The sequence below is a fragment of the Bradyrhizobium manausense genome, from assembly GCF_018131105.1.
GTDB lineage: Bacteria > Pseudomonadota > Alphaproteobacteria > Rhizobiales > Xanthobacteraceae > Bradyrhizobium > Bradyrhizobium manausense_B.
In genome coordinates this window covers 1-57,671 of the sequence record NZ_JAFCJI010000008.1, presented here as the reverse complement: position 1 = coordinate 57,671, position 57,671 = coordinate 1, and the positions used below count along the sequence as shown (strand labels likewise).

Annotated in this window: 37 protein-coding genes, 1 tRNA gene and 1 pseudogene (1 of these 39 running past the window's edge); 18 read left to right on the top strand and 21 right to left on the bottom strand. The window is 63.4% G+C overall.

Annotated elements, in window-relative coordinates; genetic code table 11:
* Both JQ631_RS31130 and JQ631_RS31125 read left to right on the top strand, forming a co-directional pair.
* A protein-coding gene (locus JQ631_RS31130; protein ID WP_212333590.1) for a LysM peptidoglycan-binding domain-containing protein crosses the window boundary here: on the top strand, positions 1-424 show its final stretch. Its footprint begins 683 nt before the window's first position; only the last 424 of its 1,107 coding nucleotides appear in the window; the start codon falls outside the window, past its left edge; the stop codon is at positions 422-424.
* 204 nt (positions 425-628) lie between these two features.
* Positions 629-1,879, top strand: a complete 1,251-nt coding sequence (locus JQ631_RS31125; protein ID WP_433995536.1) for a Spy/CpxP family protein refolding chaperone — start codon at positions 629-631, stop codon at positions 1,877-1,879.
* Here JQ631_RS31125 and JQ631_RS31120 read toward each other — a convergent pair whose 3' ends face one another.
* Both JQ631_RS31120 and JQ631_RS31115 read right to left on the bottom strand, forming a co-directional pair.
* Positions 1,880-2,707, bottom strand: a complete 828-nt coding sequence (locus JQ631_RS31120) for a hypothetical protein (protein WP_249161326.1) — start codon at positions 2,705-2,707, stop codon at positions 1,880-1,882.
* Between the two features lie 165 nt (positions 2,708-2,872).
* On the bottom strand, positions 2,873-4,969 hold the full coding sequence (locus JQ631_RS31115) for an AsmA family protein (protein ID WP_212333581.1): 2,097 nt from the start codon (positions 4,967-4,969) through the stop codon (positions 2,873-2,875).
* A 238-nt stretch (positions 4,970-5,207) separates the two neighbouring features.
* Here JQ631_RS31115 and JQ631_RS31110 point away from each other — a divergent pair, with 238 nt between their 5' ends.
* A complete protein-coding gene (locus JQ631_RS31110) occupies positions 5,208-5,882 on the top strand; it encodes a Crp/Fnr family transcriptional regulator (protein WP_212333578.1) in 675 nt (224 codons plus the stop codon).
* A 77-nt stretch (positions 5,883-5,959) separates the two neighbouring features.
* On the opposite strand, the gene JQ631_RS31105 is transcribed toward JQ631_RS31110, so the two are convergent.
* The 4 genes from JQ631_RS31105 to JQ631_RS31090 form a co-directional block, all read right to left on the bottom strand.
* Positions 5,960-9,109, bottom strand: a complete 3,150-nt coding sequence (locus JQ631_RS31105) for an efflux RND transporter permease subunit (protein WP_212333576.1) — start codon at positions 9,107-9,109, stop codon at positions 5,960-5,962.
* Positions 9,109-10,038 carry an efflux RND transporter periplasmic adaptor subunit gene (locus JQ631_RS31100; protein ID WP_212333572.1) on the bottom strand — a complete coding sequence of 310 codons (930 nt, stop codon included), beginning with the start codon at positions 10,036-10,038 and terminating at the stop codon, positions 9,109-9,111. Before JQ631_RS31100 ends, JQ631_RS31105 begins: the two co-directional genes overlap by 1 nt.
* A gap of 143 nt (positions 10,039-10,181) precedes the next feature.
* Positions 10,182-10,847 (bottom strand): OmpA family protein, encoded by a 666-nt coding sequence (locus JQ631_RS31095; RefSeq protein WP_212333569.1) that lies wholly within the window; start codon positions 10,845-10,847, stop codon positions 10,182-10,184.
* A gap of 133 nt (positions 10,848-10,980) precedes the next feature.
* Complete coding sequence (locus JQ631_RS31090; RefSeq protein WP_212333567.1) at positions 10,981-12,504, bottom strand: caspase family protein; 1,524 nt, start codon at positions 12,502-12,504, stop codon at positions 10,981-10,983.
* Positions 12,505-12,873: 369 nt separating this feature from the next.
* On the opposite strand from JQ631_RS31090, the gene JQ631_RS31085 reads away from it, so the two are divergent.
* Positions 12,874-13,674, top strand: coding sequence for an N-acyl homoserine lactonase family protein (locus JQ631_RS31085; RefSeq protein WP_212333565.1), 801 nt, complete (start codon positions 12,874-12,876; stop codon positions 13,672-13,674).
* 54 nt (positions 13,675-13,728) lie between these two features.
* Here the strand turns inward: JQ631_RS31085 and JQ631_RS31080 are convergent, their stop codons facing one another.
* Entirely contained in the window at positions 13,729-14,271 is a 543-nt protein-coding gene (locus JQ631_RS31080) for a MarR family winged helix-turn-helix transcriptional regulator (RefSeq protein ID WP_212333563.1), read from the bottom strand.
* 111 nt (positions 14,272-14,382) lie between these two features.
* On the opposite strand from JQ631_RS31080, the gene JQ631_RS31075 reads away from it, so the two are divergent.
* The 5 genes from JQ631_RS31075 to fahA all read left to right on the top strand — a co-directional run bounded on the left by JQ631_RS31075 (position 14,383) and on the right by fahA (position 19,960).
* Positions 14,383-15,999, top strand: coding sequence for an FAD-dependent oxidoreductase (locus tag JQ631_RS31075; protein WP_212333561.1), 1,617 nt, complete (start codon positions 14,383-14,385; stop codon positions 15,997-15,999).
* 8 nt (positions 16,000-16,007) lie between these two features.
* Positions 16,008-16,232, top strand: coding sequence for a DUF2783 domain-containing protein (locus JQ631_RS31070; RefSeq protein WP_212333559.1), 225 nt, complete (start codon positions 16,008-16,010; stop codon positions 16,230-16,232).
* A 23-nt stretch (positions 16,233-16,255) separates the two neighbouring features.
* On the top strand, positions 16,256-17,212 hold the full coding sequence (locus tag JQ631_RS31065) for an MBL fold metallo-hydrolase (RefSeq protein WP_212333557.1): 957 nt from the start codon (positions 16,256-16,258) through the stop codon (positions 17,210-17,212).
* A gap of 2 nt (positions 17,213-17,214) precedes the next feature.
* Entirely contained in the window at positions 17,215-18,561 is a 1,347-nt protein-coding gene (gene hmgA, locus JQ631_RS31060) for a homogentisate 1,2-dioxygenase (RefSeq protein ID WP_212333555.1), read from the top strand.
* A 127-nt stretch (positions 18,562-18,688) separates the two neighbouring features.
* On the top strand, positions 18,689-19,960 hold the full coding sequence (gene fahA / locus JQ631_RS31055; protein WP_212333552.1) for a fumarylacetoacetase: 1,272 nt from the start codon (positions 18,689-18,691) through the stop codon (positions 19,958-19,960).
* Positions 19,961-20,081: 121 nt separating this feature from the next.
* Here the strand turns inward: fahA and JQ631_RS31050 are convergent, their stop codons facing one another.
* Both JQ631_RS31050 and JQ631_RS31045 read right to left on the bottom strand, forming a co-directional pair.
* Complete coding sequence (locus JQ631_RS31050; protein ID WP_212333548.1) at positions 20,082-20,393, bottom strand: DUF1272 domain-containing protein; 312 nt, start codon at positions 20,391-20,393, stop codon at positions 20,082-20,084.
* A 74-nt stretch (positions 20,394-20,467) separates the two neighbouring features.
* Positions 20,468-20,947, bottom strand: coding sequence for an Lrp/AsnC family transcriptional regulator (locus JQ631_RS31045; RefSeq protein WP_212333546.1), 480 nt, complete (start codon positions 20,945-20,947; stop codon positions 20,468-20,470).
* A gap of 121 nt (positions 20,948-21,068) precedes the next feature.
* Between JQ631_RS31045 and hppD the strand changes: the two genes are divergently transcribed.
* Positions 21,069-22,187 (top strand): 4-hydroxyphenylpyruvate dioxygenase, encoded by a 1,119-nt coding sequence (gene hppD, locus JQ631_RS31040; RefSeq protein WP_212333544.1) that lies wholly within the window; start codon positions 21,069-21,071, stop codon positions 22,185-22,187.
* A 22-nt stretch (positions 22,188-22,209) separates the two neighbouring features.
* Here the strand turns inward: hppD and JQ631_RS31035 are convergent, their stop codons facing one another.
* The 5 genes from JQ631_RS31035 to JQ631_RS31015 form a co-directional block, all read right to left on the bottom strand.
* Entirely contained in the window at positions 22,210-23,514 is a 1,305-nt protein-coding gene (locus JQ631_RS31035; protein WP_212333542.1) for an MFS transporter, read from the bottom strand.
* A gap of 75 nt (positions 23,515-23,589) precedes the next feature.
* Positions 23,590-24,702, bottom strand: coding sequence for a CaiB/BaiF CoA transferase family protein (locus tag JQ631_RS31030; RefSeq protein ID WP_212333540.1), 1,113 nt, complete (start codon positions 24,700-24,702; stop codon positions 23,590-23,592).
* A gap of 205 nt (positions 24,703-24,907) precedes the next feature.
* Complete coding sequence (locus tag JQ631_RS31025) at positions 24,908-25,708, bottom strand: FAD binding domain-containing protein (protein WP_212333538.1); 801 nt, start codon at positions 25,706-25,708, stop codon at positions 24,908-24,910.
* Between the two features lie 15 nt (positions 25,709-25,723).
* Positions 25,724-28,066, bottom strand: coding sequence for a xanthine dehydrogenase family protein molybdopterin-binding subunit (locus tag JQ631_RS31020; RefSeq protein WP_212333536.1), 2,343 nt, complete (start codon positions 28,064-28,066; stop codon positions 25,724-25,726).
* 83 nt (positions 28,067-28,149) lie between these two features.
* Positions 28,150-28,635: a (2Fe-2S)-binding protein gene (locus JQ631_RS31015; RefSeq protein WP_194479056.1), complete on the bottom strand. Its 486-nt coding sequence runs from the start codon at positions 28,633-28,635 to the stop codon at positions 28,150-28,152.
* 339 nt (positions 28,636-28,974) lie between these two features.
* Here JQ631_RS31015 and JQ631_RS31010 point away from each other — a divergent pair, with 339 nt between their 5' ends.
* Together JQ631_RS31010 and JQ631_RS31005 are read left to right on the top strand one after the other, a co-directional pair.
* A complete protein-coding gene (locus tag JQ631_RS31010) occupies positions 28,975-31,014 on the top strand; it encodes a methyl-accepting chemotaxis protein (protein WP_212333533.1) in 2,040 nt (679 codons plus the stop codon).
* Positions 31,015-31,166: 152 nt separating this feature from the next.
* Positions 31,167-33,200 carry a methyl-accepting chemotaxis protein gene (locus JQ631_RS31005; RefSeq protein WP_212333529.1) on the top strand — a complete coding sequence of 678 codons (2,034 nt, stop codon included), beginning with the start codon at positions 31,167-31,169 and terminating at the stop codon, positions 33,198-33,200.
* Positions 33,201-33,203: 3 nt separating this feature from the next.
* Here the strand turns inward: JQ631_RS31005 and JQ631_RS31000 are convergent, their stop codons facing one another.
* Positions 33,204-33,575, bottom strand: coding sequence for a DUF3175 domain-containing protein (locus tag JQ631_RS31000; protein ID WP_212333525.1), 372 nt, complete (start codon positions 33,573-33,575; stop codon positions 33,204-33,206).
* Positions 33,576-33,703: 128 nt separating this feature from the next.
* Between JQ631_RS31000 and JQ631_RS30995 the strand changes: the two genes are divergently transcribed.
* From JQ631_RS30995 to JQ631_RS30985, 3 genes are all read left to right on the top strand, one after another.
* Positions 33,704-35,191, top strand: a complete 1,488-nt coding sequence (locus JQ631_RS30995; RefSeq protein ID WP_212333522.1) for an MFS transporter — start codon at positions 33,704-33,706, stop codon at positions 35,189-35,191.
* A gap of 3 nt (positions 35,192-35,194) precedes the next feature.
* A complete protein-coding gene (gene otsB, locus JQ631_RS30990; RefSeq protein WP_212333519.1) occupies positions 35,195-36,016 on the top strand; it encodes a trehalose-phosphatase in 822 nt (273 codons plus the stop codon).
* A 226-nt stretch (positions 36,017-36,242) separates the two neighbouring features.
* On the top strand, positions 36,243-37,706 hold the full coding sequence (locus JQ631_RS30985) for a trehalose-6-phosphate synthase (RefSeq protein WP_212333516.1): 1,464 nt from the start codon (positions 36,243-36,245) through the stop codon (positions 37,704-37,706).
* A 125-nt stretch (positions 37,707-37,831) separates the two neighbouring features.
* On the opposite strand, the gene JQ631_RS30980 is transcribed toward JQ631_RS30985, so the two are convergent.
* A complete protein-coding gene (locus tag JQ631_RS30980) occupies positions 37,832-38,173 on the bottom strand; it encodes a hypothetical protein (RefSeq protein WP_212333513.1) in 342 nt (113 codons plus the stop codon).
* A gap of 195 nt (positions 38,174-38,368) precedes the next feature.
* Here JQ631_RS30980 and JQ631_RS30975 point away from each other — a divergent pair.
* Positions 38,369-38,458, top strand: a tRNA-Ser gene (locus tag JQ631_RS30975).
* 720 nt (positions 38,459-39,178) lie between these two features.
* Here the strand turns inward: JQ631_RS30975 and JQ631_RS30970 are convergent.
* From JQ631_RS30970 to JQ631_RS30955, 4 genes are all read right to left on the bottom strand, one after another.
* A complete protein-coding gene (locus JQ631_RS30970) occupies positions 39,179-39,709 on the bottom strand; it encodes a DsrE family protein (protein ID WP_212333510.1) in 531 nt (176 codons plus the stop codon).
* 25 nt (positions 39,710-39,734) lie between these two features.
* Positions 39,735-40,256: a hypothetical protein gene (locus JQ631_RS30965; protein WP_249161322.1), complete on the bottom strand. Its 522-nt coding sequence runs from the start codon at positions 40,254-40,256 to the stop codon at positions 39,735-39,737.
* A 98-nt stretch (positions 40,257-40,354) separates the two neighbouring features.
* Positions 40,355-41,389 (bottom strand): TAXI family TRAP transporter solute-binding subunit, encoded by a 1,035-nt coding sequence (locus JQ631_RS30960; protein WP_249161335.1) that lies wholly within the window; start codon positions 41,387-41,389, stop codon positions 40,355-40,357.
* Positions 41,390-41,466: 77 nt separating this feature from the next.
* Positions 41,467-43,374, bottom strand: a complete 1,908-nt coding sequence (locus JQ631_RS30955; RefSeq protein ID WP_212333503.1) for a coiled-coil domain-containing protein — start codon at positions 43,372-43,374, stop codon at positions 41,467-41,469.
* 567 nt (positions 43,375-43,941) lie between these two features.
* Here JQ631_RS30955 and JQ631_RS30950 point away from each other — a divergent pair.
* On the top strand, positions 43,942-46,218 hold the full coding sequence (locus tag JQ631_RS30950; protein ID WP_212333500.1) for a multicopper oxidase family protein: 2,277 nt from the start codon (positions 43,942-43,944) through the stop codon (positions 46,216-46,218).
* Between the two features lie 201 nt (positions 46,219-46,419).
* On the opposite strand, the pseudogene JQ631_RS30945 reads toward JQ631_RS30950, so the two are convergent.
* Positions 46,420-46,707 (bottom strand): annotated as a pseudogene (locus JQ631_RS30945) (helix-turn-helix domain-containing protein); the annotation flags it as partial.
* Positions 46,708-47,204: 497 nt separating this feature from the next.
* Here JQ631_RS30945 and JQ631_RS30940 point away from each other — a divergent pair.
* Positions 47,205-57,671 (top strand): peroxidase family protein (locus JQ631_RS30940; protein WP_283841839.1); only part of this gene is annotated, 10,467 nt, incomplete at its 3' end.

Below are 57,671 nucleotides of genomic sequence, written 5' to 3'. Positions count from 1 at the left end.
GGTGAAGATTGCCGAGGTCGCGCCGCCACCGGCGCGCGTCACTGCGGCAGCGAAGCCTGACGCAAAGCCCGACGACAAATCGGACGTCGTCGCTTCCCTGCCGTCGCCGCGTCTCGCCGCGACGTCGGAGCGATCAGCGGCTCGGCCCCGGTTGATGGGGACGCCCAAACCCAAGTCCATGGCGAGGGTGCCGGCCGCGACGGTCGCATCGGCCTCGCCCGCAGAGGCCCTCAGCACTGCGACGGCAGAGGCCGGTGGCAGCCGGGTCGTGTCCCGCGGCGATAGCCTCTGGGCCCTGAGCCGTCTCGCCTACGGCGACGGCGCCCGCTACGCGGTGATCTTCAACGCCAACCGCGAAAAGATCCGCAATCCGAATCTGATCTATCCCGGCCAGACCGTTCTGGTGCCGCAAAAGGCGCAGTGAGGCTACAGATCGTGGCACTCGCCGCGATGATGCCTCACCTCTCTGCGACGCTTTGCCCGTCTCGCTGCGGAACAATTGGTTCCCGGGCGAGTCGTCTCCATGCGACGCGATGCGCGCTTGGCGCTGGAGGAGGGCCAGGAAGTGGTCAGCTCAGGGGTCGGCTCGGTGGTCAGGTCAACGGTCTTGTCGAGATCGCGCTTGGGACTGGCGCTCGTTGGCGCAACCCTTGTGGTCTTGGCAGTGCTGCTGCCCAACAGGGCGGAGGCGCAGTTCGGACTGCGCGGTGGCCCGCTCGGTGTCGCGCGTTTCGCCGTCGGTCATATCATCGGCATGTCGCGCCTGCGCCACGCGCGCATGGGCGTGCGCGGCCGCCGCACTCGCGACGCCGCGTTGAGGTCGCAGGATCCGCGCGGCACTGAGCACCGTCAGCCCGCCAATCCCGCCGTCCTGCGGGCCGCCCTGACCGCAGGAGCGGCCCTGTCGGGTTGGCATGGCGGCCGCCGTCCGCAGGGGTGGTGGCGTCATCCCGACGGCAGCTATGGCTGGGTCGGGCCCGTGTTCTGGCCGTTCGCGCAGGACGATCTCACCACCGCAATCATCTTTGGCGATACGACCAGCCTCTCGCTCTATGGCTATGGCGATATCTATGCCGCGATCTTCGCACCCTATGCGGCCCCCGAGCTTGCCGCCTACACCGCGCCGCAAGGAAGGCGCGCGCGAAAAATCCCCTCAGTGGAGAATGTCTGCGATGCCAGTGACACCGGCGGCTTGCCTGTCGACCGGATCGCCGCCGCGGTGCAGCCGAACGAGATGCAGCGAACGGCGCTCGACGATTTCGTTGCCGCCTGGACCTCGGCGCGCGATAGCATTCGTGCCTCGTGCCCGACACAGGCGCCCACAACGGCGATGGAACGCCTCGGTGTGATGCAGGCCCGCCTCGATGCCATGATCAAGGCAACAGATGCGCTGGCGCAGCCGCTGAACAAATTCGTCGACCTCCTCGATGACGGCCAGAAAGCAAAACTCGATGCGCTGGCGACGGAGCGCCAGGCCGCGCTTGCTTCGGCCCAGCACAAGAACCCGCAGGCGGCAGCAGCCTGCGATCCCAACTACGATCCTCGCTACGATGTGCAGGCCCAGCGCAAGTATGAGCAGCTTGTGCAGCAGCAATGGCCCGCTGACGACATTGCCAGCACGCTCAAGCTCGACGACACCGGACGCGCCCGGCTCGATGTGCTCCAGGGCACCACGCTGCGCACCATGGAGACGCTGAGCGCCTGTCCGATGAAGGCGGAAGCGACCCCGCAAGCCCGACTCGCCGCCGTGAAGACGCGACTCCAGACGATGCTGCAGGCGGTGGGCGGCGTCACTGATGCGCTCGACGATTTCGAGGCGGATCTGAGCGACGAGCAGAAGGCAGGGTTCGAGGCGATGGGGCCAAAGCGCGGGACGTGATCAGCCGCATGCCCAGTCGAACTTCATGTCCCTGAAGTCGAGCTGTGCGTTGCCGCCGCCGAAATTGTAGCCGCCGAAATATTCCTCGAACTCGATGTAGAACGGGCTCATCTCGGGCACGGCCTGGCAGGGCCGCATGGTGCCGCCGAGGTGGTTGGGCGCATGGTTCTTCCCCCAATCGTGCAGGCGGAAATTGTCGCGGCTCACGACACCATCGACATAGTAGTAATAGGGCTGATATCCGGTCGGTGCCCCGTGCTTCACATGCGTATCCTGCGGGCCCTTGCCGGCGTTGGGGTCATCGGTGCGGGCCGCCAGCACGATGGCACGGGTCTCGGCGAGATCGGCGAGTGGCGTGCTCGGGAGGAGCTTCCTCGCATGGCCGGGCGCGGATTCGTGAAACGCCCTGGCGCCGCCGACATCTAACCAGCGCGGTCGTTCCGCGGTCGCAAGTGCGAGCGGCGCCGGCGGCGTCGCGAACGCGCCGTCATATTCGGACTTGGTCAGAAGTATCGCTGCATATTCGTAATCGAGAATGTCGGTCATGCGCGAGAGGCGCGGATGCGTGGGCCGCGCCGCCACCGCCTCGCGGATTTCTGGATCATCGGGCGCGCCGCCGTCATTGTGATCGGGCGCGGTCGCGAAGAACGAGACCGCGACGATGTCCTCGCCATGCACGCGATAATCGTCCGGCAGCAGAAGCGTAAAGCCGTGCATCAGCGGATAGCCGGTGACGGCATCGAGCGGCCATTGCTCGCTCCGGATGCCCGGCGGCAGGCCAAAGATCCAGCCATGGTCGCGCGCACGCTCGGTGGGACGGTCCAGCATCTGCAAATCATACGCACGCGAAGGCAAGGCAAGCGCCACAATCGTCTCCCATCCGAACCCTCGCCTCGCCATCGAGGCGAGGGTTAGTCGCGGCGAGGAGCGATGCGGTTCGTGGTGGGATGGATCACCGCCACTGCGTCGGAGTCCGAAGCGTTGGTGCCGAACCTACCGATTGAAGAGCTGCCGCATCACGTCGTTCATCGGCTGGCTGTCCTGCTGGGCGACTGGCGGATTTTGGAGCGATTGATCCTGCGGCGGCTGGCTTTGGGCGGGCGTGGTCGAGGTGCCCGGCAGGCCGCGGCTCCGGCCGGTCCCGGTGCCGCTGGACAGGGGGCTGTTGGACAATCCCTGCTGGATCAGATTGCCGATGGCTTCACCGAGCTGACCGCCGGACATCGGCATGTTGTTCGGCAGCTGGATCTGAGGATTGGTGTTGCTGCCGGCCGTGGTGCCGTTGCCGCCATTTGCAGCGGCGGTCCCGCCGAGGCCAAAACTGTTCAGGATGTCGCCGAGCCTGGCGCCGTCAGGGCCGAACAGGCCCTTGCCCATCTCGCGCAGCTTGGCATAGGCCGCATCAGGATTGTCCATCATGCCGGCCATGTCAGGGTAGATCTGCGGCTGCGACCAGGGGCCCGAGATCATCACGGGAATGCCGAAGCCGACCGGCTCGGAGGTGCGCCCCTGGCCTTCGGTGGTCATCACGAGCTTGGGCTCGACGCGGAAGCCCATCATCTTGGTGTCGAGCGCGAGGGTGCCGGCGCCGGTGATGCGCACCAGCGGTCCGATCAGGGTGAAGTCGGTCGTCACCGCCTGGCCCTTGTCGATGCGGAACGAGGCGGAGAGCTGCGACAGGTCGGTGCTCAGCTCCTGGCTGGGGTTCTGGCTGGCGTTCTGGTTCTGATTGAGGTTTTGGTTGTCTTGCCAGCCGGACAGCTTGCTCGTCGTCAGCGAGCGGATCATCTGCGCGACATTGATGCCGCGGATGGCGCCGTCCTGGAAGTTGACGAAGGTGGTGCCCTGCATGTTCGCCATCAGCGCGCGCTGGCTGCGTCCGGCGCTGCGCAGCGCCAGCTTGGCCTGCAGCTTGCCGTCAATCCGGTCGAAGTCGGCCAAGCCCTGGAACAGCGGCAGCGCCCGCACGCCGACGATGTCGGAATGCATCGCAAAGCTCGGTGCGCCGGAGGTCGCATCCAGGATCAGCTCGCCCGAGACCTGGCCGCCATAGGCGCCGAGATTGGCGGTGCCCGCCTTCAGGATGCCGCCGGCGAGTTTTGCATCGAGCGCCAGCGGCGCAAGGCGCGCCCCGCCGACGAGGGCTTCGGTCGCCGAGATCCGCAACTGCGCATCGACATAGTTCAGCCCGGAGACATCGATCGGCGCATCGCTCCAGGGCTGCCCGGACGTATCCTGCGACGATTGCGACTGCGGGATTGTCAGCCGCTGGAAGTCGAGATCGAGCTTCACCAGTGGCTTGCTCGCGATGTCGACCGAGGCCCAGCCGTTGAAGGCGCTATCGCCGAGCGTGCCGTTGATGCCGTTGATCATCACAACATCGCCGTTGAGGCGCATGTCGGCACGACCTGCGAGCTGGGACTTCAGCACGTCGGGCATATCGATGGCAAAATCCACCGGGATGGCCTGCCGCTCCGTCGGCGGCGCCGGCGTGGTCGCCTTGATGTCGAACCTGGCCGGGTGCTCGCTGACGCGCGCCGTGCCGGTGACCTTGATGGTGCGGTCGCGGCCGATGACGGCGTCGGCATCGATGGCGCTGATGCGGCTTTCGACGCGGTCGCGCACGCGCGAGAAGGCGACTTCGCCGTTCTTGATCTTGAAGCGGTCGATGGTTGCGCCGGCCATGTCGGATGCAAGCGGCTTCGGCGAGGTATCGGCATTGGGCAGCCGATCGCGCAGCATCGGCTGGTACAGCACCGGATGGGTGAGGACGATCTCGCGGATCTCGGGGCGGCCCGACCATGCGCTGGCCAGCGACATGTCGACCTGCACCCGCTCGATCGTCACCCGCGTGATGCCGCTGCGATCCCGCGGGTTCTGCAGCGTGAGATCGTTCAGCGTGATGTTCAGCGTCGGCCACAGGCTGATCTTCGCCCCGCCGTCGATGGTCATGCGATAGCCGGTCGCGCTCTCCACGCGCGAGGCAATCTTCGACGTCAGGAAGCCCGAGGGGATCCCGATCACCAGCAGGAGCGCGACCACGATGATGACGGCGACCACCGCCGCGCCGGCGAATTTGACTGCTCTCATCTCGAGTTCCCAACGGCGAGCAAGCGGCGTCAGACCTGGCGGGGGCACTTGTCCTTTGCACCCGCCCTCTGCCCCAGAGTTTATCCCCGGACGCCAAGCCGCTCCAAGCCGCTAAAAATAATCGGAGGGTGCTGCAAACTTATGTGACTTATGACACACTTCCAAACAGCGGTTTTACGCGATCCTGACGACGATGCTTTCCAAGCGATTTGCCAAATAGATTCACAAGGACGTTGAAATGAGCAAGCAGGCCGAATTTGCGGTCATTCTGAAAATGAATGCCATGTTCGCCGATCTCGGCGCGGACGAACTCCAGCGGCTGTCCAACCTTTGCCACACCCAGCATCTGGCGAATGGCGAGGTTCTGTTTCAGAAGGGGGACGCGGGTGATGCGCTGTTCGGCGTACGCCGCGGCCAGGTCCGCATCGAGACCGGCGCATCCGACGGTAGCCGGCTAACGCTGAACTTCATGGGGGCGGGCGACCTGTTCGGCGAGGTTGCGGTGCTGGACGGTCAGAACCGCACCGCCGATGCGACCGCCGGCGAGGCCAGCGAATTGTTCGTGCTGCGGCGCGAAGATTTCCTGGCCTTCCTTGAGCGCGAGCCAAAGGTTGGGATCAAGATCATCGCGCTGTTGTGCCAGCGCATCCGCTGGCAGAGCGAGCGCATGGAGGAATCCATGCTGCAGCCCCTGCCAGTGCGTCTGGCGCGGCGTCTCTGCGCGCTCGCAGCCGATTTCGGTTCCGAGGTGCACATCTCGCAGGAGCAGCTGGGCGTCTTCGTCGGCGCCGCCCGCGAGAGCGTCAACCGTCAGCTTCAGACCTGGCGCAAGGAGGCGATCCTGGATCTCCAGCGCGGACGGATCCTGCTGCGGAACATGACCAAGCTGACGTCGATCGCGAGGAACGAATAGGACGGGGAGGTCGCAGCGAGGAATTTCACTCGCTGCGACGATTCCCGTTCGCTCGCATGAACCGGCTCGGACGGAGTTTACTCCGCCGCAGGGTGCACGACGTTTTTGGGCATTGGCGCCGCATCCGTCGGCGCAGCTGCGTGATGACCGCCGGCCTCAGCATCCTCGCTGTGCACGATCAGCCGCTTGCCGAAGCGCCAGATCAGCGCGCCAAGGTCGTCCATCACCATGAACATCGCGGGCACGAACACCAGCGACAGGACGGTGGAGAAGATCAGGCCACCGATCACCGCGAGCGCCATTGGCGAGCGGAATTCGCCGCCGGCGCCGACCGCGAGCGCGCTCGGCATCATGCCGGCGGCCATCGCGATCGTGGTCATCACGATCGGGCGGGCGCGTTTCATGCCGGCGTCGATCATTGCCTCGTCGCGCGGCCTGCCTGTGTTGATCGATTCGATGGCGAACTCGACCAGCATGATCGCGTTCTTGGTGACGATGCCCATCAGCATCAGGATGCCGATCCACACCGGCGTGGTGAGCTGCTTGCCAGTGACGAGCAGGGCTGCGATGGCGCCGCCGATGGACAGCGGCAGCGAGAACAGGATGGTGATCGGCTGCAGGAAGGTGCCGAACAGCAGCACCAGCACCGCATAGACCATCAGCAGGCCGGCCTTCATCGCCGTGGCGAAGCCGTCGGACAATTCGTTCAGGCTCTCGGCGTCGCCCGACGGTGAGACCTTCACGCCCTTCGGCAGGCTCTTCATGACCGGGAGTTCGTTGATCAGCTTGGTGGCATCACCGAGCGCCGTCGTGCCGACGGTGTCGGCGGCAACGGTCGCCTGACGATCCCGGTCGTAGCGGTTGATGCTTGTCGGTCCCTGATCGAGCTTGACGTCGGCGATGACCGACAGCGGTACGCCGCCTTTCTCGCCGTGTTCGCCGAGCGGCACACGTAATTGCTCGAGTGTCTTGAGATTGCCGCGCGCGGCATCCTCGAGTTGCACCCGGATCGGGACCAGCCGATCGCCGACGTCGAACTTGGCGAGCGCAGGTCCGACGTCACCGATGGTGGCGACGCGGATGGTTTGCGACAGGCTTTCGGTCGAGACGCCGAGCCGCGCCGCAAGATCGGCTCGTGGTTCGATGCGCAGTTCGGGCCGCTCCAGCGACGTTTCCGAGATCACGTTGGAAATCGTCGGAATCCGCTTCATCTGCGTCGCAAGCTCACTTGCGACGTTGTTGACGATGTTGGCGTCGACGCCGGTCACGACCAGCGAAATGGGACGCAGACCGTTCTCGTCCAGGAACCAGAAGCGCAGGTCGGGGATATTCTCCAGCTCCTGGCTGATGGAGAATTCGAGTTCGCGCTGGGTAATCTTGCGATCGGCCTTCGGCACGTAGTTGATGATCAGCGATGCGCGCCGGACTTCCTGGGTGCCGGGCGGAATGCGGCCGCCATCGACGAAGATACTCTTCACCTCCGACCGCTTGCGCAGCTGCGTCACGATGTTCTCGGTGACCTTTTCGGTGTAGGCGAGTTGGGTGCCGGGCGGCAGTTCGAGGGCGATCAGCGATCGCGCACTGTCCTGCGTCGGCAGGAAGCCCTGCGGCAGAAGCGTGATGCTCCAGATCGAGGCCGCGAAGATCCCGAAGCCGATCAGCACTGTGAAGAAATAGTGCTTCACCGACCAGGCGACGACGCTGTGATAGCCCCGCAATACACGGCCTGGCGGCGGCTCTTCATGGGTGTGGTGCTTGAGGAAGTAGGCCGCCAGCACCGGCGTGACGAAACGTGCCGCCAGCAGCGAGAAGAACACCTGTACCGACACCGTGATGCCGAACTGCTTGAAGAATTGCCCGGCGATACCGGACATGAAGCTCGCGGGCGCGAAGATCGCGATGATGGTCAGCGAGATCGCGATCACCGCGAGGCCGATCTCGTCGGCGGCTTCAAGGGCGGCACGGTAGGGCGATTTGCCCATGTTCATGTGTCGCACGATGTTTTCGATCTCGACGATCGCATCGTCGACCAGAATACCGGTCGAGAGCGTGATGGCGAGGAAGCTGACGAGGTTGAGCGAGAAGCCGAGGATGTCCATCGCCCAGAACGCCGGGAAGATCGACAGCGGCAATGAGATCGCGGCGATGATGGTGGCGCGCAGGTCGCGCAGGAACAGCAGCACGATGACGACGGCGAGGATGGCGCCCTCGAACAAGGTCGATATCGCGGCCTCGTAGTTGCCCTTGGTATATTCGACCGACGTGTCGATCAGCTTCAGGTCGACGTCGGGATAGGCCGCCTTGAGCGCATCGATGCGCTTCTGTACAGCGGCCGCGACGACGACGTCGCTGGCGCCCTTGGAGCGCTTGATGCCGAGTGCAACGACCGGCTCGCCGTTGAAGCGGGCGAACGTGCGGCGGTCTGCGATGGTGTCGGTGACGGTGCCGAGATCGTCAAGCCGCACTTCACCGCCCGCGAACAGCGGAATCATGGTGCCGGCGAGATCACTCAGGGTCTTGGCTCCGGCCAGCGTGCGGATGGCCTGGTCGTTCTTGCCGATCTCGGCGCGGCCGCCGGCGACATCGACATTGGTGCCGCGCAGGCTCTGGCTGACATTGACGGTGGTCAGTCCCATCGCCTGCAAACGGTCGGGATCGAGCGAGACCAGGATCTCGCGCTCGACACCGCCGATGCGCTCGACCTGGGCGACGCCGCGGACGCCTTGCATGGCACGTTTGACCACGTCGTCGACGAAATAGGACAGTTGCTCGGGCGTCTTGCCGGGCGAGATCGCGGCATAAGTGACGATCGGCAGGCCGATGACGTCGACGCGCTGGATCAGCGGCTCGGTGACGTTCTGCGGCAGGTTCGAGCGGACGCGCGTCACCGCGTCCTTGACGTCGTTGAGCGCGCGATCCGTGTTGGTCGATAGCGCGAACTGGATCGTGGTCAGCGACAGGCCGTCGGTGATCGACGAGGTGATGTGCCAGACGCCTTCGACGCCGGATACGGCGTCTTCGATCGTCTTGGTAACCTGGGATTCAAGCTCGGCCGGTGCCGCACCGAACTGCGACACTGCGACCGAGATCACGGGAATGTCTGCCGAGGGCAGTCGCGTCACTGCGAGCTTGGTGAACGAGGCCCAGCCGAGCAGCAGAAGGATGAACGAAAAGACGACAGACGGCAGCGGATGACGGATCGACCATGCCGAGATATTGAGTGCCATCAGCGTCCCCGCGTGCGATCGAGTTCATCGGCGAACATGGTCTTGATCTGGTCGCCGTCATGGAGCGAAGAGCCGGCGTCGGCCACGACGATTTCGCCGACATCGACGCCTTCCAGGATTTCCGTTTGAGTGTCGGAGGTCAGCCCGACGCGCACCCTGCGTGTCTCGACGGTGTTGCCCTTGACCACCTGCACGGTGAGATGGTCGATCGCAGTCTTGGGAACCGCGACGCCGCAGCTTCGCTTGGCGTCGATGGAGGCCCGCGCGAACATGCCGGCCTTCAATGAGGGATTGTTGGTGACGCTGATGCGAACGTGGCCGAGTTGCGTCGTGCGGTCGATCTCGGGAGCAACCAGCCTGACCCGGCCGATAAGGTCGGCGGCGTCATCCCGGCTGATCCGCACCGTCGCGCCGGGGCTCAGCTTCGACATGTGCACGCCAGGCACCTGCGCATCGAGCTCGATCTCATTGTTGACGGCGATGCGGAACATCGGTCCGGCTTGCGGCGAGGCCGGCGCGCCGACGATGGTGCGGACCTCCGTGATGAGACCCGCCGCGGGCGCCTTCAGCGAGATCGGACCCTGCGAGCCCGGTCGTTGCGGCTGGCCCGGCATCTGCGGCGGCGGCGACAGGCGCGCCAGCTCCTGATTGTCGGTGACGAGAGCGCCTTCGGTGGCGAAGAGATCGGTGACCTTCGATCCTTCCTGATCTGCGACCACCACGGCCTCGCGTCTTGGCACGAAGAAGCCGGTCACCCGCACCAGGTCGGAGAAACAGGCATTGGTCGACTTCGTCACGATGACGAGGGCCTCGCCCGGCGTCTCCTTTGCCTCGGGACGATGCCGATGCTCGAACCAGTAGTAGCCGGCGCCGAGCGCAACGATGAACGCCACAGTTGCCGCAGGCTTGAGATATTCGGAGACGTTCATCGCCGGATCATCCTGGCCTGGCTCGAGGTTATCGGGAGCGCTTCCCTGAAACGAAGCGGCGTCCCACAGGGCTGCGGGACGCGCGCTGGGATAAAGACTTTACACCACATCACGACCGGTCACTGCAAAGGATTACGTCGCGGTCACTTCGATGCGGTGGTCTTGTTTTCCATGTTCACGACCTGCACGCGGCGGTTCACCTCCGCCATCGGCTGGCTCGGATCCTTCAGCTTGCTCTTGCCGTAACCGACGGTGACGAGGTCGGTCGCGGAGATGCTGTACTTCTCGACAAGGTAGCGCTTGATCGAATCCGCGCGGCGCTCAGACAGCTCCTGATTGTAGCTCTCGCCGCCGGCGGCGTCGGTGTGCCCGGCGACCACGAAGGTCGAGCCCTTGAGGTCCGGGCTGGTCAATGCGCGGCCGAGCGCCTGCACGGATGGCAGCGATTTGGCGCTGATATCGGCCGAGTTGTAATCGAAGGTGATTTCGAGATCGATATTCGGCTTGTCTTTGGCAGCGGAAGCGAGTTCCTCGCGCTCGGTCGACGAAAGCGAGCGCGTGGCGCGGCCGCGGACGGACTGGATCAGCTTGGTTTCCGCCGGGTTCGACGCCCGATCAGCTTGCGGGGCGACCGAGAGGCCACGGGTCAGGGGCTTCTTCGGCGCCGGCGCCAGCGCACGCACGATCTCGTCCTCGGTGACGTTCTTGCTGTTGCCGTCATCGCCGGCGAAGACGGGTGAGAGCGACAGCGTCGCGCTGACGGTGATGATGGACAGAATTGCGGTCAGTCCTTTTGCGGCCAATCTCATTGTCCGTCCCTCCTGCGCGGTTCCAAAATTCCTGCAATAGCCCCACGGCGAGGCCGCCTGCGGCATCCGTTTGGTTAGTCTTGGCCTGGCCCTCCAGGGTTCGAGGAGCCGGCGGCCTCGAATCAAAAAAATATCAACGGACTCCGTAGCTTGCGAATTCCTGAACGATATTCGGGTCCATCGCCTTGGCATTGGCGATGTCGAGCGCGCCCTCCTGGGCCGAGCCGTTGCGTTGCTTCGCCACGCCCCGTCCGTAAAGGGAGGAGGTCAGGCGCGGGTTGATCTTCAGAGCGGCGTCGAAATCGGCAATGGCGTTCTTCACCGCCCCGGATTTGAGGTTCACCAGGCCGCGGCTATCAAGCGCATCGACGAAATTCGGTCGCAGCCGCAGTGCTTCGTTGCAGTCCTTCAATGCGCCCTGGAGGTCGCCGACCACGGTCCGGGTCCAACAGCGGTTGTTCAGCGCCTCGACGTCCTTCGAGTTGATCCGCAGTGTGTCGTCAAAATCCTTGATGGCGAGGCTGTAGGCCCCCTTGCTGGCATAGACCTGGCCACGCCGGTACAGCGCATTCACGTCGTCCGGATTGGCGGCGATCTTGGCCGTCAGGCCCTTGATGGTTGGATCCTCGGCCAGCGCGGCCGCGTTCGGCCCGCTATTTGCGCTTGGCGCAGGGGTGATCTCGACGGGTTTGACCGGCGGGGGCGGCGGAGGCAGTGCGGCCTCCACCTGCGGCTTTGGCAACGGCGGCGGTGGTGATGGAGGCGCGGGCGGTGGCGGCGGATTGTTCGCAGCCACCGGTGCAGGCGGCGGGGCCGGAGGCGGGTTGTTGGCAACGGGAGGCGGTGACGGTGCGGGGGGCGCTGGCGTCGGTGGCGGCGGTGTCGTCGTCGGACGCGATCCGCTCGCTCCGGGGATGAACGAGAAATCCTCGGCGAGCGAGGACGAGATCCACGGCACCTGCTCGCCGCGCGAGGCGCGGGTGACGCCCATCTTGGTGCGGTTCAGCGTTTCCTCCGCCATCAGGTCGGGGACGCGGATTTCCTTGAGCAGTTCCTGGACGAACAGGCTGTGGTCGCCGCCGGCATCGGACACGACCGATGCCAGCGCCGCCGAATACATCACCAGGGTGCCGTTCGGCGCGATGACGGGGGTCAGGCCCGCCGAGAAGCTGCGGAACCGGCGTTCGAACGGGTTGCGCCTGGAGGCGTCGATCAGCGCGATCTTGACGCCGGCGCCGCGGGTGTTGAGTTCGCCCAAAATGGCTTCGATGCTGAAACCGTCGCGGCGGACGTCGGATTCGGTCCAGATCTGCGCATCGACCGGGATCATGTAGCTCTGGCGTGCCGACTGAATGCCAAATCCGCTGTAGAATATCAGCGCGACCGAGCCCGGCTTGATCTTGCCGTAGAGCTTGTCGAAGGCGCGGCGCATGCCGTCGCCGGTTAGGTTTTCGCCGACCTCCACCGAGAAGCCGTCGCGCTTGAGTTCGTCGGCGACGTCGCGGGCGTCGTTGATCGGCTCCTTCAACGGGCTGTCGGCATCAGGATATTTGGCGTTGCCGATGACCAGCGCGAAGCGGTCGCCGGCCGCATGCGACGGCGCGGTCGGGATGAACGAGACAAGCAATGGCAGAAGAAAGAGGAAGCGAATTTTCATAATCAGCGCGGTCCAGCCAAAAAGGCGCCGTTCCCAGCTTGCGCCGCGGCGACCTTAACTTACGCAAAGTGCATTATCAAACCGGGGAATGGGGGCGTCAACCGCTTGGAGATTGGGCACTATCGCGACAATTGACCGCGACGGATGTGTCGGCTCCGCGAGGAATATCTTGGCGTTCACGGCTTTACTCGACACGTGCTCGTTCGGGGTTCCGGCGGCCATGTTAGGCCGGGATGAGCGACGAAAATGTGATTGGTCTCACATTGCGACCCGTCTTCCGCCGAAGTCGCGGATGTTTGACCTTTGCGACGGACGATGGCTTGGTGCGCCGAAGGCCCACTCAAAAAAGCAAAAGCCGGGACCAAAGCCATGGGAAACGCCTACGAAATCTACGCCCTGCGCTATGCGACGATGTCGCCGCGCACCCCCAGCATGAATTTTCTGGCGCCGGACCCGCATGACAGCGCGGCGCAGGACCTCGACTACTTCGTTTGGCTGATCCGGGGGCAGGGCCGCGATATCCTGGTCGACACCGGTTTCAATGCCGAGGAGGCTACCGCGCGCGCGCGCAAGCTCACGCTCAATCCGGTCGATGCGCTGGAGCGCTTCGGCGTCGCGGCGTCAGCCATCCGCGATATCATCGTGACGCATCTGCATTACGATCACGCCGGCAATCTCGATCGCTTCCCGAACGCGCGTTTCCATCTCCAGGAGCGTGAGATGGCCTATGCGACGGGCCGCTGCATGTGCAACGGACTGCTGCGACATCCGTTCTCGGTCGAGCACGTCACCCAGATGGTGCGTCATGTCTACGGCGAGCGCGTCAATTTCTATTCCGGCGATGGCGAGGTTGCGCCCGGCGTGACGGTGCACCGTGTCGGCGGTCACTCTGACGGCTTGCAGGTGGTCAAGGTCGAGACCGCGCGCGGACCGGTGGTGCTGGCGTCGGACGCTGCGCATTACTACGCCAATCTGCAGCGTCGGAGCCCGTTTCCGATCGTCTACAATGTCGGTGACATGGCCGTGGGTTGGGAGACGATCGAGCGCCTCGCCGGACATCCCGACCGCTACATTCCGGGCCATGATCCTGTTGTGACCGAGATCTATCCGCGCGCCGGCGACAATGTCTGGGCGCTGCACCTGCCGCCGACGCGATCGTTTGCAAAATAGCGGGCATCGTCATTCCGGGGTGCGCAGAGCGCGAGCCCGGAATGACAGAGCGGGCTAATACGCCTGCTTGGCGTCGGCCTCTTCGCTGGTCTGGATCAGGTCGAGGCTTTCCTCGATCTTGCCAAGCAGAGTGGAGAGCTGCTTGCGCTCCTGCGCAGACAGGCAGGCGAGGATCTCGTCTTCCCGCCGCAGCAATTGCGGGAACAACTCTTCGTAGAGCGCGCGGCCCTTGTTCGTCAGCTGCAGGCGGAATTCGCGGCGGTCGGCTTCGTTCTCGACCCGCTCGATCAGGCCGTCATGCAGCAGCGTCGTCACCGCGCGGCTGATGGTCGATTTGTGCGTGCGGGTGCATTGCGAGATGTACTGCGCGCTGCAGGCATCGCTGCGGAAACCAAGCGTGGCGATCACGCGCCACGCCGGAATGTCGAGGCCGTGACGTTCCTGATACTCGACCGCGAGCGCGGAACTGACCTCCGCTGCAAGTCGGTTGAGCCGGAACGGTACGAACTTGAACAGATCGAGCCGCGGTTTGGGTCGCGGGGAAGCCTCGATCACTTCTCTTGTCTTCAGCGCGATGTCGCTGGATGTCCTCGCCAAGGAGAGCGCTCCGAATTCCAGTTGACGGCCGGCCGGCTCCGGTCCAATAATAGTTGCACGTGAGACTATCTAGCAGATCAGTTCTCTCCTGACCAGAGCCGAGGTTCGTGTATGGCGGGTGCCAATACGCAAAAGGCCAAAACCCAGTTCGGATACCGCCGCCACCCGGATCAGGATCGCCCCGGCCAGAGCCCGGCCGAGCATCCGGTTGTGGTGGTCGGCGCGGGTCCGGTCGGGCTGTCGCTGGCGATCGATCTCGCCCAGCGCGGCCAGCGCGTCGTGCTTCTGGATGATGCTGATCGCATCGGCGAGGGTTCGCGCGCGATCTGCTTCTCGAAGCGTTCGCTGGAATATTGGGACCGGCTCGGCGTCGCCGATCGCATGGTCGACAAGGGGGTGGTGTGGAGTGTTGGTCGCATCTTTCACGGCGAGTCCCAGCTCTATCAGTTCAATCTGCTGCCCGAAGACGGCCATAAGCGGCCGGCCTTCATCAATCTCCAGCAATATTACGCGGAGGCTTATCTGGTCGATCGCATCAGCGATCTGCCCGCGATCGATCTGCGCTGGCGCAACAAGGTGACGGCGGTCGAGCAACGCAACGATTCCGTCGTGCTCACGATCGAAACGCCCGAAGGCGCCTATCGCCTGCATGCGCAATATGTCGTCGCCTGCGACGGCGCGCGCTCCTCGCTGCGGCAAATGGTCGGCGCCGAGTTTGCGGGGCAGGTGTTCGAGGACCAGTTCCTCATCGCCGATGTGAAGATGACCGCGGAATTCCCGACGGAGCGTTGGTTCTGGTTCGATCCGCCGTTTCATGCCGGACGTTCGGCGCTGTTGCACCGGCAGCCCGACGATGTCTGGCGCATCGATCTCCAGCTCAACCGCTATGCGGATCCCGTGGTCGAGAAGAAGCCTGAGAATGTGCGGCCGCGAATCGCGCGCATGCTCGGCCACGACAAGTTCGAGTTTGAATGGATCTCGCTCTACAAATTCCAGTGCCGACGGATGGATCGCTTCATCCATGGCCGCGTGATTTTTGCCGGCGACTCGGCGCATCAGGTTTCACCGTTCGGTGCGCGTGGTGCCAATTCTGGGCTCGAAGACGCCGAGAACCTCTCGTGGAAGCTCGATCGCGTCCTGCGCGGCACGTCGCCCGCGAGCCTGCTCGATAGCTACCATGTCGAGCGCAGCCTCGCGGCCGACGAGAACATCCGCGAATCCACCCGGTCGACGGATTTCATGGCGCCGAACTCGCATCAGGAAGCGCGGCTGCGCCAGGCGGTGCTGTCGCTGGCCAAGGAAACCGAGTTCGGCAAGCGCATGGTCAATGGCGGGCGGCTCTCCGTGCCGTGCAGCTATGACTCGTCGCTGTCGTCCCCGGATGCCGACACGTGGCGCGGCGGACCGCCACCTGGTTGCTCAATGTCCGATGCACCCATAGGCCAGCAAGCCTATCTGACGGATGCCTTCCGCAAGGGTGGAACGGACTTCGCCTTGCTCTCGTTCAGCAATGGCGCGGCGGTCGATGTGCCCGACGGCGTGAAGGATATCAGCGTCGGCGGCGAGGGCGGGCTTGCAGATCCCCTGGGTCTTGTCGCCAAGCGCTACGATGCCGAGCCGGGCTCTGCCTATCTGCTCAGACCAGATGGCTATGTCGCTGCGCGCTTCCGTCATCCGACGCGCGAGGCAATCGCAGCCGCGTTGTCGCGGGCTGCAGGCTTGAATTGAGGTTTCAGATGCCGCTCTCCACCAGTTCCAATTTTGCGCGGCCTGATGATGCCTTTCGCGCCATTGTCGAAGCGCATCGCGGTCTCACCGACGAGCAGAGCGCCGATTTCGACGCGGCACTGGTGCTGATCCTCGCCAACCATATCGGCGATATCGATGTGCTGCGGGAATCGCTCGTGCTGGCAAAGCGCCGCATGATCGACGGCCAGCAGCAACAACAGCAACAACAATAACCCCAGGACTTAAGGACGAACTGATGGCGAAGAACTTCGCGTCCACCGGCGATCTCTCCGAGAAGAAGATCACATTCTCCGAGATCGGCACCGATCTTTATGCGTTCACTGCCGAAGGCGATCCGAACACGGCGATCATCGTCGGCGACGACGGCTGTCTTGTGTTCGACGCGCAATCGACGCCGGCGATGGCGAACAAGGTGATCGAGCGCGTCAAGACGGTCACTGACAAGCCGATCAAATATGTCGTGCTGTCGCATTATCATGCTGTGCGCGTGCTCGGTGCCTCCGCCTACAAGGCGCAGGGCATCGTCGCTTCGCAGGAGACCTATCGTCTCATCGAGGAGCGCGGCCAGCAGGATTGGGATTCCGAGTATGGCCGCTTCCCGCGGCTATTCCAGGATGCCGCGAGCATTCCCGGCCTGACCTGGCCGACGCTGACCTTTGAAGGCGAGATGTCGATCTACCTCGGCAAGCGCGAGGTACGCTTGATGCAGCTCGGCGCGGGGCACACCTCCGGCGATATCGTCGCCTGGGTGCCGGATGCCGAAGTGATGTTCTCCGGCGATCTCATCGAATATCATTCGGCTTGCTATTGCGGCGACGCGCATTTGCGCGAATGGCCGTTGACGCTGAACGAGATCCGCAACTTCAATCCCAAGGCGATCGCGCCCGGCCGCGGCGATGCGCTGAAGGGCACAGCCACGGTGCGCGAAGCCATCGCGATGACGCGCGACTTCGTCACCTCGCTCTACGGGGCCGCCGAAGTCTCCGTCGCCAAAGGACGCACGCTGAAGGAATCGATGGCTGCGACCCGCGAGGTGATGGACCCGAAGTTCCACAGCTTCGCCATCTACGAGCACTGCCTGCCGTTCAACGTCTCGCGTGCCTATGACGAAGCGTCGGGGATCGACGACCCCGTGATCTGGACCGACAAGCGCGACCAGGACATGTGGGCCGCCCTGCAAGGAGGAGGATAGTCATGAACATCAATGCCTCGCCTGATCAGATCATTCGCAGTTCGGCCCAGGTGACGCCGGGCTACATGTCCGGCTTCGGCAACAGCTTCGAGACCGAAGCGCTGCCGGGTGCGCTGCCGATCGGGCGCAACTCGCCGCAGCGCTGCGCTTACGGGCTCTATGCCGAGCAGCTCTCGGGCTCGCCCTTCACGGCGCCGCGCGGCACCAATGAGCGCTCCTGGCTCTATCGCATCCGTCCGTCGGTGAAGCACTCCGGCCGTTTCGAGAAGGTCGATGCCGGGCTGTGGCGTTCGGCGCCGTGTCATGAATATGATCTCCCCATCGCGCAGCTGCGCTGGGACCCGGCACCGATCCCGAAGGAGGACACGACATTCCTCCAGGGCGTGCAGACCATGACGACGGCCGGCGATGTCAACACGCAGGCCGGCATGGCCGCGCATGTCTATCTCATCACCAAATCGATGGTGGACCAGCACTTCTATAATGCCGATGGCGAGCTGATGTTCGTGCTTCAGCAGGGCAATCTGCGCGTCGTCACCGAGTTCGGTCGCATCGATGCCGAGCCCGGCGAGATCGTGGTCATCCCGCGCGGCGTGAAAATCCGCGTCGAGATTCCGAACGGTCCGGCGCGCGGCTATCTCTGCGAGAACTATGGCGGCGCCTTCACGCTGCCGGAGCGCGGGCCGATCGGCGCCAATTGCCTCGCCAACGCGCGCGACTTCCTCACGCCGGTCGCGAACTACGAGGACAAGGACACGCCGACCGAGCTGTTCGTGAAGTGGGGCGGCTCGCTGTTCAAGACCGAGCTGCCGCATTCGCCGATCGACGTCGTTGCCTGGCACGGCAATTACGCGCCCTACAAATACGACCTCCGCACCTTCTCACCGGTCGGTGCGATCGGTTTCGACCATCCCGATCCCTCGATCTTTACGGTGCTGACTTCGCCGTCGGAGACGGCGGGCACCGCGAATATCGACTTCGTTATCTTCCCCGAGCGCTGGATGGTGGCCGACAACACCTTCCGGCCGCCCTGGTATCACATGAACATCATGAGCGAGTTCATGGGCCTGATCTACGGCGTCTACGACGCCAAGCCGCAGGGTTTCGTGCCGGGCGGCATCTCACTCCACAATTGCATGCTGCCGCACGGGCCCGATCGCGATGCCTTCGAGCACGCCAGCAATGGTGAACTGAAGCCGGTGAAGCTCACGGGCACCATGGCTTTCATGTTCGAGACCCGCTACCCGCAACGCGTGACGGCGCACGCCGCGAATGCGTCGACACTGCAGGACGATTATGCGGATTGCTGGAAAGGCCTCGAGAAGCGGTTCGACCCCAACAGGCCGTAATTTCTTCGCCGATCAACCACCGTCATGCCCGGGCTTGTCCCGGGCATCCACGTGTTGACGCACATTCGAAAGATCGTGGATGGCCGGGACAAGCCCGGCCATGACGGTCTCAAGCTCGGAGACTCTTGTGCCCCACCCCAACGACCCCAGCCTCCGCTCCTTCATCGACGTCGATCCCGCCTCCGACTTCCCGATCCAGAACCTGCCCTTTGGCTTGTTCTCGACGGCAGCGAACCCGACGCCGCGCGTCGGCGTCGCGATTGGCAATCACGTGCTCGATCTTTGGGAACTCGAGCAGGACTCGCGCCTCGACGTCGGCCCGCTCGGCGTGTTCTCTGGTCCCTCGCTCAATGCGTTCATGGCGCTCGGGCCGAAGGTCTGGAGCAAGACGCGCGCCCGGCTCAGCGAACTGCTGCGCCACGATCACCCGGAGTTGCGCGACAATGAGGAGCTACGCAAGCAGGCGCTGGTGCCGATGCGCGATGCAAGGCTGCATCTGCCATTCGCGGTCTCCGGCTACACCGACTTCTATTCGTCGAAAGAGCATGCCACCAATGTCGGTGTGATGTTCCGCGGCAAGGACAACGCGCTGCAGCCGAATTGGCTGCATATGCCAATCGCCTATAACGGTCGTGCTTCCACCGTCGTCGTGTCGGGCACCAAGGTGAAGCGGCCGCGCGGGCAGTTGAAGCCGCCTAATGTCGAGGTGCCGAGCTTTGGTCCGTGCAAGCGGCTGGATTTCGAGCTGGAGATGGGCGTCGTGGTCGGCCAGCCCTCGCCGATGGGCGGCATGCTCACGGAAAGCCAGGCCGAGGAGATGATCTTCGGCTTCGTGCTGCTCAACGACTGGAGCGCGCGCGACATCCAGCAATGGGAATATGTGCCGCTCGGGCCGTTCCTCGCCAAGGCATTCGCGACCTCGATCAGCCCGTGGGTGGTGACGCGCGAGGCGCTGGAGCCGTTCCGCCTGAAGGGCCCCGAGCAGGAGCCGGTGCCGCTGGACTACCTGAAGCAGGCCGAGCCGCAGAACTACGATGTGGAGCTCGACGTGTCCTTGCGCGCTGCCGGCGCCAACGCGTCCGCCGGTATCAGCCGCACCAACTTCAAATTCATGTACTGGTCCTCGGTGCAGCAACTGATGCATCACGCCTCCTCCGGTTGCGCGATGAATGTCGGCGATCTCCTTGGAAGCGGCACCATCTCCGGTCCCGAGAAGCATCAGCGTGGCAGCTTGCTTGAGATCAGCTGGAACGGCACCGAGCCGGTGGAATTGCCCGGTGGCGTGAAGCGCTCATTCCTGGAGGACGGCGACAGCCTCGTGATGCGCGGCTGGTGCCAGGGCAATGGCTACCGCATCGGGTTCGGCGAGGTCGAGGGGACGATTTTGGCGGCGGAGTAGCCTCTGCCGCTGCCACATCCTCCGTCATTGCGAGGAGTGAAGCGGCGAAGCAATCCAGAATCCCGCAGCGGAGGGATTCTGGATTGCTTCGCTGCGCTCGCAATGACGGCGGGGGAAGAGCCTAACGCTTCTCCGGCGGCACCTCGCGCACCCGCGCGCAATGCGCCGCGACGTCCTCCATGCTGTACTTCAAATGCACCCGCTTGTCCGACGGCGCCTGCTTGCTCGTGCACACGCCCGGCCGCCATTCCAGTGCCGGCCTGATCGGGCGCGGCGCAAAGCCGCCGCCGCAGTTCGGGCAGACGTTGGACAGCTTTGCTTCCACGCACTCCGCACAGAACGTGCATTCATAGGAGCAGATCCGCGCATCTGTCGCGTCAGGCGCTAGGTCGCGGTCGCAATATTCGCAGTTCGGTCGAAGCTGGAGGGCCACGGCTGAATCTCCTTCGGTTGCCCTCGATCATTGCAGATCGAGCAAGCGGCGCGAATGGCGTAGTTCCCTCGATTTCAGCCAGCCTTCAAGTCCTTCAGCGGCAGCTTCGAGCTTTCCTTCAGGCGATCGAGCACGATCGAGGAACGGACATGCGCCACGCTCTGGTGCGGCATCAACACGTCGTTGACGAGGTTGGACAGCCCTTTGAGGTCGCGCAGCACGGCCTTGAGCACGTAGTCAGCATCGCCGGTGAGCGAATAGGCTTCCTGAATCTCATCGATCCGGTTCACCAGGGCGCGAAAGCGCTTTGAGTTGTCTGGCGAGTGGGTTGCGAGCCCCACCTGGATGAATGCGATCACGCCGAAACCGAGCGTCTCACTGGAGAGGTCGGCGTGATAGCCCGCGATGACCCTCTCCTCCTCCAGCCGCATCCGCCGCCGTGAGCATTGCGAGGCCGAGAGTCCTGCGAGCTCTGCCAGTTCCTGGTTGGTGAGGCGTCCGTCCTCCTGGAGCGCGCCCAGGATCTTGAGGTCGAAGGCGTCCACTAGAATCATGCGTATTTTGTCCAATTCGTGCACGGATCGTGCACGGAATAGCAGAATCGTGTCCCGTTTGCACGCTCCTTGCACGCCCGGTGAAGGATAGTTCTTCCCAACAGAAATTTGGGAGAACACCATGGGTCCGTTTCCGCACGATGCACCGCCGGCCACCGTTACCATCGACAATCCGATGGGCACCGACGGATTCGAATTCGTCGAATATGCGCATCCGAATCCGGAAGAGTTGCATGTGCTGTTCAAGCTGATGGGCTACGCGCCTGTCGCACGCCACAAGACCAAGAGGATCACGGTCTATCGCCAGGGTGACATCAACTATCTCGTCAACGAGGAGCCCGGCACCCACGGTTACGAGTTCGTCGCCGCGCACGGCCCCTGCGCGCCGTCGATGGCGTTCCGCGTCGTCGATGCGAAGGCGGCCTATGACCGCGCGATAGCACTCGGCGCGGAGCCTGCGGAAGTGTCATCCGCGCAGAAGACCCTGGACGTGCCCGCGATCAAAGGCATCGGCGGCAGCCTGCTCTATTTCGTCGATCGCTATGGTGCCAAGGGCTCGGCCTATGATGCAGAGTTCGAATGGCTTGGTGCGCGCGATCCGCGCCCGCATGGCGCCGGCTTGTTCTATCTCGATCATCTCACCCATAACGTCCATCGTGGCCGCATGGACGTCTGGACCGGCTTCTACGAAAAGCTGTTCAACTTCCGCCAGATTCGCTTCTTCGACATAGAAGGCCGTGCGTCCGGCCTGTTCTCGCGCGCCCTGACGAGCCCGGACGGAAAAATCCGGATTCCGATCAACGAGGACGCCGGCGATTCCGGCCAGATCGAGGAATATCTGACGATCTATCGCGGCGAAGGCATCCAGCACATCGCCTGCGGCTGCCGCGAGATCCATGGCACGATCGAGGGCCTGCGCGCAGCCGGCCTGCCCTTCATGCCGTCGCCGCCTGAGACCTATTTCGAACGGATCGATGCGCGCCTGCCCAAGCATGGCGAGGACGTCGCACGTTTGCAGAAGAACGGCATCCTCATTGACGGCGAAGGCGTGGTCGATGGCGGCCACACCAAGGTGCTGCTGCAGATTTTCTCCGCCAACGCGATCGGCCCGATCTTCTTCGAGTTCATCCAGCGCAAGGGCGACGACGGCTTTGGCGAAGGCAATTTCAAGGCCTTGTTCGAATCGATCGAGGAAGATCAGATCCGGCGCGGGGTGTTGAAGGTGGACACGGCGGCGTAAGGACGCCGCCGCATCGTCCGCTCTAGCGTGCCGCCGCGCTTGCTGTGGCGCGCGGCCGCCGCTCGGCACCATCAGGCACCCGTATCGCCATCGTGGCGAGGATGCTGATGACGCCCATGGCGACGACGTACCAGACCCATGACAGCTTGTCGCCGGTCGCTCCGATAATCCAGGTGAACATGAGCTGTGCCGTGCCGCCAAAGATGGTGACGCCGAGCGCGTAGGCGATCGACAGTCCGCTGGTGCGGACGATCGACGGGAAGATCAGCGGGATGAGGATGATGCCGGCGCCGCCCGACATCGCATGGAACGCCATCAGGACTGCAGCCGTGACGACGTAAACGAGCGGCGAACCCGACGATACCACCAGAAGCAACGCGGGATAGAACAGCAACGTCACGATGATGCGCGGGATCACGGCGATGGTCTTCAGGCTGTATTTGTCCGCGAGCGCGCCGCCGAGCAGCGCGAAGATCGTGCCGCTGACGAAGGTGGCGAAGTTGGCCGTCATCGCCCAACCCTGGCTGTAGTGCAGCGTGTTGATGGCGTAGGTCGCGGTGTAGAGGAAGAAATATTGGCCGATGGTCGCGCCCGAGATCAGCAAGATGCAGAGCACGATCTTGCCCCAGTGATTGGCCAGGATGTCCGTGAGTACGCCGCCAACGCTGGCATGGGCCTCCCCCGCATCCAGCGTTTCATCGAGATTCCTGCGGATGAAGTAGCCGACCGGCGCGATCAGGATTCCGAGCAGGAAGGGAATGCGCCAACCCCAGCTGTCATTGGCGCCGGGCGTGATCAGAAACGCCAGGCCAAGGCCGACGAGTGCGGAGAACAGGCTGCCCAGGTTCTGGCTTGCGAGCTGCCAGCTGCCGAAGAAGCCCTTGCGGTGCGCAGGCGCGCTTTCCAGCAAATAAGTGGTTGCGGGGCCCATCTCGCCGCCGGTCGAAAAGCCCTGCAGCAGCCGCGCGAGCACCAGCAGGATTGGCGCCAAAAGGCCGATCTGATTGTAAGTCGGCAGCAGGCCGATGATGCCGGTGCCAAGCGCCATCAACCAGATGGTCAGGGTCATCGCGGGCTTGCGGCCATAACGGTCGGCATAGGCGCCGATGACGATGCCGCCGAGTGGCCGCGCCACAAAGCCGACGCCGAAGGTCGCAACCGTCAGCAGCAGACTCGTGTTCGGATTGTCCGACGGGAAGAACGCCTTGGCGAGCCAGACGGCAAACGCCGCGTAGACGGTGAAGTCGTAGAATTCGAGCGCGTTGCCGAGAATGGCTGCGCCGACGCGCATGGTTTGAGAGGGACGCGGACGGTCGGTCTGGTTCACTGATTGGCACCTTGTGTCACGGGCATGAACGCGAAGTGACGCAAAAGGTGCCTGCTTACAACCCTCAAGCGCGCCTTAGCGGCCCGCTCGCCACGCAGCCGTCACCGCGGAAATCTCGGCGCCTTCCGGCTCGCGGACGGTGGATTGCGTGCGCGAGAAGCGCGGCGCCGGCGCGGGCTGTTTCACGCCGTGGCGTTCGATGAAGACCTCGCGGGCGACCATGTGCGGATGCTCGGTCGCTTCCGACATGGTCAGGACAGGCGCGAAGCATATGTCGGTGCCTTCCATGATGCTGCACCAGTCCTCGCGCGTCTTGCTCTTGAACACGCCCTTCAATTTCTCCTTCAACGCGGGCCAGGCCTTGGGGTCCATCTGTGCGTCGAAATCGGCGTCGGTGAGGCCCGCATGCTCGCGCAGCAGCGCGTAGAACTGCGGCTCGATCGAGCCGATCGAAACGAAATGGCCGCAGGCGCATTCATACACGCCGTAGAAGTGAGCGCCGCCATCGAGGAAGTTCCGGTTGCGGCCTTCGCTCCAGCGGCCGAGCGTCTTCATGTCGAAGAAGAATGACATCAGCGATGCCGCGCCGTCGCACATCGCGGCGTCGACGACCTGGCCCTTGCCGGATTTTTGCGCTTCCAGCAATGCGGCGAGCACGCCGACGACCATGTACAGCGCGCCGCCGCCGAAATCGCCGACAAGATTGAGAGGCGGCACCGGTGCTTCCTTGGTGCCAATCGCGGCGAGCGCGCCGGTGATCGAGATGTAGTTGATGTCATGGCCGGCGGCACTCGCGAGCGGGCCTTCCTGGCCCCAGCCGGTCATCCGGCCATAGACCAGCTTTGGATTGCGCGCGAGCACCACGTCAGGGCCGAGCCCCAGCCGCTCCATCACGCCGGGACGAAAACCTTCGACCAGCGCGTCGGCGCCGGCGAGCAGGTCGAGTACTTGCGCGATCGCCGCCTTGTCCTTGAGATCGAGCTCGATCACTTTGCGGCCGCGGCCCGCCACCGACTTCATGCTTTTCTTCGCGCCGACGCGGTCGAGCGTGACGACGTCGGCGCCCATGTCGGCCAGCATCATGCAGGCGAACGGGCCGGGCCCGATGCCGGCGAATTCGACGACACGGAAGCCCGCGAGCGGGCCGGAGGTGCGGACGGAGGCGTTCTGGGCGGGCTTGTCGAGCACGTGTTGTTTCCTCGGGTCGCGGGCGGATGCCGATGATCCGGCAAGCGCGCGTGGCGTTCCTCTTTGGGGCGAGTTAATTGGCTGATTAACTTTTCTCGCCTTCGCGCCAGCGAGGCAAGCGCTTTTCACGCATGGGCGTATCAAAAAAGCGGCGCGCATTGCTGCGCGCCGCGGAAGATTTGTGTTGAGGCGCTAGGGACGATGATCAGCCAGCGGCGGCCACCGCGCGCTGCGCCATCACCTTGACGAGGTTGGCGCGGTACTCGGCCGTGCCGTGGATGTCGGCCAGCAATCCGCTTGCGGGAATGCTGACATTGTCCAGTGCCGACGGCGACCAGTTCGCCTTCAGCGCGGCTTCGATCGCACTAACCCGCATCACGCCGCTCTGCGAGGCGCCAGTCGCGGCGACACGAATCTCGCCGGACTTCGTCTGCGCGACGAAGACGGCGGTCAGCGCGAAGCGTGAGGCCGGATGCCGCATCTTGGCGTAGCCGGCCTTCGCTGGAACCGGGAACGACACGGCGGTGATGATCTCGCCGTCTTCAAGCGCCGTCGTGAACAGGCCCTTGAAGAAATCATTCGCCGCGATCGACCGCTTGTTGGTCTTCACGGTGGCTCCGAGCGCGAGCAGCGCGGCCGGATAGTCCGCGGCCGGATCGTTGTTGGCGATCGAGCCGCCGATCGTGCCGCGATAGCGTACCGCGGGGTCGCCGATCAGCGATGCGAGATAAGCGAGCGCGGGGATCGCTTTTTTCGCGGCATCGCTGGTCGCCACATCGTAATGCGGCGTGGCGGCCTTGATGGTCAGGGTGTCGCCTGCGGCCTCGATGCCGATCAGCTCCTTGATCTTGCCGAGATCGATCACGTCCGAAGGACTGGCAAGGCGCTGCTTCATGACCGGAAGCAGGGTCTGGCCGCCGGCAAGGAATTTCGCCTCGCTGCCCTTGGCGAACAGGCTGGCGGCTTCATCGACCGAGGAAGCGCGATGATAGGTTGTCTGGTACATCTTCGTTCCTCCCTCTTAAGCCGAATGGATCGTGCGCCACACCCTGTCAGGGGTCGCGGGCATTTCCAGGTTGTTCTTGCCGATCGCATCCGTGATCGCGTTGATCACGGCCGCAGAGGCGCCGATCGCGCCGGCCTCGCCGCAACCCTTGATGCCCAAGGGATTGCCTGGGCACAGCGTCGTGGTGTGGGAGAGATTGAAGGAGGGCACATCGTCGGCGCGCGGCATGGCGTAGTCCATGAAGGACGCCGTCACCGGCTGGCCGTTGCCGTCGTAGATCGCATGCTCGAGCAGCGCCTGCCCGATGCCTTGAACCAGGCCGCCATGGACCTGCCCCTCGACGATCATCGGGTTGATCAACCGGCCGAAATCGTCGGCCGCGACGAAGTTGATGAAGGAGGTCTTGCCGGTGCCCGGATCGACCTCGAGCTCGCAGATGTAGGCGCCGGCCGGGAAGGTGAAGTTGGAGGGGTCGTAGAAGGCGCTTTCCTTCAGGCCCGGCTCCATCCCGTCAGGCAGATTGTGCGCGGTGTAGGCCGCGAGCGCGACCATCGGGAAGGCGATTGCCTTGTCGGTGCCCGCCACCTTGAACTCGCCGTTCTCGATGACGATGTCGCCTTCGGACGCTTCCAGCGCATGCGCAGCGATCTTCTTGGCTTTGGATTCCATCTTCTCCATGGCCTTCAGGATCGCAGTGAGGCCGACGGCCGCCGAGCGCGAGCCGTAGGTGCCCATGCCGAACTGCACCTTGTCGGTGTCGCCATGGACGATCGAGACCTGGCTGATGGGAACGCCGAGGCGATCCGCAACGAGCTGGCAGAACGTGGTCTCATGACCCTGGCCGTGGCTGTGCGAGCCCGTGAGGATCTCGATGGTGCCGACCGGGTTGACGCGGACCTCCGCAGATTCCCACAGGCCGACGCCGGCACCCAGACTGCCCACGGCCTTCGACGGCGCGATGCCGCAGGCTTCGATGTAGCAAGACAGGCCGATGCCGCGCAGCTTGCCTTGCGATTTCGCCTGCGCCTTGCGGGCAGCGAAGCCGGCATAGTCGATCGCCTTCATCGCCGCGTCGAGTGAGGCGTTAAAGTCACCGACGTCATAGGCCATGATCACGGGCGTCTGGTGGGGGAACTGGGTGATGAAGTTGGTCCGGCGCAGCTGGGCCGGATCGACCTTCAATTGCCGCGCGGCGGTCTCCATCATTCGTTCGATGAGGTAGCTCGCCTCGGGACGGCCGGCGCCGCGATAGGCGTCGACCGGCGTGGTGTTGGTGTAGACGCCGATCACCTCGGCATGGATCTGCGGGATGTTGTATTGGCCCGACAGCAGCGTCGCGTAGAGATAGGTCGGCACCGCCGAGGAGAATAACGACATATAGGCGCCGAAATTGGCGTAGGTCTTCACCTTCAGGCCGGTGATCTTGTTGTTGGCGTCGAACGCCATCTCGGCATGGGTGACGTGATCGCGGCCGTGTGCGTCGGTCAGGAACGCCTCGGTCCGGTCGCTGGTCCACTTCACCGGGCGGCCGGTCCGCTTGGAGGCCCAGAGCGCCACCATCTCTTCCGGATAGATGTAGATCTTTGAGCCGAAGCCGCCGCCGACGTCGGGCGCGATGACGCGCAGCTTGTGCTCGGGAGCGATATTGTAGAACGCCGACAGCACGAGGCGGGCCACGTGCGGGTTCTGCGACGTCGTGTAGAGCGTGAAATGCTCTTCCGCCGTGTCGTAATTGGCGATCGCCGAGCGCGGCTCCATCGGGTTCGGTGCCAGGCGATTGTTGGTGAGGTCCATCTTCACCACATTCGCGGCCTTGGCGAAGGCAGCATCCGTTGCACCCTCGTCGCCGATCACCCAGTCATAGACCTGGTTGCCGGGGGCTTCGGGATGGAGCTGCGGTGCGCCTGATTTGATGGCGGCATGGACGTCGGCGACCGCGGGAAGCTCCTCGTAATCGATGACCACGGCTTCGGCGGCGTCGCGTGCCAGATTCTTGCTGTCAGCGATCACCACTGCGACGGCCTGACCCACGAAGCGCACCGTGTCGGGCGCCATCGCCGGCCATGCGCCCATCTTCATCGGACTGCCGTCCTTGGAGGTGATGGCCCAGCCGCAGATGAGGTTGCCGACCTTGTCGTCGATCAGCTGCTGTCCGGTGAGCACTGCAATCACGCCCGGCATCTTCAGCGCGGCGGACGAATCGATCTTCTTGACCTTGGCGTGCGCGTGCGGACTGCGGACGAAATGGGCAAAGGTCATGCCCTGCAATTTGATGTCGTCTACGTATCGGCCCTTGCCGGTAATGAAACGCTTGTCTTCCTTGCGCACGACCCGCGCGCCGATGCCTTCAACACCCATGTCTGGTCCTCCCGACCGGAATTGTTTTGACTGCGCTTTCCCACGAAAGCGGAGCGGTGGCTTTTTATTCGAGGCGGACTGCTTTACTCGGCCGCTTGCGAGACCTTCATGCGTCCGGCTGCGTCCAGCACGGCTTTGACGATGTTGTGGTAGCCGGTGCAGCGGCAGATATTGCCTTCGAGCTCGTGACGGACCGTGGCTTCGTCGAGCTGGCCGCCATGGCGGTGCACGATATCGATCGCCGACATGATCATGCCCGGGGTGCAATAGCCGCACTGCAGGCCGTGATTGTCGCGGAAGGCGGCCTGCATCGGGTGCAGCTCGTCGCCCTTGGCGATGCCTTCGATGGTGGTGACGCTGGCGCCGTCGGCCTGGCCGGCCAGCATGGTGCAGGATTTCACCGCTCTGCCGTCCATATGGACGACGCAGGCTCCACACTGGCTGGTGTCGCAGCCGACATGGGTCCCGGTGAGGTTGAGGTGGTCGCGCAAGACGTGGACCAGCAGCGTGCGGTCCTCGACGTCGACGGCAACGGCCTTGCCGTTCACCGTCAGTTTGACTGTAGACACAGAACGTACCTCCCGGGATGATTTTGATTGTTTCTAATTAGAGACAGCGGCGTCCGGACTTTGCAACTGGCATTTTGGTCGCCCCGGTCATGGAAAAGTCATTTGATTCCGGCGGGAGCCGAGGATTTGGGGGACGAGCCCAGCGATCTCAGGAGCGGCGTGGCTGGGGTGGGATGCCAGGCATCATCCCACCCGGTCGGCCGTTGGCCCATGACATCAGGGGGCGCACGAGCCAGACGAATTTACCGCCCCTTATCGATTCTGCCTTAGTTTTGCGCAGCCGGTCGGAGGCGGGGCGCCTCCGGGGTGCGGCTGAAGAGAATGAATTGGGGGTTTGGAATGTCCGGGCGTACCGCGTCGCCGTCTAAGCGCAGCTTGTTTCCGACCCTCCGGTTCCGCGCCAAGATCATGCTCGGCTTTGCCGCCGTGCTGGCAATCTCCGCCGGCAGCATGGCCTTCGCCTATTTCGGCTTCGAGCGGGTCTCATCCGACGTCGGGTCCTACCGCCGCAGCGTTTCGGAGGCCGATCTCGCTCGCAATATCGACCGCGAACTGCTCGGTTACCGCTCGGCCGTCAAATATTTCGTCGTCACCGGCAAGGAAGATGACGCCAAGGCGGCGCTCGACGCCGAGGCCAGCCTGAAGGGTGCCATCGACCAGGCCGTCAAGAGCGCCAAGACGCCGGCGCGGCAGGCCAGCCTCGACAAGCTCGCCAAGGAGTTCTCGAATTTCTCCGCGACCTTCGCCAAGGTCCTTCAGGCCAAGCGTGACAGCACGCTGCTCGTGCAGAACCAGCTCTCGCGCCAAGCCAATCTGCTGAAATACAAGCTCGACGACGTCGGCAACAATGCCTCCGATTCCGAGGCGCAGGCGATCGAGTTCGGCACCAAGCAGGTTAATGCCCAGTTCCAGACCGCGAGCGCGGCGGCGACCAATTTCGTGCTGACATCCGACCAGGCGATCGCAACCAGCGCGCTGGCGAGGCTGAAATTCGTCGAGAACTCGCTCGGCGCGGTCTATTCCATGGACGACAAGATCGTCGCCGGCCTCAAGGAGGCCAAGGCGATCCTCGTCGCCTATCGCGAAGCGCTGGAGAAGCTGATCGCCAATGCCAAGCTGGTCGACGAACTCGTTACCGAGATGAGCGGCTCGGCTGGCGCGATTCTCCAGGGCGCGACAACGATGAAGGCGGATCTGGTCGCCGAACAGCAGCGGCTGGATACGGAATCGGAGGCGACCATCGGCAAGACCGAGCGACTGGTGCTGCTGCTGGCTGTCGGCGGCACGCTCCTTGGTGCGGTGCTCGCCTTCCTGCTCGGTACCGGCATCTCGCGGCCGATGATCGCGATGTGCAAGGCGATGCGCGAGCTCGCTTCGGGCAATTTCAACGTCGTGCTGCCGGGCCTCGGCCGCAAGGACGAGATCGGCGAGATGGCCGGTGCAGTCGAGGAGTTCAAGGTTCAGGCGGTGGCCAAGGCCGAGCGTGATGCCGCCGCCAGCGAAGCCCAGAACAAGGAGCAGGCGGCAAGCCGCCGCGGCGAGCTGATCCGCTTTGCCGATGATTTCGAGGCCGCAGTCGGTGCCATCGTGTCCAACGTCTCGGCCTCCGCGGTCCAACTTGAGTCGTCGGCGTCCACATTGACCCGCACCGCCGAGACCACGCAGACACTGTCGAGCCAGGTCGCCGGCGTCTCGGAGCAGGCTTCGAACAACATGCAGTCGGTCGCGACGGCGACCGAGGAGCTGTCGGCTTCGGTCGAGGAGATCGGCCGCCAGGTTCGGGATTCCAGCCGCATCGCCGAGGCCGCCGTGGTGCAGGCCAAGGAGACCGACGGCCGCATCGGAAAACTCTCGCATGCCGCCCAGCAGATCGGCGAGGTCGTCAAGTTGATCACCGCGATCGCCGAGCAGACCAACCTGTTGGCGCTGAACGCCACCATCGAAGCGGCCCGTGCGGGTGAAGCCGGCCGCGGCTTTGCGGTGGTTGCGAGCGAGGTGAAGTCGCTGGCGAGCCAGACGGCGAAAGCCACCGACGAGATTTCCTCGCACATCACGGGCATGCAGGGCGCGACCGCGGAGTCGGTCGCCGCGATCAAGGAGATCGGCGCGACCATCGGCAAAATCTCGTCGATCTCGACCTCCATCGCCAGCGCGGTAGAAGAGCAGGGCGCGGCGACCCAGGAGATCGCCCGCAGCGTCCAGAACGTCGCCCAGGGTACCCAGACCGCCGCCACCGACATCGGCCAGGTCAACCGCGGTGCCGCCGAAACCGGCTCTGCCTCGGAAGAGGTGCTGAATTCGGCCAAGACGCTGTCGTCCGAAAGCACGCGGCTGCGCGCCGAGCTCGATCGCTTCATGGCGAATATCAGGGCGGCGTAGGGCCTAGATCGGCCCCCCGCGTCACCTAACCGCAAGTTGTGCCGCGGTAAATTTACCGCGGCTTATTCTTTGCCATTTACCTTGCGTGCGAGTCGGGAGCGGGCTGCTGCCGGGCTGCGCCTGGTTTTCCGCGAATGGAATGGGGTGGGGGAATGTCCGTCAAGTCGAAGCCGAGCTCGTCGAAGCTCGTCACTTTGCGTTTTCGCGCAAAAATCATCCTCGGCTTCGTGGCGGTGCTGGCCATTCTCGCCGTCAGCATGGCGTTCGCCTATTTCGGTTTCGAGCGAATCGCGGGAGCCGTTGCCTCCTACCGGACCAGCGTGGCCGAAGCGAACCTGGCGCTGACCATCGATCGCGATTTGATCAGCTATCAGGGGCTGACCCGGGCCTACACGCTGACAGGCGCGGCGGACGATGAAACCGCGGCCAAGGCGGCTGAAGAAAATCTGAAGGCGGCGATCGCCAAGTCGATGTCGGCCACGTCAGGCGCAGCGCGCCGCGAGGAGATCGGCAAGCTCGAAACCGAATTCCAGCGCTTCGCAAAGGTGTTCGGTGAGATCATCGCGCTGACCCGCGAGAACAACAAGATCGCGACCGACGAGCTCAACAGCGATGGCAACAAGATCCGTTTCAAGTTCGACGACCTCGCCGATACTGCGGCGTTGGCCGGCCTCGGCTCGGTACAGACCACGGCGAAGGACATCACCTCGCAATATCTCGCGGTCTCCACCTCGGTCGGCGCCTTCATCGCCAAGCCGGAGCCGAAGACTGCCGACGGCGTGCTCGCCCGCATCAAGTTTCTGGAGACATTGCTGGTCTCGATCTACGCCAACGACCAGAAGATCACCGACCGTGTCGCCGAGATCGGCAATCTGCTGAAGCAGTACCGCGCGTCCTTTGCCAAGCTGTCGGAGAATGTGAAGGTCATCGTCAAGTCGAATACCGAAATGACCAGGACGGCGGCGTCCATCCTCAAGCTCTCGGGCGAGTTGCGGTCGGAGCTGTCGGCCGATCAGCAGCGCATCGAGACGAGCGCGAATGCGACGATTGCGGAAACCGAGCGGCTGATCCTGATGCTGGCGCTGGGCGGTCTTGCCATCGGCGCGGTACTGGCCCTGATGCTCGGCAACGGCATCTCGCGGCCGATGATCGCGATGTGCAAGGCGATGCGCGAGCTGGCTTCGGGCAATTTCGACGTCGTGCTGCCGGGCCTCGGCCGCAAGGACGAGATCGGCGAGATGGCCAGCGCGGTCGAGGAGTTCAAGGTTCAGGCGGTGGCCAAGGCCGAGCGTGACGCCGCCGCCAGCGAAGCCCAGAACAAGGAGCAGGCAGCAAGCCGCCGCGGCGAGCTGATCCGCTTTGCCGATGATTTCGAAAGCGCCGTGGGGGCCATCGTGTCCAACGTCTCGGCCTCTGCCGTCCAGCTTGAATCGTCGGCGTCTACGCTGACCCGCACCGCCGAGACCACGCAGACGCTGTCGAGCCAGGTCGCGGGGGTCTCCGAGCAGGCCTCGAGCAACATGCAGTCGGTCGCGATCGCGACCGAAGAGCTGTCGGCTTCGGTCGAGGAGATCGGTCGCCAGGTCCGCGACTCCAACCGGATCGCCGAAGCCGCCGTGGTGCAGGCCAAGGAAACCGACGGGCGCATCGGCAAGCTCTCGCATGCCGCCCAGCAGATCGGCGATGTCGTCAAGCTGATCACGGCGATTGCCGAGCAGACCAACCTGTTGGCGCTGAACGCCACCATCGAAGCGGCCCGCGCCGGTGAAGCCGGTCGCGGCTTTGCGGTGGTCGCGAGCGAGGTGAAGTCGCTGGCGAGCCAGACGGCGAAGGCCACTGACGAGATTTCGTCGCATATTGCGGGCATGCAGGGTGCAACCGCAGAGTCGGTTGCCGCGATCAAGGAGATCGGGGCGACCATCGGCCAGATCTCGTCGATCTCGACCTCGATTGCGAGCGCCGTCGAGCAGCAGGGCGCCGCGACTCAGGAGATCGCCCGCAGCGTTCAGACCGTCGCCCAGGGTACGCAGGCGGCTGCGACCGATATCGGCCAGGTCAACCGTGGCGCCGCCGAAACCGGCTCGGCCTCGGGAGAAGTGCTGAACTCAGCGAAGACGTTGTCATCCGAAAGCACCCGTCTGCGCGCTGAGCTCGATCGCTTCATGGCGAATATCCGGGCGGCGTAAGAATCATTCCCGTCCGAACGCCCGCTTCAGTTCCACCTTCGCCTTTTCCAGCCGCGTGCGCTGCGTCTTCGGCAAGGTCTTGCCGGCGCGGTTGATGTAGAACGTCAGCATCGATAACGCGGAGCGATAGGCGCCGGTCTTGCGGCGCGCACTGTGCTCGGCCGAACGCTTCAGCGAGGCTGCGATCTTCTTCGGGCTCGTGAGCGTGAACACGCCGCGCTTGAGGTCGAGTGCATCGCTCTCCTTCGTCACGCGCTGCGACCAGCGCTTTGGCGCGGCGCGCTTTGTGCTCTTGTGCGCGGTTGAGCGCCGCACGCTGGTCTTCTTGCGTGCTGCAGTTTTGCGCGAATGTGTCGTCTTTCTGACATGAGCCATGCGTCAACTCCCTGCGGCTCCAACAGAAACGGCCGGTGTTCGGCGCCGTTCCTGAGGGAACCGGCCCTTGCCGCAGACGTTGTCGTAGGTGGCAGGCGGATTGCCGCACCCCCAGACCCAGCAACGCTATGGAATTGCAGCAGAGCCCAGCGCTGATTGATGGACCTGCGATCTCGGCGGTAGCCGCGACCGGTCGCATCGTCGAGACCAGCATTCCCGCACGGCTCGATGCCCTGCCCTGGAGCGGCTTTCACACCCGCGTCGTGCTGGCGCTTGGAATCACCTGGATTCTCGACGGGCTCGAGGTGACGCTTGCCGGCGCGCTCTCGGGTGCGCTGAAGCAGAGCCCAACGCTGCACTTCTCCAATCTCGATCTCGGCATCGCCAACTCCGCCTACCTTGCAGGCGCCGTGCTTGGTGCACTCGGATTCGGTTGGCTGACCGATCGCATCGGCCGCAAGAAGTTGTTCTTCATCACACTCGCACTCTATCTCTCCGCCACGGCTGCGACCGCGCTGTCCTGGGATATTGCGAGCTACGCGCTGTTTCGCGCCCTGACTGGCGCCGGCATTGGTGGCGAATACACCGCAATCAACTCGACCATCCAGGAATTGGTGCCCGCACGCTATCGCGGCTGGACTGATCTGGTCATCAACGGCAGCTTCTGGATCGGAGCGGCGATGGGCGCAGTCGCGGCCATCGTGCTGCTCGACCCGGCGGTGATTGGTCCGGATCTCGGCTGGCGCCTTGCCTATCTGATCGGCGCAACCATCGGCCTCGTCGTGCTGTTGATGCGGATGTGGATTCCGGAAAGCCCGCGCTGGCTGATGATCCACGGTCGCCCCGATCAGGCACACGCGATCGTCGACGACATCGAGCGCTCTGTGATCGGACACGATCAGCACGCGAGCGACGCCGGCTTCGCCAAGATGCGTCTGAAGATGCGCGATCACACCCCGATCCGCGAAGTCATGCAGACGCTATTCGGGACCTATCGCCAGCGCGCGCTGGTCGGTTTGGTGCTGATGGTCGCTCAGGCCTTCTTCTACAACGCGATCTTCTTCACCTTCGCGCTGGTGCTGACCGATTTCTACGGTATCAGCGCCGATCACGTCGGCTGGTACCTGTTGCCGTTCGCCGCCGGAAACTTCCTCGGTCCGCTGCTGCTCGGTCGCCTGTTCGACACGCTTGGCCGCCGCGTCATGATCATGTTTACCTATGGAGTCTCGGGCCTGCTGCTGGCGTTGTCGGGCTACCTGTTCGCGATCGGCGCGTTGAGCGCGCAGGGGCAGACCATTGCCTGGATGGTGATCTTCTTCTTTGCCTCGCCGGCGGCGAGCGCGGCCTATCTCACTGTCAGCGAAACCTTTCCGCTCGAAGTTCGCGCGCTGGCGATTGCGGTATTCTACGCGGTGGGCACCGGTATCGGCGGGGTGGTGGGACCCGCTCTGTTCGGCGTGTTGATCGATACGGGATCACGCAGCAGCGTGTTCGCCGGCTATTTGCTGGGGGCATTCCTGATGGTCGCGGCTGCGATCGTGGCATGGCGCTACGCCATCTCCGCGGAACGCAAATCGCTCGAACAAATCGCGCGGCCGCTCGCTTCTATGGAGTAGACTATGAAATCGGAAGTCGCTGAACTGGATCAGAAGCGTCCCATGGCAGATGATGAAGCGCCCGATGCGGTGCCTGTGCCGCACGCACTCGTCCCGCATCTCAATGAGACCGCGATCCTGCTCGATATCGACGGCACGCTGCTCGACCTGATGCCGACGCCGCGCGAGGTATGGGTGCCGCCGGGCCTGTCGGAGACGCTGAACCGTCTAACCGAGCGTACCTCGGGCGCGCTGGCCATGGTCAGCGGCCGTTCGCTCAATGACATCGACCTGATCTTTGCGCCCGACGTGTTTCGCGCCGTCGCCGGTCACGGCGCGGAGATGCGGCTGTCGGTCGACAGCGAAGCCGACGACGTGCAGGCGCCGCCGATGGACAAGGAGCTGAAGCGCCGGCTGGCCGCGATCGCAAAGCTCAGTCCCGGCATTTTGCTCGAGGACAAGGGCTATTCGCTGGCGCTGCATTATCGTCTCGCGCCGCATGCGGAGAAGGCGATCTATGAAGCCGTCTCGCTGATCCGGGCTGATCTGCCCAATGCGCCGATCGAGGTGCTGCCCGGCAAGTTCGTTTGCGAGATCAAGCATTCCGGTTTCACCAAGGCGACCGGGGTGCGCGAGCTGATGAAGCACGAGCCCTTCAGGGGACGCCGCCCGATCTTCATCGGCGACGACGTCACTGATGAAACCGTGTTCGCGATCATGCCCGACATGAACGGGCTCTCCTTCTCCGTTGGTCGCCGCGCTATCGGCGTCAACGGTCACTTCGACGCGCCCACCGACGTGCGTGCGTTCCTTGCCCGTCTGCTCGACGACACAAGGTTGGAATAAGGCATCGTCACCTGAGAGCCACATTGTCGCGCGCACCGTTTCCATTGCGCGTGTGACCCATGCTGCGCGAAATCGATCTTTCCCAAATGAAATCGGCGGGTTCCCGCAAAGGAAACTGGTTCCAACGCGCTCGCCTGACTTTGGTTTCATTTCGTAGAAATGATGACAGGAACCATATTGATGAACGGCAGTTAAACGGGGTGGAATGAACAGGAGGGGACGACCTGTGAACTTGGTTGTCGTTTCAAATCGGGTTGCCCGCGGTAAGCCCAACGAACCCATGACGGGCGGCCTCGCAGCGGCATTGCTTCCCGTCGTGGAGCATTCGGGTGCCATCTGGGTGGGTTCCTCCGGCCGCGTGCGTGACGGCCATCAGAAGGAACCTTTCGCTGAAATCGAGGCGCTCGGAACCGGCGCGATTGCGACGCTGGATCTGCCGGCGGCGCATTACGGCGGCTACTATGAAGGTTTTGCCAATTCGGCACTGTGGCCGGCGCTGCATTCGCGCAGCGATCTGATTCGCGTCTCGCGCGATGACTATGTCAGCTATCGCGAGGTCAACGCCTTCATGGCGCGCGCCTTGCTCCGCTTCAGAAAGGCCAGGACAGCGTTCTGGGTGCAGGACTATCATTTCCTCGCGCTCGGCGCGGAGCTGCGTGATCTCGGCGTCGACGATCCCATCGGCTTCTTCCTGCATACGCCGTGGCCGGTCGCCGCGGTGATGCAGGGCGTGCCCAATCATCGCGAGTTGATCAATGCGATGCTGGCCTATGATCTGCTCGGTTTCCAGACCGAGGAGGATTGCCAGAATTTCCTCTCCTATGCCGGCGGCGAACTCGGTCTCATCGTCGAGGATGGCGCCGTGCTCTCGCATCACGGACGCACACGCTGCGAAGTGTTTCCGATCGGCATCGACGCGGAGAAGTTCGCAGCCTATGCCGCGAAGTCGGCGTCACACCCGGATGTCTCGCGCCTGCGCCGCAGCCTCAATGGCGAGCGGCTCGCGATCGGCGTCGATCGGCTCGACTATTCCAAGGGTCTGGTCAACCGCATCAGCGCGTTCGATCGGCTCTGGACCGACCAGCCGCAGTTTGCGCGCAGCATCTCTCTGCTTCAGATCGCCAACCCGTCGCGCGGCGGCATCGAGGCCTATGGCAATCTTCAGAACGAGGTCGCGCGCCTCGTCACCGACGTCAACGGCCGCCATGGCGAGGTCGATTGGACGCCGATCCGCTATCTCAACAAGGGGTTCAGCCAGGCGGTGCTCGCTGGCCTCTATCGCACCGCGCAGGTCGGCGTGGTGACGCCGCTGCATGACGGGATGAACCTTGTCGCCAAGGAATATGTCGCCGCGCAAAATCCGGCGGATCCCGGCGTGCTGGTGCTGTCGAAATTCGCCGGCGCCGCCAACGAACTCGAGACCGCGCTGCTGGTCAATCCGCATGACATCGACGGCATGGCGCGAGCGATCGCAGTTGCCGCCGCGATGCCGCTCACCGAGCGGAAGATGCGGTGGGACGCGATGATGAAGAAGCTGCGCGGCCACACTATCCAGCAATGGTCGTCGGATTTCGTCGCCGAGCTGGAGAAGTGCCGCACCGAGAAGGTCGCGGCAGCCCCGCTCGCCGCCCAGCCGCCGCAGGCTCTGCGCTGGCTGAAATCGGCGATCTCCGGTGTGCGGTTGATCTAAGAAGCTCTCGTCATGGCCGGGCTTGTCCCGGCCATCCACGTCTTACCTCTCGCTACCAAGAACGTGGATGCCCGGGACAAGCCCGGGCATGACGGCGCGTAGCATTCGTGAGGCTAGAAGGTCTCTCAATAACAATACGACACACCATCCAGAACAGCGCATTGCCGCTTGTTGGGCGCGTTCGGATCATCCATCGGCACCACGCCCTTGCCCTGGCCGACGAACACACCAGGCCCGACATGCACTGAGCTCTTGTTGCCGATGATCACGCTCTGATGTGGCGTCGAACTGGAGCGGGTCCCGTCCGGCCAGAGGATTGCATCGCCTGAAAGCACCCCGCGCCGCCCGTCGTCGCAGGTCACGTCGCCCCCCTGGCGCGTGCAGGCCTGGGCCTGAGCCGGCGCGGTAGAGCCGGTGCCAAAGGCCGAAATCAGGCTAAGGACGGCGAGCGTCTTGCGGATGGTCATGGCGTCCCCGGTCATGTTTGGTGTGCTCAGGTGAATCGTCGCGCCAAACCCGCGATGGGTTCAGCCTGGCGGGGTTCCGGACGGCCTCGCGTGACGATATATTCTCCAGCAAATACAATATGTTGCGGAAAATTCACCCGATTTCCCCGCGATCCCTTGCAAAATCACCGGCGCCCCTTCAAGAGAGGGCGCTCCGGAGAGATGGCCGAGTGGCTTAAGGCGCACGCTTGGAAAGCGTGTGTGCGGGAAACCGTACCGTGGGTTCGAATCCCACTCTCTCCGCCAGCCTTCGAAACCGCGGAGGCTGACGCGAACAAGCTCATCCGAGAAACAGCTATCCACGCATCGTTATCGTCGGAGAGGCGCTATGGTCAGATTCTTCGCCGGCTCCAAGATGCGGGATTACGGTTCTCCGCTCTGTCCCGGCGCTTGCGCGTAAATGACAAATATCTCGAGCCGCGGCACCGAGCGCGGCGGACTCGACGGCTTGTTCGTCGCTGCCATCGCGCGAGAGGATGAACGAACCGAGGTCGGCCCAATGGCGCCAAACTTCTCTGCGACGCGTCGCAGCAGATCGATGCCTTTCTGCTGTCGTTCCGTCTGGCTGAGCGGTTCGACCAAAGCCCGACGGCTCGAGATGATCTTTCTCGCACTGATGCCGTTCGGGTTGCCCGGCCGAGGCGAGCGATCGCTGCAGCCATTGCCCGGCAGCTGACAAGAAGGCCGACCGGTTCACGCTGGAGGGCTTTCGTTAGCCGTTAGTCGACGCAACATAGCTGCGTCTGCTCGATTAAATAGTGCGGCTCCGACACGCGGATACTGGGATTGCGCCGGAGCCGCACCACTTAAAGGCCAAGTCGACGGGTATCGGCTTGGCCGAAACGTGTTTGGATCTGGTTGACTGTGTACGCTACCACAAGCCGGAGAAATGTTGTTCGACGTCTCGTTGTCTGCGACAAAATCCCGCTGCCGACGGCAGCCGGCAATGAGAGCCGGGAACGCCGGTCACGGCTTGACGTAGCTCCAGCCCCGCTCCTGCAGTTCCATCACGCGGACGACACCCGATTTTACGACTCTCGCTTCCGATATGAGCGGTATCTCCTTGCTCTCGGCCTTGCTCATGTTCTCGCGAGTGTTGCCGCAGGCTTTGAAGGAAATCTCCGGACTGCTCAGGGCAAGCGTCTCGATTCGCGCCTTTACCGGCGAGGTGTCATCGCGCAGCATGTGAAGGCCCGGGCCAAAAGCGACGACCTCGATCGACACCTTCTCGCCGAGGTCCTTGTAGTACTGGAGCACATTGCTCGCATTGTTGAGAGTGAGGTTCATCATCGCCGCTTCGTTGCTGTTCACCTGCAGGACGAGGCGATGCAGCTTCCTGGTTGCCCGCGGCGATTCGGGCTTGGAAATCGCATTGGGCTTTTGCTGCCCCGAATACTGCTTGCTCGCCTGGGCTTGCGCCTGTGCCTCTGCCGACGTCGCGATCAAGAGCTGTGCCGCAATCACTGCTACTCCGGCAATCATGCTGAGTCTCTTCATGGAATATCTCCCCATCCGGTGACCGTTAATGATGTGGCCCTGCAACGGCGTGTGGCCATTTGCACGCCGCGCTTAGTTTCTCCCGCACTGTCTTCAGTCCGCTGAGCAAAAAATTCCCCTCTTGGGCAGCCCCCGTCCGGGCGGCGACGCGAACGGAGACGTGTCCTTCTTCGGGGAACGACTGCAACAGGCGCACGACGTCACCGGTGAACGTAGCGCCCGTTCCAAACGAGGGTTGCCCTGCCGCAAGTTGCACCGGTTCGCCACCGTTGATCCGGTAGGAAATGGTGTCCGGGCTACGGCCAGCGACGGCGGGTCCAGAAACCACGAGTTCGGTGCGACCATTTCGGCAATAGATGGCGAGTTGCATCGAGGACGCATCGGAGCCCTCGCGAGAGAGCGCGGTCGCGGTCACGATCGGTGTGTAATTGACCGGCGATGTGGTCTCGCTGACGATCCAGTTGTCGCTGTTCCGCACCGGACGATCCGGCTGTGCGATGTCGCGCGACAGTCCATCCAGACATTCGAGCCTCTCGGCACGTTCCATTGCCGAACAGGCGCGAAGATGCGCGATCGGATCGGCTGCGCCTTGCGCGAACGCAGCTCCGCCCGCAAGTCCAAGTGCCACGGATAGGGGAAGCGTTCTCATCGCGATGCCCGCGGTGAACGCGCCTCACGATTCAGCCACTCCTGTGCCGCCGGAAAGCGGGTGAGGCCCGGAACCGTCGCAGCCAGATTGATCGACTTCCATTTCGGGTCGAACCCCGGCACCTGCAGTCTATCGATGCGCGAAAACAGCATGTCGACGAAGCGGGCAACACGATCGTAACGGTCGGTTTTCGGAGGCCAGTTAAACGCGACGAGCGCAGTCGGCACCGCTATCGTCGAGACACGCTCGCCTTGTTTGATCAGGGCAGGGTATTCGCCCGCCTCCAGCACCGCTGGAAGATAGTAGTCCTCGAATTTGCTTTCGTATTTTACCGGAAGGAACTTGAAGCCGGGTTCCCAGCGTCCCTTCACGAAGGCATCAACAGGCTTCGACGTGATGAAGACGACAGCGGCGATTTCGCCTTTTCGCATCTGTTCGAGCGCGAGCTGATGCGGGATGAAGGTTTTTTCTGCATTGATGCCGAGACGGCTGAAGATCAGCGGTCCCGAATATGCCGCGGCCGTGCCCTGACTGTTGAAATTGACCTTCTTGCCGGCGAGGTCCTGCAGGCTCTCGATCTCGGGACGGACAAAGACATGCAGCTCTGACGGGAACAGATTGAGCACATATGTGATCCGGCGCCGGATCTCCGGGACCTGAATCGAGTACTCTTCGAGCGCGTCGGAATTGATGATTGCCGTATCGACGCCACGCAAGTACAGCAGCGCGTTTACGTTTTCGGTGGCCCCCCGGGTGACGATCGGCAGAACATGCAGGTTGGGACCGTCATCGACGACGCGCGCCATCTCCGCTGCGAGGCGGAGGGGAGCACCTTCGATCAGGCCGCCGGCAAGTCCGACGGTCCAGGCGTTCATCTTTTCCTTTTCATCGGAATGCGCGGAGATGCCGCGGACGGCCGGAGCGGCCTCACGTTTGGCGGACTGCGCGCACACATCTGCCGATGCAAGGATCAGGATGGCGGGCGTCAGCGCGGCGAATAGCAGCGCGCGCGGATTTGACATGCTGTTCATCTCCATCCCTCTTTCTGTACGCCGATGGCAGTCCATCAGCCCGTGCCGGCGATACGTGAATACAAGCCTGATCCCGCTCACCGGCTCAGCGCGTCGAGCCGGTCCTTCGCCTCCCGAATGCCACCGGTTTGGGCCTTCTCGTAATGCTCGCGCGCCTTCGTCGTCTCGCCGCGCGTTCCGTAGGTGCCCCATGCAGACAGGACGGCGGGGTCATATGTCTCCGCGAGCATGAAGCTTGCCCGTACGTTACCGCTCTCGGAGGCCCGTTCGAGCACGATCCGCGCTGCACCGATATTGCCCTGCCCAATCAGCGCGCCGGCGCGCGCGAGCAACTTGGCCGATTCCGTATCACCTTGCTCTGGGGCCGCCGTTGGCGATTCCGCCGTGGCCGGCTTCACGGCTTGCGTGTTGGGGACGGCTTGACGTTCCGTCGGATTGCCATCCGAGCGCCCGTCCGTCGCGCGGCGCTCGGACACGTGATCCCGCATGATCGTCTCGATCCTGTCGCGCTCTTGCCTGAGGGACAGCCGCAGTTCCGCGGCAGTGACTTCCGCAGCCTGCTTTTGCTGCAGAGCCTCATCGATTGCCTTTTGTGATTGCGCTGCGCGGGTCTCGCTTTCGCGGTGATTTCCCTCAAGCTCGTTCACCAGCGCAACGCTCCGCGCCTGTGACTCTTCGAGTGCGCGCCGCTGTTGCTCGACGGCCACCGCCATCGCTTGAGCTGCCTCGGCTTCCTGCATCGAGGCGGCCGTCTTCTCCTGGTTTCGCTGCACGACGTCTCGCAGTTCCAGGATTGTGCCCTCCGCCGCCTGCTTCTGCTGCAGGACCTCATCGAGAGCCTTTTGCGACTGCGTGGCACGGGCCTCGGCTGCTTCCAGCGCGAGCCGCTGTTGCTCGGCGGCCGCCGTGATCGCTTGCGCAGCGTTGGCTTCCTGCATCAAGACGGTCGTCTTCTGCTGCTCCCGCTGCAGGCTTATTCGCAGGTCCTCGACAGTGCTCTCCGCGGCCTGCTTCTGCTGCACGGCCTCATCGAGAGCCTTTTGTGCCTGGGTGGCTCGGGTCCCACTTTCGCTGCGGATACCGGCAAGCTCGCTCGCGAGCGCAGCGGTACGCGCCTGCGCCGCTTCGAGTGCAAGCTGCTGTTGCTCGGCGGCCGCTATCATCGCTTGCGCAGCCTTGGCATCCTTCATCAAGGCGGCGGTCTTCTCTTGCTCCTGCTGCAGGCTTGCGCGCATTGCCGCAACGGTGTTCTCAGCCGCCAGCTTCTGCTGCATGGCTTCGTCGAGCGCCTTTTGCGATTGAGCTGCCCAGCTCTCGACTTCGCGGTGGTTTTCCGAAAGCTCTTTTGCAAGCGCAACGGCACGCGCCTGTGCCTCCTCGAGCGCGAGCCGCTGAGCGTCGGCGGCCACCGTCATCGCTTGCGCAGCCTTGGCTTCCTGCATCAACGCGGTCGTCTTCTGTTGCTCCTGCTGCAAGGATTGTCGCAGTTCCGCGACGGATAGCTCGGCTGCCAGCTTCTGCTGAATGGCTTCATCGAAAGCACTTCGGGCGGGCTCGCGGTCGACGGTCTGACGCCCTTGCGCCATGCTCGCGGCCGGCTGTTCGCGCCCGGCGGCGGTCTCCCGTGCGGGAGCCTCCGCTTCGAGCGAGGGCGCGCTCCGTGCCTGATCCGCCTGCACATCAGGCCCGTCGGACCGTGTCTCCTTCAGGGAGGCTCCGGCCTCCGGGATGGACACGATCTGCTGCGCCGGGACCGCTTGCGAAACGTCGGCCGGCGCGACGGCTCGATCGGCCAAGGCTGGCTGGTCGGTAATCGCGTTGCCCTTCCTCAAATCCTGTTTCGTCAGCCCACTCTCATTTTCGGCCAGGCGGGAATTCCGAGGAACGGCATGCTGGGTCAGATAGTCGGCGATCTCGACGCTGAAATGCGTAACGACGAGCGCTGCCGCAACGAGGACCACGGGGATCGATGAGGCAACCAGCAACGATCTATCGGGCGCCGCGTACAAGTCGCTTCCTGATGGGTTATCGGGCAACGCGGCCTCCCAACACACAAAGCTTGTGACGCCTACGGCAGGACCACGAGGCAGCCTGTCGCGTGAGCCCCGGTAGGGCCGCAGTTGCCCGAGCCGAGGCGTCGCCAGACTACAGCGTGTTTTGCCTGTCGACTACAGTAAACCTAATACAGGAAGTTCCGTCGGCCGATATCCGTGATGATGCGGCGCCAGTTCCCCGTCCGGAGCGTTCGACGCCAGACTCTGCCGCGAGCCGCGTTGGCCGCGATCGACACTGCAGTCGGTTCGACCAGAAGGTCGCCTGCCGCTCAATGTCGCAGGCATCGCCATCTATATTGAGTTTGCTGGATGAAGGCCGTACTTTCGGAGCGCTTGAGATGTTCGCCGACATCTTGATCGATTGCTTCAAAATTATTGTTTTCTCCGGCGAAGTGAATTCTCGGTCATCAGCGCATCACGCGCCACGCGGAAAGCCGTCCGCCTTATTTGGCGGCAGGGAGATTTGCCGCGTCCGCCGACGTTCAAAAGGGAAGAGAGATGTATATCTCGCCCAAGGCATCGCTCGCGCGTCAACGCGAAGCGCAGAAGGCGCGTGACAATCGCGCAGAGATCGTGAAAGCCCTGTCGCAGGGACAGATCAGCCGGCGCGACCTCTTCAAATGGGGAATATACTCCGCCACCGGCGCGCTGGCACTCAAGAACGGCCTTAGCCCTCTTGCCCGAAGCGCATATGCCGCTGTCCCGACCGGGGCGCCCAGGAGCTATCTCTACGGTCAGGCGAAATACAGTTGCATGATGCCGCGGCTGGACGTTCAAAGGCCGATTCCGCTGACGCGCGACCCGATGACGCGCAATGCCATCTTTCCGGCAAGCTATGGCGAGCGCCCTGCAAAACGCCTCTCCTATCACACCGATTTCACGGCCAATCCGACCGATGATCAATTCCGGAATCTTGTGTCGGGGAGGGGGCCTGTCGAGGGGCGTCCCCCGGGAGAAGTCTTTGCGCATCAGCGCTGGGACGAATTCTTCCCGAAAGCCGGCTACGTCATGTCGCTGGGGTCGGTCTCGGCCGGCTGCCGTTTCCACCCCGCCTTTACCGACCAATATTCGAACAGCGTCTGGTGCTACGGCGCCGGTCGATATGTAACAGGAAGGATGCCGCCACCCCTTATCAAGGCGCGCTATGGCGAACCCATCCTGACCCGCATCTATAACAATCTCCCGTTGGTGCGCGGTGCCAATGAGGGTTTCGGCATCAATGAGACCCAGGTTCACTTTCACAACGCTCACAACGGCGCCGAGAGCGACGGGGCCGCGAATGTGCACCATTTCCCGGGCACGTTTTACGACTATCGCTGGAGCACGACACTTGCCCGCCGCGACAAGATCAACACGCAGGCGACGGACCGCAGGGCTTCCGGTCCTGACGGCAATGGCGGATTGATCAACGTTCCCGGCGATTTTCGCGAGCTGCAGGGGACACTATGGTTTCACGACCATCGCTTTTTTTTCACCGCAGAGAATGTCTACAAGGGCAATTACGGCGCCGTGAACATGTACAGCGGCCCGGATCGGGGAAACGAGGCGCTTGCCGACGGGGTCAACCTCCGCCTTCCCAGTGGCAGCCTGCTGGACTGGGGCAACCTCGACTTCGACGTCAACCTCATCGTGTCCGATGCGGCAATGCGTCAGGACGGGCAGCTGTTTTTCGATATCTTCAACACGGACGGCTTCCTCGGTGACGTCCCGCTCGTCAATTCGGCTTACGCACCGTATTTCGAGGTCCTGCCGCGCAAGTACCGGTTCCGCATTCTCAATGCCTCCATGTCGCGATTCTGGAAGTTGGGGCTCGTCAATTCGACGGGGACGGCGGTGCCTTTCCAGTTCATCGCGAACGACGGCAATTTCGTCGTGAACCCGATCACGCTGACGAGCCTTGATCATCAGGGGCCAGCCGAGCGCTACGATATCATCGTCGACTTTTCCAGGTTCAGGCCGGGTGATCGCGTGACCCTGGTGAACATGCTGCAGATGCGCCCTGACGGACGGGGACCGCAGCGCGACCTCTCGTTGGCGCAAGCGCTGGCCGGTGATCCGCTCGATCCCTGCATCGGAGGAATTTTACAGTTCAACGTCGTCGGCTCGGTGAACAGCGTGGATATGCCGGGCCATGTTCATTCCTCGACGACTCCGGATCGCAGCGTCGTTCCCCTGACGCTGACCCAGCAAATCCCGATTGTTGCACCCGTACGGACGCGGCTCGTCGAATTCGGCCGGTCAGGCAGTGGCAATTCCCGCAACGCTGCAGGTCAATGCACGCCTGATTGTTCAGAGACCGCATCGTTCCCATGGACCGTAAGGGTCAATGGACAGGACTCGCATTCAATGAACGCGAACCGAGTCTCGCTGCTGATCCCGAAGCCCGGGGAGGTCGAACACTGGACTTATGTCAATGGCGGTGGCGGCTGGGACCATCCGATCCACCTCCATTTCGAAGAGGGCGTGACTATCAATCGCGGCACCGACCCAATTCCCGCAACCGAAAAGCTCGTCAGGAAGGACGTCTGGCGACTACGGACCATCGGCCAGCGGCAGGTCACGTTCCAGGTCCAGTTCGGAGAGTATGGCGGGTCATACGTCAATCATTGCCACAACACGGTGCATGAAGATTTTGCGATGCTCATGCGCATTCAACTTCTCACGGGCGTGCCCGGCTCACCCCAGACAGCAATCACGCCCACACCGAATCCGACGCCGGATGGTGTCGTCTGGACAACTCCGGAGATACTGCCCGAGGGGGATCCGAGAGACTAACGCTTAGCAGCCGTCGGCGGAAAATTTCGAGAGCTGCACCGCGCAGCGGAGGCGGGTCTAGCGAGACTCGCTGTGGCTGCACTCGGTCGTTTCTTCCTCTTTGCCATCGCCGCGTCGCAGGGACGCGATGAGCGCCGACAGCCATGCGGGTCCCTTTGGGGAGCGCTCCTGCGACCGCTGCGATGGATCGGAGACAGGTTCGAACAGGATCCCGAACGTGATGGGATCGTAGTAAGACATCAGCCTGTGGACGAATTCCCTCGGTTGAACCTCGAGCGCCTTGGCCCACACCAGATATCGGTCCGGCGGGACGCGCCCGCGCCCGCCTTCGATTGCAGAGATGAATGTGAAATATCTGGTGCCGACCAGCGAGGCCAGGTCACGCTGCGACAGGCCGCGCAGTTCACGCAGATCGCGCAGCCATCGTCCCGCTTCGCTCCGCAATTCTTGCTTGGTCTTTACGTCTGTCCGCTCAGCAGGAGTGTCCATTCGCATTCTCGGGTGCGAGGAAAGCACGCAGGGAGCAAAACGCGACGCCACACCATCCACCCCCGTGAAATCATCCGCCGGGATGTCATAGCCGCTTGTTTTATCCGACCGCCCATGAGGCTGTCGGGGCGCAGGTCGCATTCAAGCCGCGACGTCGAAGGCTGTCATGGCTTGATCGTTCGCTTGGTGATCTCCATGCGACTAGTCCTTCAGTTAACCGGCATCATGCCCGCAGAAAGACTACGGGCAGATCGTGCAGACCGCGGTCATCGATGATTTGCAGCGAACGAGCATGCCGCCGATTGGCAGCCACTCGATCGAACGTGAATCTGCTTCTCAACAACTCGCTTTGATTGCCTGCCGCGCGCAATCGGACAGAACGTCGCTGCGCGCGACTGCCGCACGTATGCGATCTCATTCACGTGGTATTAACTTCACTGTACGGAAAGCGCAGATCCGTTTCTGAAGCAGATCCATTTCTGAAAAAGGGGTTTCCCATGGCTGTTCAGTTTATTCGCTCCGACCTCGAATTCATTCTTGCGCAGATTCTTTACGCAGAGCGCGATGCCCACGGAGAGGACCTTCTGAACATCCTGCCGAACGTTCAGGTTCCCTGGGGGCTTCGAACGGTCGACGGTTCGTACAACAATCTTGTCTTCAACGAGAATCTCGGAATCGATCAGACACAGTTTGGTGCGGCGGACACGACTTTCCCACGGCTGTTGACGCCCGTGTTCCGGGCCGCCGAGGGGCTCCCTCCCGACTTCTTCGGACCCGGCAGCCCGGCCGGTCCGGCCACGACCTATGCGCAGACCAGCGGCAACGTCGTCGACTCCCAGCCGCGTATCATCTCCAACCTGATCGTCGATCAAACGAACAACAACCCCGCCGCAGTCGCCGCCGCAGCAGGTACGTCTGGGGCCGGACTCGTCGCCAGTCCGGGGCTGGACGGCATCTTCGGCACCGCCGACGACACGCTGGTCAACTTCATTCCCAACGTCACGCCCGACGCCGGCCTGTCCGCGCCGTTCAACGCCTGGTTCACGTTCTTCGGGCAGTTCTTCGACCACGGCCTCGATCTCGTGACCAAGGGCGGCCATGACTTCGTCTTCATCCCGCTGCAACCCGATGATCCGCTTTACATTCCGGGCAGCCCGACCAATTTCATGATCGAGACGCGTGCGACGGGTCAACCCGGCCCGGACGGGGTGCTCGGCACGGCCGACGACATCCATGAGCACGAGAACACGACGACAGCATTCGTCGACCAGAATCAGACCTACACCTCGCATCCATCGCACCAGGTCTTCCTCCGCGAATATCATCTGCTTGCAGTCGATCCGGATGGACCCTCGGGGCCCGGGCTCGAGAGCATTCGCCCGTTCACGACCGGCAACCTGTTGACCAATCGCAATCTTGGCGGCGATGGACATTTCGGCACCGCCGATGACGTCGAGATCGGCGGCATGTCGACTTGGGCCGTGTTGAAGGCGCAGGCACGTGACGTGCTCGGCATCAAGCTCACGGACATGGATTTCGACAACGTGCCGCTGCTGGCGACCGACGCCTACGGCAATTTCATTCCCGGAGCGCATGGCTATCCGCAAGTCGTGATGAAGGGGCCCGACGGAATCGCCGGTACGGCCGACGATTTCCTGGTGGAAGGCAATCCGGCGGCGCCGATTGATCTCACCGACGCCGTCCGCACGGGTCATCAGTTTCTGATCGATGTTGCTCACTCTGCCAAGCCGGTAGACGACTTCGGAGCTCCGCTGACTGCAGATGATGACAGCATCGTCAACACCGGCCCCCAGCCGGCAGGCACCTATGACAACGAGCTGCTCGACGCGCACTACATCGCCGGCGACGGGCGTGTGAACGAGAATATCGGCCTGACGGCCGTGCACGCCATCTTCCACGCCGAGCACAACCGGTTGGTCGAGCACACCAAGGAGGTGGCGCTCGCGTCGAACGACGTCGCGTTCCTGAATCAGTGGCTGCTGATGCCGGTCGTGGCCGTGCCGACAACGCAGGCCGAAATCGATGCGCTGGTATGGAATGGCGACAGGCTATTCCAGGCGGCGCGGTTTGGTACGGAGATGCAATACCAGCATCTCGTCTTCGAAGAATTCGCCCGCACCGTCCAGCCCAACGTCGACGAATTCCTCGCACCTAATGGGTACGATACCACGATCGACCCGGCGATCTTCGCCGAGTTCGCGCATACGGTCTATCGCTTCGGTCATTCGATGCTGACCGAGACAGTCGATCGCTTCGACGCCGACTTCAACGTCGTTGGCGACCCGAACGCCGCCGATCCGGACCAGCAGCTCGGCCTGATCGCGGCCTTCCTCAATCCGCTTGCCTACGCCCAAAGCGGCCTCACGCCGGAGGAAGCGACCGGCGCCATCGTGCGCGGCGTCACGCGGACCGTCGGCAACGAAATCGACGAGTTCATCACGCAGGCCCTCCGTAACAACCTCCTGGGCACGCCTCTTGATCTCGCAGTGCTCAATATCGCGCGCGGCCGCGATACCGGCATTCCGTCACTCAATGCGGCACGCGCTGAATTCTACCAGATGTCGGGCGACGAGAACGTCAAGCCCTATATCAGCTGGGCCGATTTCCTGGGGCATCTGAGGCATCCGGAATCGCTGGTCAATTTCATCGCGGCCTATGGCACCCACGAGACGATCACATCCGCCACGACCCTGGCCGACAAGCGCGCAGCGGCGAGTCTGCTGGTGTTCGGCGATGGCGACGATTCGGACGGCGTGACGATCAACGGAGTCGATTACTCTGATCGCTTTGACTTCCTGCACGGCACGGGCGCCTGGGCAAACAGCGGTAGCCATACCAAGGATCTCGACGGCGTCACGACGACCGGCCTCGGCTCGATCGATTTCTGGGTCGGCGGCCTGGCGGAACGGCAGATGCCCTTCGGCGGCCTGCTCGGCTCGAGTTTCAATTTCGTCTTCGAGACGCAGATGGAGAACCTGCAGAACGGCGACCGCTTCTACTATCTGTCGCGCACCGCGGGACTGCATTTCGGTGCCGAACTCGAGGCCAATTCCTTTGCCAAGCTGGTGATGGCCAACACGGACGTCACGCATCTGCCGGATGCGATCTTCACCACGCCCACGTGGACCCTTGAGGTCGATCAATCGAAGCAGTTCACGGGTCTTGGGATCGGCGGACACGACGACCCGACCGGCGGAATCACAATCTTCGGCCAGGAAGTTCAGGGCCTCGTCGTGCGCGACAATCCGGCAACGACGGGATCAGACACGAACTTTCTCAGATACAACGGCGCCGACCATGTCGTGCTCGGCGGCACCGCCGGCAACGACATCATCATCTCGAGCGAGGGCGACGACACGCTGTACGGCGACGGCGGCAACGACAGGCTGGAAGGCGGCTACGGGAACGACACGATTCTTGGTGGCGACGGCGACGACATCATCACGGACCTCGGCGGCGACGACGTGCTCCAGGGCGGCGCCGGCAACGACGTCATCCACGCCGGCAACATGATGGCGGCGGGTCTCGGCAACATCATTCTCGGTGGCGATGGCAAGGATTTCATCATCACCTATGAGGATATCTCGACCACATTCGGCGGGCAGGGCGACGACTTCATCTACAGCGCCAAGGTAAGTCTGCCGCCCACCGGCAACGAGGGCGACGATTGGATCGAGTGGGGCACGCAGGACGGCGCGCCCGGCGACAATTTTGCGCCATTCCTGGCCGACAACGTCATCGGCAACGACATCTTCGTCGGTGGCGGCGGTTTTGACGAAATGATCGGTGAGGGCGGCGACGACATCTTCGTGGGCAGCGATGCCCAGGACAAGATGGACGGCATGTCCGGCTTCGACTGGGTCACCTACAAGAACGATCCGTTCGGCGTCACGGCCGACCTCGGACTTGCGATCTTCGGTGGCGTCGGCGAGATCGGCGATCACATCGCGCTTCCCTTCGCGGCCTCGCCGAGTTCGATCCTCGACCGCTTTGCCGAGGTCGAGGGCCTGTCGGGCACGAAGTACACGGACATTCTGCGCGGCGATGACGTCGACGCGGTCACGATCCTCAATCATGGCGGCGCCACGGGCGGGGCTCTGACCAATGTCGGTTTGATCGACGGTCTCCAGGAGCTTCTCGGTGCCGGAGCGACCGGATTTGCCACGGGCAACATCATCCTCGGCGGCGGCGGTGGCGACATCCTCGAAGGCCGCGGCGGCGACGATCTGATCGACGGCGACAAGTGGCTCAACGTTCGCATCAGCGTGCGCCAGAACGCCGACGGGAGCGGCCCGGAAATCGCGTCCTTCGACAGCATGGCGGACATGTTCACGCTCATGCTGAACGGGACCTACAACCCCGGCCAGCTGGTGGCCGTGCGCGAGATCAAGGACGGCGGCTTCGGATTCGACACCGCCGTATTCTCGGGCAATCTCGGCGACTACAGCATTCTGTTCAACGATGCCGGCACTCCGGACGACTTCAACGACGACATCGTTACCGTGATTGATAGCGTTGCCGGCAGGGACGGAAGCGATCGCCTCACCCACGTCGAACGGCTGCAGTTCGCCGATTTCTCCTTCAATCTCAGGCCTGAACTCAATCAGGACCCGGTCGGACAGCTTGCCATCCTCGATGCCGGCACGGGCCTTCCCCTCGATCTGAACACGCCGACCGAGGGGCAACTTCTCAGAGTCTCCAGCGCGGACATTACCGACGGCGATAATCCGGGCGGTACCATCACGGGCCAGATCTCCTATATTTGGCAGGTCGAGCGCGATACAGGCTCGGGCGTGTTCGAAGACATCATTATCCTTCCGGGCGGCGATCTCGCGTTCCAGAGCGCGAACGGCACGACGTTCCGCGTCACGCCCGATCTGGCCGGGCTCGCGCTTCGGGTGAAGGGCGTCTACATGGACGCGCACGGCGTACCCGAGATCGTCTTCTCGCCACAGACCGCGCTGGTGATCGACGTTCCCGATGCACCGCCTGCGGCGGTGACAGCCCCCGGCCCGGACGTGACGGCGGGTGGCGAGGGGATCCACTTCATCCGGTCCGACCTCGAGTTCATCCTCAGGCAGATCAAGGTCGCCGAGGCCCACGCCGACGGCGCAGATCTGATGTCGCTGGTCCCGAACGTCCGCGCGGCGATCGGCCTTCGCACGGTCGATGGCTCGTTCAACAATTTGATCGATCTCAACGGCATCAACAACACCGAGTTCGGCGCGGCCGACAATCTGTTCCCGCGCGCAACGGACCCGTCGTTCCGCAACGAGAACGACGGTGACAGCATGTTCCTCTTCCCGGGGCCGGGGGGTACCGTCACGAACAACGACTACGGCGCGGCCGGTAACGTAGCGGACAGCGATCCGCGCACGATCTCGAACCTGATCGTGGATCAGACCGCCAACAATCCCGTTGCTTATGCTACGGCCTATGATCCCGGAGCGAACGGCCATCTCGACTTCGGTGCCGTCGGCAGCGACGACGTTCTCAAGGACGGTGTCCACATCGTCACCAGCCCAGGCATCGACGGACAGTTCGGCACCGCGGACGATCGCGAGGTCTTCTTCTTCGAGAACGTAGCGCCCGATGCCGGGCTCACCGCGCCATTCAACGCGTGGATGACCTTCTTCGGCCAGTTCTTCGATCACGGTCTCGATCTCGTGACCAAGGGCGGCAACGGCACCATCTTCATTCCGCTAGAGCCGGACGATCCACTCTATAATCCCGCGAGTCCACAGACCAATTTCATGGTCCTCACCCGCGCCACAGTGTTCCACGGCCCGGGCGCTGACGGGGTCGTCGGCACCGCCGACGATACCATCGAGAATCAGAACACGACCTCGCCATTCGTCGACCAGAACCAGACGTACTCCTCGCATCCCTCGCACCAGGTCTTCCTGCGCGCCTACGCGATGGGTGATGACGACAAGCCTCACGCCACCGGACGCCTGATCACCAATCGCGATCTCGGTGCGGATGGCAAGTTCGGTACCGCTGACGACGTCGAAATCGGCGGCATGGCAACCTGGAAGGTCGTGAAGGCACAAGCGCGCGACCTGCTCGGCATCGATCTCACCGACAGGGATTTCGACAACGTTCCGCTGCTCGCGACCGATGCCTACGGCAATTTCATCCCCGGCGCGAACGGCTTCGTGCAGGTCGTGATGAAGGGGGCCGACGGCATCGCGGGTACCGCCGATGACGTTCTGGTCGAGGGCGATCCCTCCGCCAATGGCGGGCTCGGAATCAGCCTTACGAATGCCGCTCGCACCGGTCACGCGTTCCTGAACGACATCGCGCACTCCGCGGTGCCGGTCAACGACTTCGGTGCTCCGCTCGTCGCGGACGGTGATGACATAATCAACACCGGCCCGCAGCCTGCGGGCACCTATGACAACGAGCTGCTCGACGCCCACTACATCGCCGGCGACGGCCGCGTGAACGAAAACATCGGGCTGACCGCGGTTCACGCCATCTTCCATTCCGAGCATAACCGCCTTGCCCAGCAGACCATGGACACCGTTCTGCTGACGCAGGACATGGCGTTCCTGAACGAGTGGCTGCGGGTCCCGGTCACCACATTCCCGACGTCTCCGGCCGACGTCGCGCTCCTCCAATGGGACGGCGAACGGCTGTTCCAGGCGGCGAAGTTCGGCACCGAGATGCAGTACCAGCATCTGGTGTTCGAGGAGTTCGCGCGCACCATCCAGCCGAACGTCGATGCGTTCTTCGCGCCGACCCAGGTGTATGACGTCAACCTCGACGCCTCGATCGTCGCCGAGTTCGCCCACACCGTCTATCGGTTCGGTCACTCGATGCTGACGGAAACGGTCGACCGCTACGACGCCGACTTCAATGTGGTCGGCGATCCGAATTCGGCCGATCCGGACCAGCAACTCGGTTTGATCGCGGCATTCCTCAATCCGCTGGCCTATGCGGCGAGCGGAGCGGATCCGGAGGAGGCGACCAGCGCCATCGTGCGCGGCGTCACCCGCCAGGTCGGCAACGAGATCGACGAGTTCGTCACCGAAGCGCTGCGCAACAACCTGCTCGGTCTTCCGCTCGATCTGCCAGCGATCAACATCGCGCGCGGCCGCGATGCTGGGATTCCGACGCTGAACGACGTTCGCGCCCAGATCTACGAGCAGAGTGGCGAGAGTCAGCTCAAGCCCTATGCGAGCTGGGCCGACTTCATGCAGTATCTGAAGCATCCGGAGTCGCTGATCAACTTCATTGCGGCCTATGGCACCCACGCGGCCATCACGTCGTCCACGACGATGGCCGACAAGCGAGCGGCAGCGATCCTGCTGGTTCTCGGAGATGGAAGCGACGCCGATGGTACGCTCATCAATGGCGTGACCTACACGGATCGTCTGGACTTCCTGAACAGCACTGGGGCTTGGACGAACGGCAACGCGGCTCACGCCAAGGATCTGGATGGCGTGACCACCACGGGGCTCGGCAATGTCGATCTCTGGATCGGCGGCCTCGCCGAGGAGATCATGCCGTTCGGCGGCATGCTCGGCTCGACCTTCAATTTCATCTTCGAGAACCAGCTCGAAAAGCTCCAGGACGGCGACCGCTTCTACTATCTGGAGCGAACGGCCGGTCTCGCCTTCAATGCCGAGCTGGAAGGCAATTCATTCGCCAAGCTCATCATGGCGAACACGAATGCGACGCATCTTCCGGCGCTGGTGTTTTCGACGCCGACCTGGATCCTCGAGACCGATCAGTCCAAGCAGTTTACCGGACTGGGCGCCAATGGTCGCGACGACCCCCTCGGAGACGGTCCGGCGGCTGCCCTGCATCCGCTCGTCATTCGTGACGATCCGCATACGGCCGGGCCCGACTCGCATTACCTGCAGTACACGGGCGAAGACCATGTCGTGCTCGGCGGCACGTCTGAGAACGACACGCTGATCAGCAGCGAGGGCGACGACACCATCTGGGGCGACGCCGGTAACGACCGAATGGACGGCGGCTACGGCAACGATCAGCTCCGGGGCGGCGCCGGTGACGACATCATCACCGACCTCGGTGGCGACGACAATATCCAGGGCGGCGACGGCAACGACGTCATTCATGGCGGCAACGGCATCAATCTCATCATCGGCGGCTTCGGCAGCGACTTCATCGTCACCGGTGAGGATGCCAACGAGTCGTTCGGCGGCGCGGGTAACGACTTTATCTTCGGTACCAAGGCCGACGAACAGAACATGGGCAATGAGGGCGACGACTGGATCGAGCACGGCACGTCCGACGGCGCCCCCGGCGACAATTTCGATCCGCTCGGAAACGATCCGATCATCGGAAACGACGTCTATATCGGCAGCGGCGAGAACGACAAGTTCAACGCCGAAGGCGGTGACGACATCATGGTCGGCAGCCTCGGCGTTGGCGATCGCTACATCGGCGCGTCCGGCTTCGACTGGGCAACGTTCAAGGACGACGCGGTCGGCGTGACGATCGACCTGACCGACCGTTTCTTCGATCAGCCTCTGGTCCCCGGGTCGGGAGCGTCGATCCTGGCGAGGTTCGATGCCGTTGAAGGCCTTTCGGGCTCGGCGCATAGCGACGTCCTGCAGGGCGACGACGCGGACGCGGCGGCGATCGCCGGTGCGGGCGCGCAAGGCAGCGTGCTCACCAACTTCGCACTGATCGACGGCTTGGAGACTCTGCTGGGCGACACCATCAGCGAGTCCAGCGGTGTCCGCTTCTTCGATGCGGGCAACGTGATCCTGGGCGGCGACGGCAGCGACATCATCGAAGGGCGCGGCGGTAACGACGTCATCGACGGCGACGCCTGGCTCAATGTGCGCATCAGCGTCCGCGAGAAGGTGGACGCCAACGGAAACGGCGTACTGGATGAGATCGCCACCTTCGACAGCATGGAGCCGATGATCCCGCATATGCTGAGCGGTGAGTGGAATCCGGGTCAGCTCCAGATCGTGCGTGAGATCAAGTACTCGGCCGCGGCGAACTTCGATACGGCCGTGTTCTCCGGGGCTCTCGCGAACTACAGCTTCACCGTGAACGGTGTTGCGGTGACCGCTGCCGCCCTGGCCGGGATTGCGCTCGGTTCGACCGTCACGGTGACCGATAATGTCGGTGGCGACGGAACCGATACGCTGACCCATATCGAGCGGCTGCAGTTCTCGGACCAGTCGATCGTTATGAACGGCTTGAACCACAGTCCTGCGGGCACCTTCACCATTGGCGGAGCCGCGACCGAAGATCAGCCGCTGACGGTGTCGCTCGCCGGCATCACGGACGCCGACAACCCTGGTACCGGCGCGATCACCGGTGCCGTGGCCTATTTCTGGCAAGTGGAAACCGTTCCGGACAGCGGCGTCTACGATGACCTGCTGACGGACTTCACGGCGGGCGAAGTCGCTCGGGTGACCGGCCCGACCTTCACGCCGGGTGATGCAGAGGTCGGCCTCCGTCTGCGGGTCCGCGCACTCTATCAGGATGCGAACGGCGTGATCGAGCAAGTGTTCTCGGAGCCGACAGCACCGATCACAAACGTCAACGACCTGCCGGCGGGCACGCTCGCCATCAGCGAAGCGACCCCCACGGAAGGCGATCTCCTGACGGTGGCCAACCTGATCACGGATGCGGACGGCCTGACCACGGCTGTCTTCACCTATCAATGGCAGCAATCGCCTGACGGTTCGACCTGGACCGACATTGCCGGCGCAGTCACGACCAGCTTCACGCCGGGCAATGCCCAGGCCGACATGATGCTGCGCGTCGTGGCCAGCTATACCGATGATCTCGGGACGGCCGAGACGTTCTTCGGTGCGGCGACGGCGCCGGTCATCAATCTGCCGGGGCCGCCGCTCGGGTTGTCCATCAGCAACATGTTCGTGTTCGAGAATATTGCCGCGGGGGTGCCGATTGCCGCGGTTACGGTCGATGACGATCCCGGCGACACGCACACATTCATCGTGTCCGATCCGCGGTTCGAGATCGTCAGCGGCTCGTTGCGACTTGCGGCCGGCGCGCGGCTCGACGACAGCGACGTCGGCATGCTCGGCTTGACCGTCAATGTGACCGACAATGACGGCAACTCTGTCGACTTCCCGATCGGTCTGGTCGTGCTGAACGTCAACGAGGCGCCCGATGCGATTGCGCTGAGCAACGCGGCGGTGGCGGAGAATGCCGCCGGTGCGGCGATCGGGACTGTCAGCGTCTACGATCAGGATCTCGGCGACGTGCAGGCGATCACGGTCTCCGACGCCCGGTTCGAGGTGGTCGGCGGCGTTCTGAAGCTGAAGGCAGGCATCTCGCTCGATGCCGAGGCCGGGCAGTCCGTGTTCCTGACCGTCACGGCGACCGACCAGGAGGGCCTGTCGAAGACCACGAGGTTTACGATCCTGGTGCAGGACGTGGCCGACAGCGCGGCAACACAAACCGGGACGGCCGCGGGCAACACGCTGGCTGGCGGCGCCGGAGACGACGTGCTCCTCGGCCTTGGCGGCAACGACCTGCTGACCGGCGGTGCCGGCAACGATCGGCTGGACGGCGGTACGGGTGCGGATTCGATGACCGGCGGGACCGGCAACGACATCTTCATCGTCGACAATATCGGCGATGCGGTGGTCGAACTGGCCGGCCAGGGCAACGACACGGTTCAGACCAGCCTGACCAGCTATACGCTCGGCAACAATGTCGAGAACCTGATCTTCACAGGGACGGCCGCGTTCACCGGCAACGGCAACGAGCTCGACAACGTGATTGCCGGCGGTGCGGGTAACGATAACCTCAACGGCAACGCCGGCGACGATACGCTGATCGGCAATGCCGGCAACGACACGCTCAACGGTGGTGACGGCAATGATGCGCTGTATGGCGGTGCCGGCAACGACACGCTCAATGGTGCAGCCGGCAGCGACATCCTCGAAGGTGGCGACGGCGACGACACGCTGAGCGGC

What these genes read in the sequence shown, in the direction of transcription:
- JQ631_RS31000 (WP_212333525.1), bottom strand. Translation starts at nt 33,575, where the DNA reads ATGGCTCATGTCAGAAAGACGACACATTCGCGCAAAACTGCAGCACGC.
- JQ631_RS31085 (WP_212333565.1), top strand. Translation starts at nt 12,874, where the DNA reads ATGGGAAACGCCTACGAAATCTACGCCCTGCGCTATGCGACGATGTCG.
- JQ631_RS31025 (WP_212333538.1), bottom strand. Translation starts at nt 25,708, where the DNA reads ATGTACCAGACAACCTATCATCGCGCTTCCTCGGTCGATGAAGCCGCC.
- JQ631_RS31105 (WP_212333576.1), bottom strand. Translation starts at nt 9,109, where the DNA reads ATGGCACTCAATATCTCGGCATGGTCGATCCGTCATCCGCTGCCGTCT.
- JQ631_RS30965 (WP_249161322.1), bottom strand. Translation starts at nt 40,256, where the DNA reads ATGGAACGTGCCGAGAGGCTCGAATGTCTGGATGGACTGTCGCGCGAC.
- JQ631_RS31005 (WP_212333529.1), top strand. Translation starts at nt 31,167, where the DNA reads ATGTCCGTCAAGTCGAAGCCGAGCTCGTCGAAGCTCGTCACTTTGCGT.
- hmgA (WP_212333555.1), top strand. Translation starts at nt 17,215, where the DNA reads ATGAACATCAATGCCTCGCCTGATCAGATCATTCGCAGTTCGGCCCAG.
- JQ631_RS31095 (WP_212333569.1), bottom strand. Translation starts at nt 10,847, where the DNA reads ATGAGATTGGCCGCAAAAGGACTGACCGCAATTCTGTCCATCATCACC.
- JQ631_RS31065 (WP_212333557.1), top strand. Translation starts at nt 16,256, where the DNA reads ATGGCGAAGAACTTCGCGTCCACCGGCGATCTCTCCGAGAAGAAGATC.
- JQ631_RS30995 (WP_212333522.1), top strand. Translation starts at nt 33,704, where the DNA reads ATGGAATTGCAGCAGAGCCCAGCGCTGATTGATGGACCTGCGATCTCG.
- JQ631_RS31020 (WP_212333536.1), bottom strand. Translation starts at nt 28,066, where the DNA reads ATGGGTGTTGAAGGCATCGGCGCGCGGGTCGTGCGCAAGGAAGACAAG.
- otsB (WP_212333519.1), top strand. Translation starts at nt 35,195, where the DNA reads ATGAAATCGGAAGTCGCTGAACTGGATCAGAAGCGTCCCATGGCAGAT.
- JQ631_RS31110 (WP_212333578.1), top strand. Translation starts at nt 5,208, where the DNA reads ATGAGCAAGCAGGCCGAATTTGCGGTCATTCTGAAAATGAATGCCATG.
- JQ631_RS31010 (WP_212333533.1), top strand. Translation starts at nt 28,975, where the DNA reads ATGTCCGGGCGTACCGCGTCGCCGTCTAAGCGCAGCTTGTTTCCGACC.
- JQ631_RS31100 (WP_212333572.1), bottom strand. Translation starts at nt 10,038, where the DNA reads ATGAACGTCTCCGAATATCTCAAGCCTGCGGCAACTGTGGCGTTCATC.
- JQ631_RS30970 (WP_212333510.1), bottom strand. Translation starts at nt 39,709, where the DNA reads ATGAAGAGACTCAGCATGATTGCCGGAGTAGCAGTGATTGCGGCACAG.
- hppD (WP_212333544.1), top strand. Translation starts at nt 21,069, where the DNA reads ATGGGTCCGTTTCCGCACGATGCACCGCCGGCCACCGTTACCATCGAC.
- JQ631_RS30960 (WP_249161335.1), bottom strand. Translation starts at nt 41,389, where the DNA reads ATGAACAGCATGTCAAATCCGCGCGCGCTGCTATTCGCCGCGCTGACG.
- JQ631_RS31070 (WP_212333559.1), top strand. Translation starts at nt 16,008, where the DNA reads ATGCCGCTCTCCACCAGTTCCAATTTTGCGCGGCCTGATGATGCCTTT.
- JQ631_RS31090 (WP_212333567.1), bottom strand. Translation starts at nt 12,504, where the DNA reads ATGAAAATTCGCTTCCTCTTTCTTCTGCCATTGCTTGTCTCGTTCATC.
- JQ631_RS31115 (WP_212333581.1), bottom strand. Translation starts at nt 4,969, where the DNA reads ATGAGAGCAGTCAAATTCGCCGGCGCGGCGGTGGTCGCCGTCATCATC.
- JQ631_RS30950 (WP_212333500.1), top strand. Translation starts at nt 43,942, where the DNA reads ATGTATATCTCGCCCAAGGCATCGCTCGCGCGTCAACGCGAAGCGCAG.
- JQ631_RS30980 (WP_212333513.1), bottom strand. Translation starts at nt 38,173, where the DNA reads ATGACCATCCGCAAGACGCTCGCCGTCCTTAGCCTGATTTCGGCCTTT.
- JQ631_RS31075 (WP_212333561.1), top strand. Translation starts at nt 14,383, where the DNA reads ATGGCGGGTGCCAATACGCAAAAGGCCAAAACCCAGTTCGGATACCGC.
- JQ631_RS31120 (WP_249161326.1), bottom strand. Translation starts at nt 2,707, where the DNA reads ATGCTGGACCGTCCCACCGAGCGTGCGCGCGACCATGGCTGGATCTTT.
- JQ631_RS31045 (WP_212333546.1), bottom strand. Translation starts at nt 20,947, where the DNA reads ATGATTCTAGTGGACGCCTTCGACCTCAAGATCCTGGGCGCGCTCCAG.